Source organism: Stieleria tagensis, from assembly GCF_024129865.1.
Taxonomy (GTDB): Bacteria; Planctomycetota; Planctomycetia; order Pirellulales; family Pirellulaceae; genus Stieleria; species Stieleria tagensis.
The window spans coordinates 1-57,671 of the sequence record NZ_JAMYFE010000112.1; the positions used below are offsets into that span (position 1 = coordinate 1).

The 57,671-nt window shown below is 56.9% G+C and carries 49 protein-coding genes and 1 pseudogene (1 of these 50 running past the window's edge); 31 read left to right on the forward strand and 19 right to left on the reverse strand.

Going from position 1 to position 57,671, the window contains the following annotated elements; translation table 11 throughout:
* Positions 1-162 precede the first annotated feature (162 nt).
* Positions 163-1,137 (reverse strand): DUF4912 domain-containing protein, encoded by a 975-nt coding sequence (locus tag NHH03_RS23815; protein WP_315861486.1) that lies wholly within the window; start codon positions 1,135-1,137, stop codon positions 163-165.
* 1 nt (position 1,138) lies between these two features.
* Between NHH03_RS23815 and NHH03_RS28290 the strand changes: the two genes are divergently transcribed.
* Complete coding sequence (locus NHH03_RS28290; protein ID WP_315861487.1) at positions 1,139-1,456, forward strand: hypothetical protein; 318 nt, start codon at positions 1,139-1,141, stop codon at positions 1,454-1,456.
* On the opposite strand, the pseudogene NHH03_RS28295 reads toward NHH03_RS28290, so the two are convergent.
* Positions 1,444-1,566, reverse strand: a pseudogene (locus tag NHH03_RS28295) (hypothetical protein); the annotation flags it as partial. The gene NHH03_RS28290 and the pseudogene NHH03_RS28295 sit on opposite strands and share 13 nt — an antisense overlap.
* A 637-nt stretch (positions 1,567-2,203) precedes the next feature.
* Here NHH03_RS28295 and NHH03_RS23820 point away from each other — a divergent pair.
* From NHH03_RS23820 to NHH03_RS23870, 11 genes are all read left to right on the forward strand, one after another.
* The gene (locus NHH03_RS23820; protein ID WP_253160451.1) at positions 2,204-2,578 is read left to right on the forward strand and encodes an AtpZ/AtpI family protein; all 375 of its coding nucleotides are present in this window, start codon (positions 2,204-2,206) and stop codon (positions 2,576-2,578) included.
* A gap of 77 nt (positions 2,579-2,655) precedes the next feature.
* Positions 2,656-3,105 (forward strand): hypothetical protein, encoded by a 450-nt coding sequence (locus tag NHH03_RS23825; RefSeq protein ID WP_253160453.1) that lies wholly within the window; start codon positions 2,656-2,658, stop codon positions 3,103-3,105.
* 21 nt (positions 3,106-3,126) lie between these two features.
* Positions 3,127-4,158 carry a F0F1 ATP synthase subunit A gene (gene atpB, locus NHH03_RS23830; RefSeq protein ID WP_253160455.1) on the forward strand — a complete coding sequence of 344 codons (1,032 nt, stop codon included), beginning with the start codon at positions 3,127-3,129 and terminating at the stop codon, positions 4,156-4,158.
* 92 nt (positions 4,159-4,250) lie between these two features.
* A complete protein-coding gene (gene atpE / locus NHH03_RS23835; protein ID WP_253160457.1) occupies positions 4,251-4,496 on the forward strand; it encodes an ATP synthase F0 subunit C in 246 nt (81 codons plus the stop codon).
* Positions 4,497-4,611: 115 nt separating this feature from the next.
* The gene (atpF, locus tag NHH03_RS23840; RefSeq protein ID WP_253160458.1) at positions 4,612-5,289 is read left to right on the forward strand and encodes a F0F1 ATP synthase subunit B; all 678 of its coding nucleotides are present in this window, start codon (positions 4,612-4,614) and stop codon (positions 5,287-5,289) included.
* Positions 5,290-5,320: 31 nt separating this feature from the next.
* Entirely contained in the window at positions 5,321-5,947 is a 627-nt protein-coding gene (gene atpH, locus NHH03_RS23845) for an ATP synthase F1 subunit delta (protein ID WP_253160460.1), read from the forward strand.
* An 89-nt stretch (positions 5,948-6,036) separates the two neighbouring features.
* On the forward strand, positions 6,037-7,551 hold the full coding sequence (gene atpA, locus NHH03_RS23850) for a F0F1 ATP synthase subunit alpha (RefSeq protein WP_253160462.1): 1,515 nt from the start codon (positions 6,037-6,039) through the stop codon (positions 7,549-7,551).
* A gap of 60 nt (positions 7,552-7,611) precedes the next feature.
* Positions 7,612-8,511, forward strand: coding sequence for an ATP synthase F1 subunit gamma (atpG, locus tag NHH03_RS23855; RefSeq protein ID WP_253160464.1), 900 nt, complete (start codon positions 7,612-7,614; stop codon positions 8,509-8,511).
* Positions 8,512-8,583: 72 nt separating this feature from the next.
* Complete coding sequence (gene atpD / locus NHH03_RS23860; RefSeq protein ID WP_253160466.1) at positions 8,584-10,032, forward strand: F0F1 ATP synthase subunit beta; 1,449 nt, start codon at positions 8,584-8,586, stop codon at positions 10,030-10,032.
* A 3-nt stretch (positions 10,033-10,035) separates the two neighbouring features.
* Positions 10,036-10,422 carry a F0F1 ATP synthase subunit epsilon gene (locus NHH03_RS23865; RefSeq protein ID WP_253160468.1) on the forward strand — a complete coding sequence of 129 codons (387 nt, stop codon included), beginning with the start codon at positions 10,036-10,038 and terminating at the stop codon, positions 10,420-10,422.
* An 86-nt stretch (positions 10,423-10,508) separates the two neighbouring features.
* A complete protein-coding gene (locus tag NHH03_RS23870; protein WP_253160469.1) occupies positions 10,509-11,216 on the forward strand; it encodes a 3-keto-disaccharide hydrolase in 708 nt (235 codons plus the stop codon).
* Positions 11,217-11,299: 83 nt separating this feature from the next.
* Here NHH03_RS23870 and NHH03_RS23875 read toward each other — a convergent pair whose 3' ends face one another.
* The 3 genes from NHH03_RS23875 to NHH03_RS23885 all read right to left on the reverse strand — a co-directional run bounded on the left by NHH03_RS23875 (position 11,300) and on the right by NHH03_RS23885 (position 16,334).
* Entirely contained in the window at positions 11,300-12,130 is an 831-nt protein-coding gene (locus tag NHH03_RS23875; RefSeq protein ID WP_253160471.1) for a hypothetical protein, read from the reverse strand.
* Between the two features lie 5 nt (positions 12,131-12,135).
* Complete coding sequence (locus NHH03_RS23880; RefSeq protein ID WP_253160473.1) at positions 12,136-13,176, reverse strand: tetratricopeptide repeat protein; 1,041 nt, start codon at positions 13,174-13,176, stop codon at positions 12,136-12,138.
* A 71-nt stretch (positions 13,177-13,247) separates the two neighbouring features.
* Positions 13,248-16,334 (reverse strand): tetratricopeptide repeat protein, encoded by a 3,087-nt coding sequence (locus NHH03_RS23885; RefSeq protein ID WP_253160475.1) that lies wholly within the window; start codon positions 16,332-16,334, stop codon positions 13,248-13,250.
* A 129-nt stretch (positions 16,335-16,463) separates the two neighbouring features.
* Between NHH03_RS23885 and NHH03_RS23890 the strand changes: the two genes are divergently transcribed.
* The 3 genes from NHH03_RS23890 to mdh all read left to right on the forward strand — a co-directional run bounded on the left by NHH03_RS23890 (position 16,464) and on the right by mdh (position 20,279).
* Complete coding sequence (locus NHH03_RS23890; RefSeq protein ID WP_253160477.1) at positions 16,464-17,840, forward strand: hypothetical protein; 1,377 nt, start codon at positions 16,464-16,466, stop codon at positions 17,838-17,840.
* Entirely contained in the window at positions 17,837-19,174 is a 1,338-nt protein-coding gene (locus NHH03_RS23895) for a hypothetical protein (protein WP_253160479.1), read from the forward strand. The genes NHH03_RS23890 and NHH03_RS23895 overlap by 4 nt, the downstream gene beginning before the upstream one ends.
* Before the next feature lie 157 nt (positions 19,175-19,331).
* On the forward strand, positions 19,332-20,279 hold the full coding sequence (mdh, locus tag NHH03_RS23900; protein WP_253160481.1) for a malate dehydrogenase: 948 nt from the start codon (positions 19,332-19,334) through the stop codon (positions 20,277-20,279).
* Between the two features lie 144 nt (positions 20,280-20,423).
* Here mdh and NHH03_RS23905 read toward each other — a convergent pair whose 3' ends face one another.
* Positions 20,424-21,422, reverse strand: a complete 999-nt coding sequence (locus NHH03_RS23905; RefSeq protein WP_390895619.1) for an NHL repeat-containing protein — start codon at positions 21,420-21,422, stop codon at positions 20,424-20,426.
* Between the two features lie 204 nt (positions 21,423-21,626).
* Between NHH03_RS23905 and NHH03_RS23910 the strand changes: the two genes are divergently transcribed.
* Genes NHH03_RS23910 through NHH03_RS23925 form a run of 4 tightly spaced genes read left to right on the forward strand, consistent with a single transcriptional unit; the run spans position 21,627 to position 24,759 of the window.
* Positions 21,627-22,769 carry an L-threonylcarbamoyladenylate synthase gene (locus tag NHH03_RS23910; protein ID WP_253160484.1) on the forward strand — a complete coding sequence of 381 codons (1,143 nt, stop codon included), beginning with the start codon at positions 21,627-21,629 and terminating at the stop codon, positions 22,767-22,769.
* On the forward strand, positions 22,769-23,284 hold the full coding sequence (rpiB, locus tag NHH03_RS23915) for a ribose 5-phosphate isomerase B (RefSeq protein ID WP_253160486.1): 516 nt from the start codon (positions 22,769-22,771) through the stop codon (positions 23,282-23,284). Before NHH03_RS23910 ends, rpiB begins: the two co-directional genes overlap by 1 nt.
* On the forward strand, positions 23,281-24,306 hold the full coding sequence (locus tag NHH03_RS23920) for a DNA polymerase III subunit (RefSeq protein ID WP_253160489.1): 1,026 nt from the start codon (positions 23,281-23,283) through the stop codon (positions 24,304-24,306). Before rpiB ends, NHH03_RS23920 begins: the two co-directional genes overlap by 4 nt.
* Before the next feature lie 3 nt (positions 24,307-24,309).
* Positions 24,310-24,759: a DUF3750 domain-containing protein gene (locus NHH03_RS23925; RefSeq protein ID WP_253160491.1), complete on the forward strand. Its 450-nt coding sequence runs from the start codon at positions 24,310-24,312 to the stop codon at positions 24,757-24,759.
* Here the strand turns inward: NHH03_RS23925 and thiL are convergent, their stop codons facing one another.
* Positions 24,760-25,662 carry a thiamine-phosphate kinase gene (thiL, locus tag NHH03_RS23930; protein WP_253160493.1) on the reverse strand — a complete coding sequence of 301 codons (903 nt, stop codon included), beginning with the start codon at positions 25,660-25,662 and terminating at the stop codon, positions 24,760-24,762.
* 88 nt (positions 25,663-25,750) lie between these two features.
* Between thiL and NHH03_RS23935 the strand changes: the two genes are divergently transcribed.
* The 3 genes from NHH03_RS23935 (at position 25,751) to NHH03_RS23945 (ending at position 28,719) form a co-directional block, all read left to right on the forward strand.
* Positions 25,751-26,368: a hypothetical protein gene (locus NHH03_RS23935; protein ID WP_253160495.1), complete on the forward strand. Its 618-nt coding sequence runs from the start codon at positions 25,751-25,753 to the stop codon at positions 26,366-26,368.
* Positions 26,369-26,515: 147 nt separating this feature from the next.
* The gene (locus NHH03_RS23940) at positions 26,516-27,493 is read left to right on the forward strand and encodes a DUF1559 domain-containing protein (protein ID WP_253160496.1); all 978 of its coding nucleotides are present in this window, start codon (positions 26,516-26,518) and stop codon (positions 27,491-27,493) included.
* Positions 27,494-27,801: 308 nt separating this feature from the next.
* Positions 27,802-28,719: an Rpn family recombination-promoting nuclease/putative transposase gene (locus NHH03_RS23945; protein ID WP_253160498.1), complete on the forward strand. Its 918-nt coding sequence runs from the start codon at positions 27,802-27,804 to the stop codon at positions 28,717-28,719.
* Positions 28,720-29,077: 358 nt separating this feature from the next.
* Here NHH03_RS23945 and NHH03_RS23950 read toward each other — a convergent pair whose 3' ends face one another.
* Positions 29,078-31,591, reverse strand: a complete 2,514-nt coding sequence (locus NHH03_RS23950) for a c-type cytochrome (protein WP_253160500.1) — start codon at positions 31,589-31,591, stop codon at positions 29,078-29,080.
* A 342-nt stretch (positions 31,592-31,933) separates the two neighbouring features.
* Here NHH03_RS23950 and NHH03_RS23955 point away from each other — a divergent pair, with 342 nt between their 5' ends.
* Positions 31,934-35,482, forward strand: coding sequence for a hypothetical protein (locus tag NHH03_RS23955; RefSeq protein WP_253160502.1), 3,549 nt, complete (start codon positions 31,934-31,936; stop codon positions 35,480-35,482).
* Positions 35,483-35,572: 90 nt separating this feature from the next.
* Here the strand turns inward: NHH03_RS23955 and NHH03_RS23960 are convergent, their stop codons facing one another.
* The 4 genes from NHH03_RS23960 to NHH03_RS23975 form a co-directional block, all read right to left on the reverse strand.
* The gene (locus tag NHH03_RS23960) at positions 35,573-36,799 is read right to left on the reverse strand and encodes an SHD1 domain-containing protein (RefSeq protein ID WP_253160504.1); all 1,227 of its coding nucleotides are present in this window, start codon (positions 36,797-36,799) and stop codon (positions 35,573-35,575) included.
* A gap of 337 nt (positions 36,800-37,136) precedes the next feature.
* Positions 37,137-38,345: an SMI1/KNR4 family protein gene (locus NHH03_RS23965; protein ID WP_253160506.1), complete on the reverse strand. Its 1,209-nt coding sequence runs from the start codon at positions 38,343-38,345 to the stop codon at positions 37,137-37,139.
* 122 nt (positions 38,346-38,467) lie between these two features.
* On the reverse strand, positions 38,468-39,901 hold the full coding sequence (locus NHH03_RS23970; RefSeq protein ID WP_390895621.1) for a BamA/OMP85 family outer membrane protein: 1,434 nt from the start codon (positions 39,899-39,901) through the stop codon (positions 38,468-38,470).
* 125 nt (positions 39,902-40,026) lie between these two features.
* Entirely contained in the window at positions 40,027-41,376 is a 1,350-nt protein-coding gene (locus tag NHH03_RS23975; RefSeq protein WP_253160510.1) for a BamA/OMP85 family outer membrane protein, read from the reverse strand.
* 449 nt (positions 41,377-41,825) lie between these two features.
* Here NHH03_RS23975 and NHH03_RS23980 point away from each other — a divergent pair, with 449 nt between their 5' ends.
* Positions 41,826-42,722, forward strand: a complete 897-nt coding sequence (locus NHH03_RS23980) for a diacylglycerol/lipid kinase family protein (protein WP_253160512.1) — start codon at positions 41,826-41,828, stop codon at positions 42,720-42,722.
* Positions 42,723-42,824: 102 nt separating this feature from the next.
* Here the strand turns inward: NHH03_RS23980 and NHH03_RS23985 are convergent, their stop codons facing one another.
* The 3 genes from NHH03_RS23985 to NHH03_RS23995 form a co-directional block, all read right to left on the reverse strand.
* Positions 42,825-44,561, reverse strand: a complete 1,737-nt coding sequence (locus NHH03_RS23985; protein ID WP_253160514.1) for a Y-family DNA polymerase — start codon at positions 44,559-44,561, stop codon at positions 42,825-42,827.
* Positions 44,479-45,534 (reverse strand): ImuA family protein, encoded by a 1,056-nt coding sequence (locus tag NHH03_RS23990; RefSeq protein WP_253160516.1) that lies wholly within the window; start codon positions 45,532-45,534, stop codon positions 44,479-44,481. Before NHH03_RS23990 ends, NHH03_RS23985 begins: the two co-directional genes overlap by 83 nt.
* 244 nt (positions 45,535-45,778) lie before the next feature.
* Positions 45,779-46,045, reverse strand: a complete 267-nt coding sequence (locus NHH03_RS23995) for a hypothetical protein (protein ID WP_253160518.1) — start codon at positions 46,043-46,045, stop codon at positions 45,779-45,781.
* Between the two features lie 7 nt (positions 46,046-46,052).
* On the opposite strand from NHH03_RS23995, the gene NHH03_RS24000 reads away from it, so the two are divergent.
* From NHH03_RS24000 to NHH03_RS24020, 5 genes are all read left to right on the forward strand, one after another.
* Entirely contained in the window at positions 46,053-46,196 is a 144-nt protein-coding gene (locus tag NHH03_RS24000; protein ID WP_253160520.1) for a hypothetical protein, read from the forward strand.
* A 49-nt stretch (positions 46,197-46,245) separates the two neighbouring features.
* The gene (locus NHH03_RS24005) at positions 46,246-46,662 is read left to right on the forward strand and encodes a hypothetical protein (RefSeq protein WP_253160521.1); all 417 of its coding nucleotides are present in this window, start codon (positions 46,246-46,248) and stop codon (positions 46,660-46,662) included.
* Between the two features lie 6 nt (positions 46,663-46,668).
* On the forward strand, positions 46,669-47,883 hold the full coding sequence (locus NHH03_RS24010; protein ID WP_253160523.1) for a PDZ domain-containing protein: 1,215 nt from the start codon (positions 46,669-46,671) through the stop codon (positions 47,881-47,883).
* Positions 47,880-49,067, forward strand: coding sequence for an A/G-specific adenine glycosylase (gene mutY / locus NHH03_RS24015; protein WP_253160525.1), 1,188 nt, complete (start codon positions 47,880-47,882; stop codon positions 49,065-49,067). Before NHH03_RS24010 ends, mutY begins: the two co-directional genes overlap by 4 nt.
* A gap of 73 nt (positions 49,068-49,140) precedes the next feature.
* Positions 49,141-50,427: a cytochrome-c peroxidase gene (locus NHH03_RS24020; protein ID WP_253160527.1), complete on the forward strand. Its 1,287-nt coding sequence runs from the start codon at positions 49,141-49,143 to the stop codon at positions 50,425-50,427.
* 30 nt (positions 50,428-50,457) lie between these two features.
* On the opposite strand, the gene NHH03_RS24025 is transcribed toward NHH03_RS24020, so the two are convergent.
* From NHH03_RS24025 to NHH03_RS24040, 4 genes are all read right to left on the reverse strand, one after another.
* Positions 50,458-51,174: a response regulator transcription factor gene (locus tag NHH03_RS24025; RefSeq protein WP_253160529.1), complete on the reverse strand. Its 717-nt coding sequence runs from the start codon at positions 51,172-51,174 to the stop codon at positions 50,458-50,460.
* Positions 51,175-52,872: a sensor histidine kinase gene (locus NHH03_RS24030; RefSeq protein ID WP_253160531.1), complete on the reverse strand. Its 1,698-nt coding sequence runs from the start codon at positions 52,870-52,872 to the stop codon at positions 51,175-51,177.
* A gap of 10 nt (positions 52,873-52,882) precedes the next feature.
* Positions 52,883-54,286: a vWA domain-containing protein gene (locus tag NHH03_RS24035; RefSeq protein WP_253160533.1), complete on the reverse strand. Its 1,404-nt coding sequence runs from the start codon at positions 54,284-54,286 to the stop codon at positions 52,883-52,885.
* Positions 54,287-54,424: 138 nt separating this feature from the next.
* Complete coding sequence (locus NHH03_RS24040) at positions 54,425-56,608, reverse strand: Hsp70 family protein (protein ID WP_253160535.1); 2,184 nt, start codon at positions 56,606-56,608, stop codon at positions 54,425-54,427.
* A 223-nt stretch (positions 56,609-56,831) separates the two neighbouring features.
* Here NHH03_RS24040 and NHH03_RS24045 point away from each other — a divergent pair, with 223 nt between their 5' ends.
* Both NHH03_RS24045 and NHH03_RS24050 read left to right on the forward strand, forming a co-directional pair.
* Entirely contained in the window at positions 56,832-57,341 is a 510-nt protein-coding gene (locus tag NHH03_RS24045) for a hypothetical protein (protein ID WP_390895622.1), read from the forward strand.
* On the forward strand, positions 57,331-57,671 hold the 5' end (the start) of the coding sequence (locus NHH03_RS24050) for a sugar phosphate isomerase/epimerase family protein (protein WP_253160539.1). Its footprint extends 592 nt past the window's final position; only the first 341 of its 933 coding nucleotides appear in the window; the start codon lies at positions 57,331-57,333; the stop codon falls past the right edge of the window. Before NHH03_RS24045 ends, NHH03_RS24050 begins: the two co-directional genes overlap by 11 nt.

The following is a 57,671-nucleotide window of genomic DNA, read 5'->3' on the forward strand; positions in this document are numbered from 1 at the left end:
AGCCGTGAGCGAAGCTGCACGACCCGCGGTTATCAAAACCGATGCCCCATGCGAAAGCGCAACTTGATGCCCTGTCACTGGCCGCTGCCAGACCGGGCTCACAGAAGAGCCCCGCTACAAAAAGCGTCCAGCTACGGAAGAAGGCTTGGAGGCGTGGACCGTTTACAGCGTGTCTTTAATGTCGACCGCTTCCATCACTTTGGTGTTGCGTTCGACGGCGATCACGGTGGTTCGCTGACGCAATCCGTCTCGACTCTCGGCGGTGACCGGAAGCACTTGACGTTTATCGGGTAGTTTCATGCGAACCGTGAATGTCCCATCGGGTTGTAGTTTGACGGGGCGTCCGCCCAGCGAGACAGAGGATCCGGACGACGTGCGGCCAAACACAATGAGTTCCGCGTCGACTTCGAAAGGTAATTTGCTTTGCCGCAGCAGGGTTGGGTCGGCAACCGTTTGGCCTTGCGAGCCACGCGACGGCATTGATCGGTGCAGGCGTTCTTCGAACACCTCTTTTAGGTCTCCACCATCGGTGTCGTAACCGCCGCTCAGCGAGTAAATGCGTTCGTAGTCGTCGGCAATGTCGTGCCAGTGCTCGTCCAAGCGATCGCATTCTCCGGGGCTGGGTGTTTCGACGATGTTGCTGCGACAGATCGCGTGGAACTGATCGTCTTGGGTGACATAGCCGATCGCCACGCGGAATCGAGTGGGTGGTTCTTGAACATCGATGTACCAGGTGTCGACTCCGCCGTGAATCGGGATGTCACGTTGAACGGTTTCGGCAATGTTGTTGGCGACGTCTTCGACTTCCATCACTCGCAGCACGGGGGCGGCGGTGTGCCATCGCTCCGCCAGCGAGGATTCAGCGCGGGCGACGCTGGCACGAGTGATTTCCCAGGTCGCTTGCAACCAAAACGAGTCACGAACCATCAACACAATACGATCGCGGTGCGGTTCACCCGCCCGTGTGCGGTTGGAGCCGTTTTTGACCGCCGAGCCACCGACGAGAGTTCCGGTGGACAGGTCGCGCTGTTGATCGGCTTGTTCTTTTTGCCGCCGCAGTTGGGCGCGGATTCGTGCTGTTTTGGCGGAGACTTTGGGCGCTCGCATTTCGGGTAGCGGGCGATCGTTCAGCGACACGTTGCCCCGTGATTTTGATTTGCTACTGCGCGACGCGCTGCGGGACGACTTGTTCGGTGACGCTTTGGAGGTGGCTGTCACGGTTGACGTCGATTTGCCAGCCGATGGCGCGCCATTTTTTGACTTCATCGACGAGCTGCTGGACTTTGTGCCGCCCGATTTGCTGCTGCTGGATTTGGAAGCGGTTCCGTTTGACTGTGAGGGCGATTTTGACTGTGCGCCCGATGCGGAAGATTTTCGACGCAGCCGACGCTGGGTCTTGCTGATCGCGTCCACGAGCTCGTCCTTTCGCATGCCGTGCCAGCCGGCGATGCCGTAGTTCTTGGCCAGGGTGGCGAGTTCACGCCGAGTCTGCGACTTAAGATCTGCGGTTTTGATCAAGGTTCTGTCTCCAGATGGGCTAGTCGTGACACTCACCAGGCTTTGCATCAAGGCGACAATCAAGGCTTAGGCGGGCGCTAATATTTCAACGCAGGAAGCTAAACAGTCGTGGTGGCAACACCGGTCGGCTGTCGTCGCAACAATTCCTCACGGGCCGACCAGCTTGGTCGCAAATCGGCACGTTCGCGTCGTATTGGGTGTTTGGATCGCTCCCCGGGTCCCTGGATCGGGTGCAGTTTTCCCCAAGAGTGGGGAGTTGGCGGGGTCACCTTGCCGCTCAGGAACCATTAACGGAGTAATCAACACCCAAGTCATTATGCCAAGGACTCAAAAAACTTCTAGAGTCGACAGAGCAAATTGGTGTCAATGAACACGAAATTCACGGCAAATTGGCCGGAATGATCCTCAAAACTTTGCTGTTTTTTCTATGTGCCCGCCATCGCCACCCACCGCCTTGGGCAGGCTAGGCGTAGGATGGCGGCCGATCGCCGGTCGTGGCGCTCCGATTTTGGACAATCGTCCCCAGGGTTGGGAAATGGTGCGGCGATCGGTCGCTCCTGCTGGATTCCCGCCGTCAGTTGATCAGACTAACCCCCGTTCTGATCGCCGCGGTAAGCCATCGGCAAGTGGGCAATTTGACGCTGGCCGGGTTGGCGGTTTAGGACTCACCCCAGTGGAGGTGCGAATGGCTCGTGACAAACACTCCTCAGCAGACGTTTCGGATCAGTCAAGCGTATCGGCTGGGGCCGAGTCGAATGGGACGGGAGCGTCGCCGGGGCGTGATCAGAAATCCACGGCGCCGGTCTGGATGCGTCTGACCGGCGCAGGAATGGAGTTGGCTTTCATCACGATCGCCCTGGGATGGTTGGGGTCGCTGGTCGATGCCAATCAGCAGACAGCGAGACCGGTGTTTGCCGCGCTGTGTGGGCTGGTCGGGTTTGCATTGGGAATGGTTCGCTTCATTCGGTTAGCCGTTTCGGTGTCCAAGCAGCAGCGAGACGCAGAGCAGCGGTCGCGAGCGGGGAAGCCCGATGCTCACGATCACACCAAATCAATCTGAACAGGGTCGGTTCTGTTCAGGCCGACGAAACAATTTAACGACTGACACAATTCACTGAAGTAACTTTGGGCACTGCATTGTCTCCATCCGACGCGATCCGTCATCCGGCGCGGCCTTACACTCGGTGCATGTTTGCGCTGGCGGTGGCCTGGGCGGTTGGGCTGGGCGTGACGTCGGTCGGGCTGCCTGATGGCTTTGGGAAGTTGGATGGTTCGGTGGTGCTGCGAATCGGGATCGCCAGTGGGTTGATCGCCTTGGTTGCAGCGTTTCCCGGATGGGTTGGCGAGTTGCGATCTGCGGCAAAAGTGTCGCCAACGTCGATCATGATCGGTTTTTCGGCCGGAGTTCTAATTCGGCTCGCTGGCACTGTTGCACTGGTAGCATTGTGTAGTTATCACTTGCCCGCCGCCAAGAAACAATTTGCGGGAATGATTCTCGCATGGTACGTCTACCTGACCACAGTCGACGTGATCGTCCTGGCGATGCTTCTGCCTCGCCAAGACGGGCGGGCTGTTACAAGAAGCTAAATAGCCAAGCATTCGAATTCAATGAATCTGTTATTCGCATCTGCCGATAATCCGCTTTCGCATGTTGTGCCGCACCGTCTGCACGACGAGCCGTTGTTCACATTGAACGTCGGCGGCGGAGACATTCCGGCCCTGTTTATTGAAAACGGCCAGTACAGTTTCTACATCACCAACCATTTGTTGATGACGTTTGTCACAGCGATCGTGATGATTTTGGTGTTCGCTTACGTCGCGACGAAAGTTCGCGTCAAGGGGCAGGGGCTGGAGGCCTATCAAACCAAGGGTCGCGTGGCGCAATTGTTTGAAACCATCTGCTGGTTCATTCGTGACGAAGTGGCCCGGCCGAACTTGCACGGTCTAACCGACAAATACATACCTTACATCTGGACCGCGTTCTTCTTCATCTTGTTCGCCAATATCCTCGGTTTGATTCCGTTTGGCAGTGGGCTTCACCTGAGCGGGCTGATCTGGTCGGACAATGCCAGTCATTTCAGTCACTGGGGCGGCACGGCGACGAGTAACCTGTCGCTGAACGTGATGTTGGCGGGTTGCAGTTTCGCGGCGATCATTTTGATCGGGATTCGCGAAACCGGCGCTAAAACTTTCTTTGCACACTTTAACCCGGTCGGCTGGGACGGGCCCAAAGCGATGTCGTATGGCATCGGGATTCCGTTGTACATCCTGGAATGGATGGGTCTGATCGTCAAATCAGTTGTGTTGGCGATGCGGCTTTTCGGCACGATGATGGCGGGGCACTTGGTCGTCGCCGCAATCGTCGGATTGATTTTTGCCGCCGCGTCGGTCTCGCACCTGTTGGGCTATGGTGTTGAAATCGCAGTCATCCTTGGATGTATTGTGCTGATGTTGCTGGAGTTGTTCATCTGCTTGCTGCAGGCGTTCATCTTCACGTTCTTGACCGTGCTGTTTATCTCCACGGTCGCGTCACACCACGGCGATCATGACGACCACCACGATCCACTGGGCGATGAAGCTCAGATGGACCTTGATAAAATTGTTGAACCATCGCGATTGGCCGGTTTGGCTGACGCGTGAAACGTAATTAACCCTTTGACCTTTCCCTTTTTTGTGTGTCCGATCCTTCGTGAGATGACGGGCGACGAGAGATTTTCAGGAGCGAACCGAAAATGATTGACTTCGCAATGATGCTGGCTCAAGACGGCGCAGGTTTTGGCACCATGGGTGTCGGTATCGGTATGGGACTTGTGATTATTGGCGCCGGGTTTGGCATCGGCCGAATCGGTGGCAGCGCTGTCGATGCGATCGCACGTCAGCCGGAAGCCAGCGGTACAATCAGCACGCAGATGCTGATTTCAGCTGCACTGATTGAAGGTGTGACTGTGATTGCGTTGATTTTGATGTACCTGAAATAGAAATTCGACCGCCCATCGCAGTCGCGCTGTCGATCCCTGGCGCTCATCAAATGAGTGGTTGGGGTGTGGCGGGCGGTTCGATTGGAGTTGCAAAGTGATTTGCCAAGGTGATTTGATGTCGTATTTGCGTTTTGCCGTAATGGCTGTCGCCGTGACTTGTGTCTCGGTCGGTCCGCTCGTTTCGTTTGCTCCGGTCTCGGCTGCAGACACCGAAACGGTCGCCGATCCGGATCATTCCGGTGCGGAACAGGCGGGCGATGTGCTGCACCCCGAAGGGGAGCACGCGGAGCATCCGCTGCCACCGATTTTGTCGTTCGATCCAGGCGCGGCGATCGTCAACTTGGCGATTTTCCTTGGCGTGTTTTTGATCCTTGCCAAGTTCGTTTGGCCCGTCATTTTGGGCGGTCTGAAGGCTCGTGAGGACAAGATCGCCAGCGATTTGGCGGCCGCCCAAGCGGCCAATCAGAAAGCCGAGGTGGTGTTGTCAGAGTATCAGCAAAAGCTTGCGGATTCGGCCGCCGAAGCTCAGGCCATTTTGGCGGAAGCTCGACGGGACGCCGAAACCAGCGCGGGCAAGATTGTCGATGAAGCCAAGGCGGACGCGAAACGCCAAGGCGAGCGGGCTCTGGCGGACATCGAAACGGCCAAGAAGGTCGCCTTGTCCGAAATCGCTGCTCAAACCTCGTCCCTGGCGATGGGGGTTGCAAAGCAGGTTGTCGGTCGGGAACTCAAACCGGAAGATCACGCGGATCTGATTCGCAACGCTCTCGACCAGGTTCCCAGCAAGAATTAGAACCGTGCCCCGGCATCGGTAGGAAATAACGATGGTCAATCCTGACGCAGTAAAACACGAAACGGTGATGGACACCGGAGCCGAACAGCTGGGCAAGACCTACGCACAGGCTCTGTTGGCCGCGGCCGCCAAGGCTGGGATCACCGACAAAATCGTTGACGAGCTCAACCGCTTGGTCGATGAGTATTTGGCGAATAGCCCGCAATTGGCTGCCGCTTTCGCTTCGCCGCGGATCGATGCCGACGAAAAAAGTCGTGTCATTGACCGTGTGTTCGGCGGTGACTTTGATCCACTGTTGTTGACGTTTTTGAAAGTCATGGCGGGACGCGATCGTTTGAGCCATGTTGCAGCGGTTCGCAGCGGGGCGCTGGAATTGTTTGACCAGATGTCCGGTCAGGTGTTGGCCAAAGTCAGTACCGCCGTACCGCTAGACGATGCCTTGCGCACGCAAATCACCGACCGGCTCGGTGGCGCCCTGGGCAAAAAAGTTCGCCTCCAGGAAGTTGTCGACGCCGATCTGATCGGCGGCATGGTGATCCGAGTCGGTGACACCGTGTTCGATAGCAGTGTTTCGAACCGGTTGGACGCGATCGCCAAACGTGCCGGCGAAGGTTTTTCGAGCAAGTTGATGGAAAAGTTCGACCAACTGACCCAATAAAACACCGTCGGAGCCAGACGCCGCCGCGGCAAATTCGTCTCCGACACCCTCCCATTCAAATCACAAAAACCCAGACGCATTAGATTGCCATGAAATTTAGCAGCGATGAAATCGCATCGGTTTTGCAACAGGAGATTGAAAACTTCGACAGCAAAATCGACGTCCGCGAAGTCGGTACCGTTTTGGAAGTCGGTGACGGGATCGCTCGCGTTTACGGGTTGTCGGGCGTCATGGCCGGCGAAATGGTTCAATTCCCCAGCGGTTCGATCGGGTTGGCGTTCAACCTGGAAGAGAACAGCGTCGGGGTGATCATTTTGGGTGACTACCTGAAGATCCAAGAGGGCGACGAAGTCAAAGCGCTCGGCACCCTGCTGAGTGTGCCTGCCGGTGATGCCGTGGTCGGACGTGTGCTCGACCCGCTCGGCAACCCGCTGGACGGCAAAGGTCCGGTGCAATCCGACATCACTCGCCCCGTGGAAATCATTGCAACGGGTGTTGCCGAGCGTCAGCCTGTGACCGAGCCGATGCAGACCGGAATCAAGGCCATCGATGCGATGACACCAATCGGACGCGGTCAACGCGAACTGATCATCGGTGACCGCAAAACCGGCAAGACGGCGATCGCGATCGATGCAATTCTGAACCAGAAAGGCAAAGGCGTAAAATGTTTTTACGTCGCCATCGGCCAAAAGGACTCGGCCGTTGCGAGTGTCGTCGACGTGTTGGAAAAATACGGTGCGATGGAATACACGACGATCATCTGTGCCGGTGCCAGTGCACCCGCCCCGATGCAGTACGTCGCTCCCTATGCCGGTACCGCGATGGCCGAACACTTCATGTTCAACGGTGGCCACGCACTGATCGTTTATGACGATTTGAGCAAACAAGCGGTTGCCTATCGTCAAATGAGCCTGTTGATGCGTCGCCCGCCGGGACGTGAAGCGTTCCCTGGTGACGTGTTCTATTGCCACAGCCGATTGTTGGAGCGTTCGTCGAAGTTGTCGGACGAGCTAGGTGGTGGTTCGATCACCAGTCTGCCGATCATCGAAACGCTCGAAGGTGAGGTTTCGGCCTACATTCCGACCAATGTGATCTCGATCACCGACGGCCAGATTTATGTTCAACCCGACCTGTTTTTCTCCGGTGTTCGGCCGGCGATGAACCCAGGGATTTCGGTCTCTCGCGTGGGCGGTGCCGCACAAATCAAAGCGATGAAAAAGGTCGCCGGTGGTTTGCGATTGGACCTGGCGGCGTTCCGGGCCCTGGAAGCATTCGCACAGCTCGGTACCGATTTGGATCCCGACACGCAGCAACAGCTCGATCGCGGTTACCGGATGGTGGAATTGCTGAAACAACCGCAGTACCACCCGCTGTCCGTTGCCGAGCAAGTCGTCAGCTTGTACGCCGGAACCAACGGCCACCTGGATGACGTTGAAATCAAGTCGGTCCAGCAGTGGGAAAAAGACTTCCTACAGTTCATCAACGACAAACACAGTTCGTTGCTGGACACGTTGACCGAAAAAGGTGAACTCAGCGACGACGTTGTTGCCACGATCGAATCGGCTATCAAAGACTTTAAAGCCGGTTACAAACCCGCTGTTTAGTCCTGTTTGATTCCGCACCTTTATCGCACCAGAAATTTTCCCGTTATCGTTTGACGATTCATGGCTAACGCAAGAGCGCTTGATAAACGACGCAAGTCGATCCGCAACATCCGCAAAATCACGCGGACCATGGAGCTGATCGCGACGGCGCGCTACAAGAAAGCGATGGACCGTGCCCATGCCGCGACCGCCTACACCGAGCAGATCACCAAGATCGTTTCTCGGCTTGCCGCGGCGGGGCTGGATGTCAAACACCCGCTGCTGGAACAACGGGACGAGGTCAAAAGTGCTCGCGTCCTGGTGCTCAATAGTAACCGCGGTTTGTGCGGCGGTTACAACGCGTCGGTGTTTCGCGAAGCGATTCCACGGATCAAGCAATTGCGAGATTCGGTGCCACGTTTTCATGTCGATGCCAGCGGCAAGCGCGGTGTCGATGGACTGGGGTACCGTGGCATTGCCATCGACCAAAAATTCCTGAACTTTGAAGACCAACCGGCCTACGCCGAAGTCGAAAAGATCGCCGAGGGTTACCTGAACCAATACATCACCGGTGAAATTGACCGATTGGATGTGGTTTACACGAAATTCATTAGCACATCGAAGCAGGTCGCGACGGTCCAAACCTTGCTGCCGTTGGGATCACTCGACGAGGGTGTCGAAACCGATGACAACGGCGGTGCAGACAGCGGCGGCGCAAACGTCGATTACGAATTTTTGCCGTCGGCCGAAAGCATCCTTGAAGAAGTGGTTCCGACCAGTTTCAAGGTGAAGTTGTTCAAGTGTTTCTTGGACTCCGCTGTCAGCGAACAAGTCGCACGAATGATCGCCATGAAAGGCGCGACTGAAAACGCCGGCGACATGATCAAAAAGCTCTCGATGACTTACAACCGAGCTCGACAAAGTCAGATCACCGGCGAGATCATGGAGATCATCGGCGGCGTCGAGGCTTTGGAAGGCTAGTTCAATACATACCGGTGACGGGCCGTCAGACGCGGCTCATTCCACACCACGTTCTCAGTGAAGAAGAAAAGCATGTCCACCGCAACCGAATCACGCGTCGTCGGCAAAGTCACGCAGGTCATCGGGTCGACCTTCGATGCCGAATTCCCCGAAGGCCAAATGCCAGCGATTTTTAACGCGCTGGAAATCAAGAGCGAGCACAAAGGCGTCTCGATCGATTTGGTCGGCGAAGTCCAGCAACACCTCGGTGGCGGCCGTGTTCGAGCGATCGCACTGGGCAGTACCGACGGCATGATGCGCGGCATGGACGTGGTCGATACCGGCGGTCCTGTCACGGTACCTGTCGGTAAAGAAACACTCGGTCGCGTGTTCAACGTACTGGGCCAACCGATCGACAAACGTGGTGAAGTCAAAGCCGATGACTACTGGCCGATTCACCGCCAAGCCCCGCCTGTCAACGAATTGTCGACCAACACCGAATTGTTCGAAACGGGGATCAAAGTCGTCGACCTGCTGACCCCGTTTGTTCGTGGTGGTAAAGCCGGTTTGTTCGGTGGTGCGGGACTGGGCAAGACTGTGATTTTGACCGAGCTGATCGCTCGGATCGCTAGCAGCCACGGTGGTTATTCGGTTTTTGCAGGTGTCGGTGAACGGACCCGCGAAGGCACCGACCTGTGGTTGGAAATGCAAGAGACTGAAATTGGTCAAACCGGCCGCAAAGTCATCGAGCAAACCTGCATGGTGTTCGGCCAAATGAACGAACCGCCAGGGTCGCGTTTGCGTGTCGCTCTGTCGGCACTGACAATGGCTGAATTCTTCCGCGACACCACCGGTGCCGACACCCTGTTGTTTGTCGACAACATTTTCCGCTTCTCCCAAGCCGGTTCGGAAGTGTCCGCGTTGCTCGGACGGATGCCGTCGGCAGTGGGTTACCAACCGACGTTGGCTACCGAAATGGGTGCCCTGCAAGAGCGAATCACGTCGACCAAGAAAGGGGCGATTACATCGGTCCAAGCGGTTTACGTCCCTGCGGACGACCCGACCGACCCCGCGCCGGCCACCGCGTTTGGTCAGTTGGACGCGTTTATCTATCTGGAACGATCGATTTCCGAGAAAGGGATTTACCCCGCGATCGACCCGTTGGCGTCCAACTCGCGGATCTTGGATCCCCAGTACGTTGGCGATCGACACTATGCCATCGCCCGTCGCGTGCAAACCATTCTGCAACGCTACCGTGAACTGCAAGACATCATCGCGATTTTGGGTGTCGATGAATTGAGCGAAGATGACAAGACGGTGGTGCACCGTGCTCGTCGGATCGAACGATTCCTGTCGCAACCCTTCTTGGTCGCAGAAGTCTTTACCGGAAAGGCCGGTGAGATCACGCCGTTGGAAGACACCATTCGCAGTTTCGAAGAGATCTGTGACGGTAAATGGGATCATCTGCCCGAACGAGCGTTCATGTACGTCGGTTCGATCGAGCAGGCCGAAGAGCAAGCCAAGAAGATGGAAAAGAAATAAGCCATGGCGATTCGCTGCATCATCGTGACCCCCGAACGCACTGAACTCGACTGCGAAGCCGATTCGGTGACGCTGCCGATGTTTGATGGCGCGCTGGGTGTCTTGCCCGGGCGTGCACCGTTGATCGGTCGCTTGGGTTTCGGAACACTGCAACTGGAAACCGCTGCAGGTCCGCAACGCTATTTCGTCGACGGCGGGTTTGCGCAGGTCGAAGACAACGTGGTCAGTCTGCTGACCTCGCGGTCGATGTCCGTCGACCTGTTGGATGTCGGCGAGGCTGAAAAAGCGTTGGAACTGGCACATGAAATGCCATCCAAGACGCCTGAGCAAATGCAGATCAAGGAAACGGCCGTTCGCCGTGCCCGCGGTCAACTCCGCTCCGCACGTTAAGATAGTAGGCCAGGTGCAACCTGGCGATCGGATGAAACGCGCCAGGTTGCACCTGGCCTACTGGTTCATTCCCCGGAGACTGACCGATGCTGAGACGCTGCTGTTTTTCTGTTGCGCTGTCCCTTTGTTTTCTCGGTTCGGCCTTCGCCGCAGATTGGGTGTCGCTGATCCAGCACGACTCACTGGAGGGATGGGAGAAGGTCGGTGGCGATGCCAGCTTTTCTATCGACCAGGGGGTGATCACCGGCACGACCGGCGCCGGCAAAAATACGTTTTTGACCAAAGGTAACTTCGCTGACTTTGTGTTGGAATTCGAAGTCAAATGCGATCCCGGGTTGAATTCGGGCGTGCAGATTCGCAGCCACCTCTACGGCGCACCGACGCCCCAGGAATCGAAGCTCGATCGAATCCGCGAGAAAGGCGAGATGTTCGGCTATCAATGCGAAATTCGAGGCCAGACCAACGGTCCCAACGGCTGCTCGGGAAATTTTTGGGATGAGGGCCGACGCACCAAGTGGTTGGACGATTCGGTGGATGCCGCCAAAGCCCAGGCCGTCTACAAGCCCGGCCAGTGGAACCATTTCCGGATTATCGCCCAAGGCAGCCGAATCCGTAGTTATGTCAACGACAAACCGGTCGCCGATTTCACCGATGATCGAGACGCCGATGGCTTGATCGGTTTGCAAGTGCATTCCGTTAAGAAAGGTTCCGGACCCTATCAGGTCAGTTGGCGCAATCTGCGAATCAAAACCCTGGCCAACGGCGAAGTTTACCAAGCAGGCGCCGCCAAGTAGGCAGTGGGCCAGGTGCAACCTGGCGAAGGGTGCAAATGCGCCAGGTTTCACCTGGCCTACTTTGCCGCCAGGTTTCACCTGGCCTACTTTGATTTGCGGCGGAGGTTGCGGGCGGCTTCTTGCAGGACCAATGGCAGCTTGCTGCGAAGGAAGTTGCTGCCGGCGAACCACTGCTCGGGTTCATGCATCACGAACCGTGATTCGATCAAAACCGATTGGCCGTCACCGAGTGCAGTGGCGGTCAGCCACGCTTGGAATCCGGCGTAGGCACCGCCCTGGTCATTTGCGTCGAGTGACGTCCAGCGGTTGTCAAATCGATCGTCCAGGCGAAGATCGATCCGCTGTTGATCGTCCGCGTCGTGCCGTGTGATTCGCAGCACTCCGGACAATTGAATCTTGTCGAGTAGCTTTACATCGAAGGGTTGGTAGCGGACGTTCGGGCCGCTGTCGGTGATGCCACGCGAACGCAAGCTTTCCGGGCTGACGTCGCCTGGAGGGCCAGAGTCCGCAGCAGAGTCGTCAGAGTCCCCCAGTAATCGCGAGGTGAAATCGTCCGCGGTGAAAGTCGTCAGCGGGGTGTGCACCACAAACAGCAGATGGACTTGGTGTCCAAGATGCTTTCCGGAGGAATCGTTGACATAGCGAGTAAAGATTCGAACCGGGGCCACGACGGAGTCCCGGGCGAATTGACGATACGGCAAACCTCGCAACAACGGTTCGATCCGCTGGACCTGTTGATCGGCGGTTTCTTGGCCGGACAGGGTGGGTGGATCAAGTACGACCGACTGGCCGGCGATTTGAACGGATTCCTGTTGGGGCGGATCGGCGGCATGGCCCGTTGTTCCCAGCGACACCGTTGCCGAGCACACGGTTGCAAGAACGAGCAGGACGCTGCCAAGAGAGCGACGTCGCACAGGCATCAGTTGACGAAACCAGGGTAGCGTTGTTGCAGTTCCTGGCGGGCTTCCGCGGCGCGTTCGGTGCGTCCGACTTTGGGCCACAGTTCGACCAATCGGCCGAGTGCTTTGGCGTGTGCATCGGGTTGACCGGAGAACATCAGATGGGTGTGTAGGTAGGCCATGATTGCACCTTCGATGTCCCCGGCCGCTTCGTAGCTGGCGCCTTGAGCGTTGTAGATCCGGGCTGACATTTCGATGTCGGTTGGGTTGAGTTCTTGGATCAGTTGGTCGACCAGTGCCAGCCCCTCTTTACCTTTGCCGCCCTTGGCCAGCGCGACGGCTTGCCCGGCTTTGGCCAGAATTTTTAGCCGCAGCGCGTCGGCCGAATTCACGTTGACTGCGGCGACATCTGAAAACGCTTTTTCAGCTGCTTCGACGTCACCGGAATCCAATTGTGCGACGCCGGTCAGATACCGCGACAGGATTTTGGATTCTGCCGAGGGCGCTTTGGAGAGATAGCCATAGTATTGAATTGCTTTTGGGTAAGACTTTGTCGCCAGCGCCAGATCACCCAGCAATTTGGTGACCGAGAAAAAGTGGTAGGAGTCGCCATACTCACCGGCAAAAGCCAATGCCTCTTTGATCGCCGCCGTGCGGTCCCCTTGGCCGGCAAGCGCCAGGTTGGCTCGCGTAAGCACCATGAAGTACGCCGCGTCGGCTTTGATCACGTCCCGTGGGAGTCCCGGAATGTTCACGCCTTTGAGTTCGTCGAGTGCTTCTTCGTAGCGGCCGTCGAGCGCCGCTTCACGGCCGCGTGTCAGTTCGGCCGGATCACCTTGAAACGAAACTTTGCGAATTTCGCTTTCGGTGAATTCTTTATTGTTGCTGCCCACTTTCAGTGTCAGCCCCATTTTCGTGGCATTGATGACCGTGCCGGCGGTGGCGGAATTGCTGCTATGCGTGTAGACGCGGTCGAGTTGCGCCTGGGCGGTCGCGGAGCAAACGCAAATCAAAATCACGAGAGCCGAGCAGGAACGCAGCACGAGTTGAGGGTGTGTCATAGATGTGTTGGCGTAGCGGAAAAGCGATGAAGCGGGTTAGACGGTGCCGAAGCGGCCTGGTTGTGGGTGGGTCAATTTACTTTCGCGGCGAGGCCGGTGGGGGATTCGCCGACGGCGCGTTGGCATTCTTTCATCAAGGCATCGTACTTGGCACGTTGCTCGGCACCGCCCAGATCGGGAAATAGGGTCGCGGCTTCGCGGATCACCTTGATCGCCTTTTTCGTTTCGACATCTCGCTTGGCGGCTTTTCCCATCAGGTACAAACACAGCGCAACGTGATAGCGTGATTCAAAGAATTTCTCTTTGAAGTTTTCGTTGCGATTGATTTGTTTGCTGGTTTTAGTACTGATTTCGGCCCAGCCCCAAATGGTGTTTTTCTTGTTGGGACCTTTTCGGCCGCCTTCGAGTGCCACCTTGTAGGCTTTGTAGGCCGTGTTGGGCGGCAGTTCACTAGCCCAGGTTTCGTAGGCTTGGGCGGCTTCCATTTGGGCTTCTAACATCAACGGATTCTTCAGCAGCAGTTTTTCAAAGCTGTCGATGGCAGCTTGATATTGCCCGACCAATCGTTGGGAATGACCGGTCAGATACAGCGTCGTCAGATCGTCTTGATCGGTCAGAGCCGTGAACGTTGCGATGGATTGTGAAATCAATTCGGCGGCTTGGCCGTTGGCTTTCATTTGACCGGGTTCCATCAATGATTCGCCCATCGACGACAGCGTCTGTCCGACCCATCGCAGCGTTGCCATGTCGTTGGTCGAATCAGAGATGCGTTTTAGCATGGCGCTGAACGCTTCGATCAATTTGGCTTTTCGCGCCGGGGCGGCATCGTCGAGTTGTTCCTTCAGATCGTTTGCCAACCGCATGTAGTTTTGGGTCAGTTTGGACTGGGCTTCCGGGCCGGTGAATGCACCACGCACGCGTTCCATGGTGTCGGTCATGCGATCGAGTTGTTCACCCGGTTTGTCACTGTTCAACATTTGGCCGACCAGTGCTTTCAATTCCGTGCTGTAAAGATCGCCGGCGAAGGTATCAGAGGGGGCATCCAGCGTTTTCAGCAACCCCAACGGGCCATATTTGGGGTGGTCCAGTACTTTCAGTGCTGCGGCGCTGTCGTCTTGGTACAGGTAGACTTTGGCCAGCACGGTTGCCGCTTGCATGCCTTCGGTGTCGACCAGGTTTCCCTGGATCTCGTCCAAGCCTTGTTGCAAGTTTTGTTGGGCCTGCTGGACGATGACGTCGATTTTCGCCTGGTCCTGTTTTTCTTTTCGAGCGACGATCGATTGGTTCCACAGCAGTTGGCCGAGCAAGCGTTTGAACATGGCTTTTTCATTGCCATCGCTCATGTCGTCGATCAATGCTTGGGCGCCCGCGTAGTTGTCTTTCCTAAGCATCAAACGAATCTGAAACCCTTGCGCGGCGGCGGCATTGGGATCGTCCGGCCAGGTTTTTGCCAAGAAGCTGCCAAGAGATTCGAGTTGACGAATCAACCCATCCTGTTCGTCTTCGGGGACTTCGCCCAACAGCAACTGCATCGACGTCAGGGCCATCAAACCGCCCTGTAATCCAACGCCGCTACCGGGCGCATGCCGCGCCAGAAAACTACCGACGACAACGGTTTCTCGGTGTCGTTTTGACTGGTAGAGGAAGTAGGCCAGGATCTGGCGTGCTTCGTTGATCGTTTCGACGTTGGTGTCGCGGCTGACCATGGTCAATCCGGCACGTAAGATTTGAATGCCAACCGCATAGGATTCGAGCCGCTGTGATTCGATGTCGGCAATCTGCTGGACCAAATCAGGCGTCTGTTCTTGCTCGGACAACAACTTGGCTGCTTGTTCCAATTCCGACGTGATTTTCAACGCTTGTTGCGCCTTCTCCATCGCGTCGTCCAAGCTTTTGGGCGGATCGGCGGTCGGCAGTTCGGCGGCCTTTTGTTCAACGCCCAGATCGGCCAACAGCGAGTCGACTTCTTCGGTGTGGGGCCCAGGAACTTTCTTGGCGTCTTTCAATAGATCTCGAGCCGATTCCTTCGCCCGACCGATCTCGCCCTTTTTCAGCGAGTCGTCCTTGGATCGGGCCAAGTAGGCTTTGGCAAGCTGGATACGATAGTCTTGGATCGCTGGCAGATTCGCTTCGTTGGGGCGGATGTCTTTCGCCCAGTTGCCTGTTCGGTCGATCGCTTCCTGGAACTGGGGTGGTTCTTCGGCCAGCTTCAATCGCACCAGGCCCGCAGCGGCTTGGAACTTGGCTTCCCGCAGCGGATCGGCTTCGGGTTGTTCCAGCATGTTCAAATAGTTGCCCAGCGCTTCGTTGGGTTTGCCCAGCAATTCGTTGACCTGGCCCAAATGCATCAAGGCGATCGCACCCGGGATGTAACTGGCATACTTTTTATTCAGTTCCGCGAATCGATTGGCGGCATCTTCCAGTTGTGTTTTGGCCTCTTTTGCCGGGTCGTCGAAAGTTTCCGCAGCCAGTTTGATTGATTCGGCAGCGTTGACCTGGGATTGCAAGAATTGGAATCGATAGGTGTCACGTAGCGCCGCGGCCTCCGGATCGGCTTGAGCATCGATCTTCTGGCCTTTCATTTGTTCCAATTCGGATCGCAAACTACTGACGATACCGTCAAACGTCTTGTTGGCGGCGAGATAGGATTTGCGTGCGGCGGCGCGATCATTGTCGTCCGGTTCGCCGTTGAGCAGCTGGCCGGCACGAATCATCTGCAATTTACCGAGCTGCAAACGAGCTTCGTTGGCACGGGGGTGGTCCCCCGATTTCAGAAAGGCCTCGAGTGCGTTTTCGGCATCTAGAAAAGCTTGGTCACGACGCTCGGGGTCGCGAATTTGCAAAGCCGATTCGATATGCGTTTGCGCTTTCTCCAGTGGAATGGCGGCGATGAAACCAGGGGCCACGCCGGGGAGCTCGCTGACCCTGTCCAGGTAGTTAATCGCGGTGTCAAAGTAGCCGGCGTTGCGCAGTTGTTTGACAAAGGCTTCGGCCGGTTCGCCTTTGGCCGACGCCACCGATTGGCTGGCGGCGGTGGCGACCAGGCAGCACCCCAGCAGAAGCCAGCGTTTCCGCACGTCACTGCCGCGCTGGCCGGACCAAGACAGACTGGGTCGATTCACGTGACCGAGTTGCTGGTGGCGACTGGAATTCGTCATGTCGGATGGGTGCAAATAAGTGATGAGAAAGAGACAGTGGTTGGCTGTGCGCTCGAAACCGCTCACAATCTAGATTAAAGACGTCCAATCCGTCATTCAAGCGCGACCCGGTCGGTCGCGGGAGCAGTCATGCGAATCCCCTCGCAATTTAACGATTCCAGCCTTTATCGCCCCCGGCGAGGGGAGAAGAACGAGCGAAAACGCGCGTTTGTACCCGCGTCATCTGATTCTCGGCGGCGGCTGATCCGACTGGCGGTCGCGTTGCTGTTGGTGATCGTCGTCATGCGCGAAGCTCGCCGACCAGGACTGTACCAAACTTTTTTTGCTTCGAACGAAGAAATCTGGACCGCGACAAGCACGCTTGGCGGGGGGGACATGACCACCGTTGTTGCTGCGGCGGCCGACGGCAGCGCATCGCCGCTGCAACGTTCCGGTCCTGCCGATTGGGAAGGTGCGGGTGATTGGGTCGATTCGATGGACGTCGCCACCCAGCGGGCGTGGATCAAGTCGCTGATGCGATTGCGGATCGAGTCCGCCGTCGGCGTCGATCAGCCGGCGGCGCCCTGGCCGGGATTGACCGCCGACCAGTTCGCCGACTCGCTGGATTCACTGACAGCCAGCTCAAACACCAGCCCGAACGTGCGCGCGGCCTTGGATTCGCAGGCTGATGTGTTGACCGGCGCCAAAACCGCGACGGACGACTGGCGCTCGGTGAACGAATGGTGGTCCGGTCCGTTGCTTGATGCATTGGATGCCAGCGCCCTATCACGCGTGTCCGATGGGACATTTTGGTTGGGCAGTGATAGTGACGCTTTCTATCTGCAATTGGCGCGCACGGATGAATTGTCTGCGCGGGGCGTGATGACGACCGGTACCCTGCCGCTGTTGCAGCAACCGGACGTGTACCGCGGTGAACTGGTGCGGTTGGTCGGTCGGCTCGGTCAAGCACAGCAGAAGCAGGCCCAGGAAAATGATTTCGGAATTCAACACTACTGGAAGCTCTGGATGATTCCCGAGGACGGCGGTATCCGTCCAACGGTGTTGATCGCGACGGAGATCCCATTGTCTCTTTCGTCGGGACTGGACGATGACGGCAAATGGGACCGCAGCAGATCGACGCTGAATCCCTCGGGCCAGTTTTCCGCGGTGGGACGGTTTATCAAACGGCTGCCCTATCGTTCCTCGCTGGGGGCCGATTTGGCGCCGGTGGTGATCGGACGCGTCATCGCGACCCGCGAAATGGTGCCAACAACGACGACGACCGCTCGGTCGGGCGCAGCGGCAAACCAGGACCCGGGAACCAGTTCGCTGGTCTGGGGCGTGTTGTTGGCGATTGTTGCCGGGGTCGCGATCGCGGCCGGGTTGATGTATGGCACGTCCGTTGATGCCCGACGTTCGCGACGTTTGAGACAATTAGCCAGTCCTGATTCGGCGCCGGATTTAAGTTCGCTGGTTGATACAGCAAACGTCAGCGAAGCACCAATCCAAGATGGAGAACAACCATGATTCTGCGAAGCCAATGGAAACTGCGGTTGGCATCGATCGCTGTCGTCTGGGTGATTCTCTCGAGTGGGCTGTCGGCCGGATCGGCGATCGATTTGTTAAGCGGCTTTGATCGCCAGCGGATCGAGAATTGTTTTCCGATCAGCGATTCGACGGTTGCCGGTGAGATGTCGAAATTACTGTTTCGTTTGCGGAAGGCGGATCCGCAAGCAATCGCGCAGCGTGTCACTGAGATTGAGATTGCGGCGCCACCGGCGGTCGGTGATGTGATCGCAGTCGAAGGCAAAATCACGGCAATCCGGCAATACAAGGTTCCGCCGGCATTGATCGAATTTTTGGAATTAGAAACGTTTCAGGAAGTCGTACTCTCTGGAACCGATTCCGATGCGCTGATTTCAGTTTTTGCGCCGCCGCTGCTGGGCAAGATCGCCAAAGATGATTTGATCAAAGCCAATGCGATTGTCGTCGAAAGCGAATCGTCGCAACTGGTTTGCGCCGCCGGCAGTCTGTCGTGGTTTCCCAAGCACGCCGATCGAGTGGGGTGGCAGATGCTATCCAGCCACGGTGTCGATCTTAGTCAGATCGCCAGCGCGGTGTCGCGGAACCGCCACCCGTTGGAAGCGGCGGATGGGGACGCGTTTTATTCGATGTTGGCGGCGGCTCGCGAGATTGCTGATGGCCAGACGTTTGCCGGCGCCGCGCCACCGGCCGAGCCCGATTCGGTGTCTGCGATCGAACTACTACAGCATCCGGAATCGCATCATGGCGACTGGATTCGAATGAATGCGGTCACGGTACGGATCACACGGATCAACGTTACCGATGCAGATCGCCGTCAACAGTTGGGGCAAGACCACTACTACCAGATCGATGCCAGCGGCGATTTGGGGAAGACCATCGTCGAACTAACGCGGCCTGATGGCGACGGTGGCGAACCGATTCGGATGAGTGGATCGTATCCGTTGTCGCTGGTCAGTTGTGAGCTGCCCGATTTCTTGCAGCAGGAACTCGCCGGCCAACAGGCGGTGGTGGCGATGATCAGCCACCCCGTTTCGCTGGACGGATTTTTCTATCGATTGTGGAGCTATTCGAGCGAGTTTATGACTCGCGAGGGCGGGGGAAAACAGGTCGGCCCGTTGGTAGTCGTCGCCGATTGGCGATCGCGCAGTCGGCCCGCGGAGGCCGGTGGAGGGCTTGCCGGAGTCGGTTATGTGTTGGCAGCAGCGATTGTGGCGACCATTTTGGCAACCTTTTGTTGGTCGCGTCGCAATGCCAAACGCGACGCCCAGATTCGCGCCGCTCAGCTGCGGTCGCAGCAAATTGATTTGAATCTTTAGGTCCGGAACATCGATCCCACCGGGGGATCGGAACCGTCAGCCGAGAACAATCGCGGATGGTTTCTTCGCATCCGGACGTCCTCTTGACCGAACCGCACGTCATGAGACGATGGGCGTTTCTACAGTCCCACCTCCCCCACTGAAAAACGAAAACACCATGCGTCGCGCGAAAATATCGATCATCGGAGCCGGAAACGTTGGAGCCACTTGTGCGCATTGGTGCGCGGCCGCCGAATTGGGCGACATCGTTTTGTTGGACATTCCTCAAACCGAAGACATGCCGGCCGGCAAAGCGCTCGACCTGATGCAATCGTCGCCGATCATGGGGTTTGATTCCAATGTGATCGGGACCACCAGCTACAGCGACACTGCGGACAGCGATGTGATCGTGGTCACCGCCGGGATTCCTCGCAAACCGGGCATGAGTCGCGACGATTTGCTGAACACCAACGCCCGAATCGTGACCAGCGTCGGTGAAGAAATCAAAAAGACCAGTCCGAACGCGGTGGTCATCGTCGTCAGCAATCCGCTCGATGCGATGGTTCAACAAATGTGGAAGGTGACGGGGTTTGATCGCGCCAAAGTGTGTGGCCAAGCCGGCGTATTGGACACCGCGCGATACCGTACGTTTTTGGCCATGGAGTTGGGTGTCAGCGTCGAAGACATCAGCGCCTTGCTGATGGGCGGTCACGGCGACACCATGGTTCCGATCCCTAGCTGCACCAGCGTGGGTGGCATCCCGGTGACGCAGCTGATCGATCCGGCACGCTTGGAAGAAATCGTCGACCGGACGCGCAAGGGCGGTGCCGAGATCGTTTCTCTGCTAAAAACCGGCAGCGCCTATTACGCACCTGCCGCGGCATGCGCTCAAATGGTCGAAGCGGTTGTCAAAGACAAGAAACGTTTGATCCCCGTCGCAGCGCTGTGTGAATCAGAATATGGCGTGGGCGGCTACTACGTCGGTGTCCCCGTGATTTTGGGCAGCGGCGGAGTCGAAAAAGTGATCGAACTGGATTTGACAGAATCCGAAACCGCGGACTTCCAGAAAAGCGTGGATGCCGTCAAAAGTCTGGTCGCCACGATGGACGGTTTGCTCGCTTCCTAAGAGGTAGCGACTTCCCCATCAGCCGGAACGCGCCAGCGTCCGGCTCCTGACCTTGGGGGGAACCTTGATCTCGCTTTCAACGGCTGATGAATCCGCTGGGCTGCTCACCGTGCCAAAAGCAGGCAAACCGCGCTGCGGCTGGTCTTAGCTGGGCAGCCAGGCGCGCTGCACGCGATGGTTATTGCTGTCCAAGACGTGCATCTGTTTGTAGGAGTCAACGACCATTCCCCAGGGCTGGTACAGTTGCCCGATTTCGAAACCCGGTGATCCCCAAATCGCCAGTGGTTTGCCGTCGGCGGTTAAACGCTGGATGCGTTGGTTACCGTATTCGCAGACCAGTACGCCGCCGTCATCGAGTACCACCAGGTCATAGGGATAGTGAAACTGTCCCGGTTCGATGCCCTGTTCGCCCCAGACATCCATCCAGCGTGGTTCGTCACCGCTGATGTCATAACGTTGGATGCGATGATTGCAGGCGTCGGCGACCCACAGCACATCGTTGGCGATTGCCAGACTTTGCGGACGAACAAATTTTTCGACCTCGCGCCCGGTGCCTCCCCATTGTGTGATGAACCGGCCATCGGGATCGAATTTCTGGATCCGGTCGGAATCACCGTATTCGCCGATGTAGTAACAACCATTCGTGTCGGCGACGGCTTCGGTGACAAAGGCGAACTCACCGGGATTGTGGCCGGCGGTTCCGCCGATTTCGCGTTCCGGAAGCCGTTTGCCATCCAGACTGAACACCAACATTCGGTAGTAATGCGTGTCGGCGACCAGTAACAGATCGTGATCCGGTGAATCCCCGAATTGGATTGCCAATCCGGTCGGACGGCCATTTTTTGTTTCGGGTGTGCGCCACTCACGCAGCCAATTGCCGTCGCGATCAAAGACTTGGATGCGACCGGTGGTGTCGACAATGTACAGTTGATCACGACGGTCGATGGTGATTGCGCGAGGTTTCAGAAAGCGGCCGCTGCTTTGGCCTCGGCGGCCCCAGACCAGATCGGTTTGGCTGGCATCGGTGGCGGGGACACAGCCACCCACGGTTGCCGACAATAGCGCCAGTGAACCGGCGGCGGCGTGTTTCAGTAGACTACGCCGACTAGCTGTCGTGTGGAAAATAGGTTCGGCGTCGTTCACGTGTTTCCGGGCTCCCAAGTTACGCTTCAGCATCATCATACGCGGTCGATCGGGGCTGTGTCGCCCGCCCTGATCGTCGTTGGCCGAAGTTTCACAACCTGTTTTGGGGGTGTTTTCCCGTTTGGTGGCTTGTGGATTTAATTTTACGGTTCGTACAATGGGCAACCGCAACGAATACATCCGGAATCACCCCTGTCGGTTTTCATGACCACTGTTCTTGATCTGCGCCAAACCGACGATCCTCGTGACATCATCCACCGAACCGTCCAGGCGCTTAGCGAGGGTCAGGTGGTCGCTTTGCCGACCGATACGGTTTACGGGTTGGCGGCGCATGCCCTGGATGCCGACGCGGTCGAGAAAATCATTCAGATCAAGGGGCGTGGAGACGCTCCGATGGCGATTTCGGTCCGCAGCCGGCAGGCAGCCGAAGATTTTTTCTGCGAAGCATCTCCGGTCGCACGGCGTCTAAGTTATCGGTGTTGGCCGGGCCCGTTGACGCTGGTCACCCCCTGCGAAAATTCTCATTCAGCTGTCAATCAGTTGCCGCAGTCGGTCCGCGATCGGATCACAGGCGACGGCGGGGGAATCGGATTTCGAGTGGTGGAGCATCGCATTTTGGAGGCAATTCATCGATTCATGGCGGCCCCGCTGGTGCTGACCAGCGCCAATTTATCCGGAAAACCGGCACAAACCGAAGCCCAGGGGGTGGTTGATCAGCTCTCCGGACGTTTGCCACTGCTGCTCGACGACGGTCCAACCCGTTATGGTGGGGCATCGACCGTTGTCCGCGTGGTGGGCAATCGATGGGAGTTGTTGCGTGAAGGAGTGATCGAACGAGCCGCTATGAACCAATTCGTTAAACCTGTTATCGTGATGGTCTGTACCGGCAACACGTGTCGCAGCCCGATGGCAGAAACTTTAATGCGAGAATTGCTGCGAAAAAAGTTAGGATGTGAGGATGCGGTCCGTGTGCTTTCTGCGGGCGTCGCTGCATCGGCCGGTCACAGTGCCAGTCCCCAATCGATCGAAGTGATGGGGGACCGAAAATTGGATTTAACAGGTCATGCCAGTCAGCCCCTGGGCGACGAAATCATGAATGTTGCTGATTTATTGCTGACGATGACACGTTCGCACCGCGCCGCGATCTTGGCGGCGTGGCCGGACATGCACGATCGCGTGTTCACGTTGCGTCACGATGGCGGCGATATCTCCGATCCGATCGGGATGCCGGTAGACGCCTACCGGCAATGTGCCGATCAGATGGAGCAAGAATTGGAACAGTGGTTTGAGCGTCTGGAGGACGACTTTTTTCCTGAAGTCTCTGACGGAGATAAGGAGTCAGCGTGATGCGAATTTCACTTGGTAGCGATCATCGTGGCGTGCAAATCAAAGCCCGTTTGATTCAATCTCTACAAGCCAACGGTTTTGAAACCTTGGACGAGGGAACGCACGGTGAATCATCCGTGGACTATCCGGATTTTGCCGAAGCCGTCGCCCGCCGCGTCGGCGCCGGTGAAGCCGAGCGAGGGATTTTGATCTGTGGCACCGGCATCGGCATGGCGATCACAGCCAACAAGTTTGTCGGCGTGCGCGCTGCACCCTGTTATGACGAAGTGATGGTGGAAATGAGTCGCCGGCACAACGACGTCAACGTGCTCTGTTTGCCCGGGGATCTGATCGGTGAACGTTCCATCGATGATCTGGTCTTGCGCTGGTTGCAAACTGATTTTGATGGCGGGCGGCATGCCGATCGCGTGGCCAAGATCGACAAGATTGAAAAACTGAACCGGGACAATCTGAACGGGGCGCATCACGACCCGTTGCCAACGGGCCCGACTGTTGTTGACCAGACGGCGACATGATTGCCAGTTGGTCTGATTTAATCGGCAACGCGCATCTGGTGTCGTGGTTTGCCCATTCGATCAAGCAAAATCGCATGGGCGGCAGTTTTTTGTTTGTCGGACCGCCTGGTGTCGGCAAACGTAGTGTTGCCAGTCTGTTGGCCAAGACATTGTTGTGCAGTCGTAGTCCCGCCACTGCGATGGCTCCCTGCGGACAGTGCGAATCTTGTGTGCAGGTCAACGCGGAAACACATCCTGATGTGATCCGCGTTCGCAAACCCAAAGACAAAACTGCGATCCCGCTCGATTTGTTGATCGGTCGTCCCGAAGTGCGAATGCAGGAAGGGTTTTGTCGTGACGTGCGGCTCAGCCCCTACTGTGGTAATCGCAAGATCGCGATTCTAGAAGACGCCGACTTTTTGAACGAAGAAGGCGCCAACTGCTTGCTGAAAACGCTCGAAGAACCGCCCGCCGATTCGCTGATCATTCTGGTCGGCACCAGCGAACAACAACAGTTGCCCACCATCCGCTCGCGTTGCCAAGTGATTCGGTTTTCACCGCTGAGCGACGACGATGCGACACGTTTGATTCGTGATGTTCATCAAATCGATGCGGAGGAATCTCTGGTGGCCCAAGCGGTGGAGATCGCATCGGGCGATATTTCGGTGGCGCTGCGTTTGTTGGATGATGATTCACGCCGCTTTCGCGACGCCATGGTTGGCGCGCTTTCGGACCCCTACCCCGACCCGATTGCGATCCGCCGTATTGTCACCACACGTACCGATGAGGTCGGCAAGGAAGCCTCCAAGAAACGCGCCGTACTGCGTGATATTTTCTCGATCGCGGTGCAGCACTACCGCAGTGCAATGCGCGACGAGGCGTTTTCCGATTCGGTTCGTCCGATCACGCTAGCCAGGCTTGATCGCAGTGTGCGCGCACTCCGCGAGCTGGACCGGATGGCCAATGTCGCCACCTTGATCGAATGTTTTGCCGCCGACATTTCATCCGGCCGTACGGGAGACCGTGGCGACATTGGTTCCTAGCTGATGGCCGACCAAAACGTTTCGAGGCGATCGAGCGATGAATCCCTGTTCGTCGAACTGTGGTCCTCGCGGTTGCCGATTTGGGCATGGTTTGCCGAGCACAATTGGCTGGTTGTCTTGCGCCCGCAGCAAATCGATCGTTGGGAGATTTGGCAGCACGCCGACAAGGGAGGGCAGAGTTGGGGGCATCTGCATCGCAACCTGTTTGCGGCCGATACAGGCGTGCGTCAGAACCCGTCCACACGAGTGCATCGTTGGGTGGGCGATCAAGCTATCGAATTGGCCCAGCGGATTGAGAGTTCTCCGCAAGTTTATCCCTGGTGTCAAACCTATCGTTACGCCCCCGGTCCCAACAGCAACACCTACGTGCAGTGGTGTCTGCAGGACCGATATCGATTGGGGTGGCGGGCGATTGGGCGTGGTTTTCAATCGGTTGGGAAACCACGAGATTGATCAGTGCTCGTAACCCTGCGGGGACAGTCGTTGGAATTTGCCTTCCTGTTTTTTCCAGATCCCCGTGCGACCGACGATCGTACCGATGGCTGTCAGGGGGGTGGGTAGATCGGCAGCCAGCAAACGCTGTGCATCGTCAGGCGAAACGGCCAGCAGCAATTCAAAGTCCTCGCCATCGCTCCATGCATGTTGAAACGGTTTGCGTCCCGTTTTGGCCGCCAACGCGATCGCATCGGGGTGGATCGGTATCGCATCGACATCCAGTTCGATTCCAAACCCGCTGCTGGCACACATCCGATCCAGGTCCAGCGACAGGCCATCGCTGACATCGATCGCGGCGTGTACGGTCGCCAGCTCGCGGATTGCAGTAGCCAGTGCGATTCGAGGTGTGGGGCGCAGATGACGCCCTCGGATGCTGCCGCCAAAGCTTCCGCTGGCCAACACCACGTCGCCATCCAACGCACCGCTCCGCAACCACGGGTCTCCCAAAGCAACCTGCCCCAGCAGAGTGATGCTGATCGCCAGTGGTCCGTCGTAGGTGGAAATGTCGCCGCCGGCTATCGCCACGTCATATTGTTTGGCCGCTTGCAGGATGCCCTCATAGACTTCGCCGGCAATCTTGGTGGCATCTTGTTTGGGCAGCGCCAACGTGACCAACGCGCTGTCGGCGGTCGCGCCCATCGCAGCAATATCGCTCAAGTTCACCGCCATCGCTTTATAACCGATGTCGACCAAATCCTGGTCGGCGGACTTGAAATCGACGCCATCAATGATTTGGTCGGTGCAAGCGATCAGCGACCGTCCGCTGGGGTCGATCACGGCCGCGTCATCACCAATACCCACCGCGACCTGTGGCAACTGGCGGGTGCGGCCACGCAGATATGCGAGAAATGATTGTTCCATGTTCGTCGATGTCCTCGGTCGGCAATTGATTGGGGGGCGTATTGTTCGGGTGATTAAACGGCAGTGGATTTGCGATAGAATCATCGTCATGATTCGACGCCTTTTCATCGCAGTCGCGCTGCTGTTGGTCAATGGTTGTTACAAACCGCCGCCCGCGATACCGCCAGTCTCGACGGATACAACTGTCGATTTGCACCATGATCATAAGCATTTGCATAGCGATCAGCATCGGCACGAACATCAGCACGACGAGCCGTTCGAGGGCATGCATGCTCACCCGCACGGGCATGCCCATCGCCACGCCGCCGGGTTGCATGGAGGGTCAATCGTCAGTTTGCAGCGGGTTTCCGGTGACGCTAGTGGAATGCGACCGCACCTGGAAGTGGTCTCGCAACTTCCGCAAGGTTTGTTGCTCTATTTTTTAGCGGAAGATTGGGACGGGAACTTCACACCCTGGCAGGTTGAGTCCACTGCGATCATGGCTGACATCCACAGCGGAGCCTTCGCCGGCCAGTTGCAGTGTATTGCCCCGCAGCCCAACGGACCTTTCGTCCTAGAGTTTCCTGCAGAACTTCACCAAGCAATTTCTGTTGACCAGCAATCGCGGCATATCACGATCGATTCGATACGCTGGGAAAACCAAGTTTTCAGCGTGCGCGAAAAATTGCTGTACCGACAGGGTGAACTCAGCGTGATCGTCGACTAGGATCCCGCTGTACAACATCCCGCTGTACAGCTGGGTGACGCGCGCGTAGCTAATCTCTGAATCGCGATCTTTTCGTCGATCCAGCGGCAGTTGGCGGCACGTATAGCCAGTACATCGATTTAGAACTTTAACCCAGCATTCGGACTCATGGAAAACCATTGTTCCCCATCCCTCGTCGCTGCTGCGGAATGTGCGCCGCGTCGAAAGCGTTGCTCGGCGTTCACGCTTGTCGAATTATTGGTGGTGATTGCCATCATCGGCATTTTGGTCGGGTTGCTGCTGCCGGCAGTTCAGGCAGCGCGTGAAGCGGCGCGACGGATGTCCTGTCAAAACAATCTCAAACAGCTTGCGTTAGGCCTTCACAACTACGAATCGGCGTTCCGCATGTTGCCGTCTGGATATTTGCACAAATTTGGGCCCCAGGGTTCTCCACTACAGCCGGCCAACCACATGGGACTGGCATGGGGGGCGGCGATGTTGCCACAACTCGAACAGGGCCAAGTCGCTGACTTGTTCGATGATGACCGGCCAATCTGGGACATTGCGAATCAACAGGGCCGAGAGACGTCCTTGCCGGTGTTTCTGTGCCCCAGTGATACCTATTCGAGTGAGCATTTTGTCGTTCGTGACGACTCGAGCGACCCGGTAGAACGCTATGCGGCAGCCAGCTACGCGGCCAATTGGGGACCGGCGGATGAGTCCATTAACTTAGATGACACGCCAACAAAAAGTCGTGGTGTGTTTTACCGCAACAGTCGATTACCGGTTTCGGCAATTTTGGACGGCCTATCGAACACCTTGGCACTTGGTGAGCGTCACAACGGACCCATCCCACTGGCCCAGCCAACCGCGGGGGGGCACAGTGTGTTTGAAAATGCCTGGAGCGCCGCAGTTCGAGAGATCACCGAATTGACGGATGACCACGGACACATGGTGTTGTTTGAAACCCAGTATCGACCGAACCAACTCGGCGGTGACGACAAGGGTTTGGCGGCGCCCCACACGGGGCTTTGTCAATTTGCCCTCTGCGACGGTTCTGTGCGAGCCATCACCGAACACATCGACGCGGACGTCTACGATTCACTGGCAACACGCAATGGTCGCGAGGTGATTGAAGCGTATTGATCGGATCGTTGCTTGGTCCAAATCCCGTTGGGACTATTTGCGAGCGACCGCGGTCTCCCCGTCTTCGGCCACGTTGCCGTTGTCGATATCCAGTCTGGCGAGTGGTTGACGCCATTGCTGAGCAAAATCCGAAGGTCACGGTTTTCGACTTTGGTGTTCAACGTTTACCATGCGATCCAACTGTGAAAGCATCAAAGAATGCGTAATCGACCACCGGCAGCTTCCCGCGACAGCAACCCCACCCTGGACAGAGAGAACGCTTACACTGCTGACTGCTCATCAATCCTCACCCAAGTTGCAGACCGTTCATGGCCATCGGAATCGACCCGACCGTCGACTACGCATTCAAACTGCTGCTCGGGAGCCCTGAGCATCCCGCGATTACGCTGCACTTTTTAAATGCGATTCTTGGTGATGAAATCCAAATCACCGACGTCGAGATTATTAACCCAATCATGGGCAAAGAGGACGACATTGACAAATTGTCTATCCTGGACGTGGCGGCCCGCGATTCAACAGGACGTTTGTATGACATCGAGATGCAGACCAGTCTGCCGGCAGGCTTGTCGCAGCGATTGGCCTACTACACCGCATCAATGTACGTCAGCCAAATGGGCGAAGGCGATGGCTACACGCTGCTCAGACCGGCCATCAGCATCTGCGTTCTCGATGCCGTCCTGTTTCGTGATTCACCGCAAATTCACAGTGATTTTCAACTGCGAAGTCGCGAGGGCAACCTCAGACTGACCGACGGCTTGCAAATTCATCTTCTAGAGTTGCCCAAGTACCCCGTGCCAAGTGATAATAGAGTCATCACCGATCCGGTCGAAGCGTGGCTCTACTTTTTCCGTCAAGCCGATGAAATGACGACCGAAGACATCGAGCAACGATTCAACTGCCCCGCTTTCACCGAAGCCGCCGAGGTACTCGAGATGATCCAACGAACCCCAGAACAGCGCAGCCAGTACGAACTACGTCTCAAAGCACAACGCGACGAACGTGCAAGAATGCAGCACGCAGTCGAGCAAGCTCGGCTTGAAGGCAAGGCGGAAGGCAGGGCGGAAGGCAAGGCGGAAGGTGAGGCATTGGGCGAAGTCAAAGGACGAATTCAACTGCTGAGCACGTTACTCAACACGGGGCAGGTGCCCGTTGATGGGCTGGCGATGGAGCAGTTAGTAGCGATCGAGAGTGACCTTCAGCGTCGACTTCGCGATCGTGGCGTATAGACAGAACTGGAATTTCCCCACGGGAAGTTGACAGCGGAAACGCTCTTGAGCGGTGTCGATTTCAGCACGGCGACTGGACTTTGAGACCGCTGGATCTTGGAACTATTTTACGCCACCGGGATGCGTCGCGCGGACTTGATCACGTTGCGGTTGGGCGAGGCCGGGATCCACGCCCACTCGATCGCGCTTTGTGTGCCATAAATGTGACCGTGGCGTTTGATCGGGCAATCGTCTTTTTCAGCGTGATGTATGCGGCAGCACGTGAAAAAACTGTTTGACCCATTCGGTCTCGTGCAGCCGGAAAACAGGCTCACTTCGCGACGCCATGGCGTCGCGAAGTGGTTGAGGCCAGTTGGAGCTATTTTCCAGCGACCGTTGATTGATAGATCGGGCTGGCTTGATTGCCTCCGGCACGAAGGTAGGCGACTAGGTCGGCGATGTCTTCGGCGGTGAAGGTATCCAGCAGGCCGGACGGCATCAGGCTGGTCTTGCTCGGCTGCGTCGTTTCGATCTCCTCGGTGTTGACCTCTGCCAGTGAGGATGGATCCAGCATGTTCGTCATCACTCGCAGCTTATTGCCGCTCATGTTGACCACCCGCCCGACTACGATCTTGCCGTCTTCGGTCAAGAACTGCGTTGATCCGTATTGGTCACTGATCGCCTGGTTGGGATCGATCATCGCGGTCAGCAGATCTTTGTGCGAGAATCGGCCGCCGGCACCCGTCAAGTCAGGTCCCAGGATTCCGCCTTGGATTCCCATGCGATGGCATTTGTAGCACTGCGCGGTGGCGAACACGGATTTGCCGTTTTCAAAGTTTGGCTTGCGATTGGAGTCACTGACGGTGCCTAGCAAATCGTCGACCGTCCATTTTTGAACAAACTCGCGCTGTTCGGTCTCGGTTTCTTTGACTTTCGGTGCAGCCAGGACGTCAGCCAGTTTCGTTTTGATCTCCGCGGGAACGTTTTCGAGCGCTGCGTCTTTGATGTTCTTGATGAAACCGCCAAACGACATGCCACCGCGGGCGGATTGCACATCATTGAACCAGCCGAAGTAATCGCGATAGGTCGGTTCGTCCCAACCCTGCGATGCGCCACGCAGTGTCAGGGCATAGAAGATCTGGTTTTCTTGACTGGGCGCGGCCAGCATTTCGTGAACGATTTGCTGCGTCGCACCGGGCACTTTCAAGTACACCAACATCTGTGCCAGTTCGCGATCGACATTGTCATCGCCGGTCGGAAACTGACCCGAAATTTGTTCCGCAATCGCTGCGGATTCGTCGTCATTGAATTCCCCTAGGCGGATTGCGACCAACGCATAGGCACGCAGCAAATCGATTCGGCCTTGCGGCGAAAGGCTGTCCCAATCGCAGCGTTTCAAAGCTTGCATCGCGATGGCTTTGTCGTCGGCGGTGCCGGTGCGTGCCAGAGCGACAACCGCAAGGGCGCGCGCCTGATCGTTTTCGATGGTTTCGATTTTGTCGCGCCACTGATCGACCGGTTGGTGTTCCAGTGCGGTGCGTGCGGCGAAGCGGATGGCGCGGTCCGGCGAAGCCAAATGGCGGATGGCTGGGCCGATGGCTTTGTTGTTTGCCGGACCGGTGTGGAAGGATTCCAGGCGTTTTCGTAACTTAACCGCCTTCTGGGTCTTGGCGTCAGCCATCTCGTCGATGGTTTCATCGACCATGTCGCCGGTGTAGATCACACGGTACAGCCCGCTTTGGGTTCCGCGTCCACCGACGGCAAAGTACAGCGCGCCGTCTTGAGGGCGAACGACCATGTCCGTGACCGGCAGTGGTGCCGCAGTCGCAAACGTTTCGTAGGTTCCGGTGTAGGTGCTGCCATCCGGTGTCAAGTGCACCGCATGGATATTGCCATAGCTCCAATCGGCGATGAACAACGCGCTGCGGTACTTGCTGGGGAACTTGGTGCCGTAGCCGAAACAGATGCCGGTCGGTGATCCGGCGCCGATGTTAACCGCCGCGTCAAACGAGTCGGGCAGATACGCCGGCCATTTGCCGGTACCGTTGCGCCATCCGAATTCAGCGGCACTGATGACATGCGTGACACGGGTGGGGCGGTACCACGGTGTGCCGACGTCCCATTCCATGTCAGCGTCGTAGCTGAACAGTTCGCCTTGGTCATTGAGTGCGATGTCATATTCGTTGCGGAAACCCGATGCGATCAGTTCAAAATCTGATCCGTCGGGAAAAAAGGAACCGATCCATCCGCCCGGTGCCATCCGGTCGGCGGCATGTCCGCGTGCATCCGGCATTCGCCCCAACAAATGGTCTTCTGCCCAAACCTGTGGGACGCGGCTGTGAGCCACTTCCTTTGGCAACTTCGTCATGTTGCCACCACAGGTCAGAATCCGTTTACCGTCGGCAGACAAGATCAATGCATGGGGGCCGTGTTCTCCGCCGCCATCGAGTGGCAAAATCAATTCGGTCTGGTCGAACTGGTCATCGCCATTGGTGTCACGCAATCGATAGACGCCATTGGCTTGTTTGCCGCCGTTCACGTTGACGTACAACGAGTCAAATGCGAATAACAATCCCTGTGCCGATCCAATTTTAACCTTCAGCGGTTGGACATCTGCTTTGTCCCCCGAGACGTCGATGCGGTATAGGCTGCCGTTTTGGTCCGATGCGAGCAAGCGTCCTTTGGGGTCCACGGTCAGGCTCACCCAGGACCCCTGTTCTTTGTTGGGCACGTCGTAGACCAGCTGGACTTCGAATCCGGCTGGCACGGAAAATTGTTCTGGCGGGGTGACGCCGAGTTCCGCCTGGGCAGGTTTCCAGTGGAAAACGCCGAGCGACCAGCAGGCCGCCAGGGCAAACAATGTGAGGCGATAGCGATGGGGCTGTAGCAGCATTACAGATCAATCCGGATCGGTAAAAAGGAAGGTGGGCGAGTGGGCGGAGAATTGCCGTAGCGCGATCGTAGCGGTGGCAGGCAAACGGGGTCAAAGAAAAAAAGCCAGCGGCCAGCCTGATTCTTGTGACGCGAGTTGCCACGCCGGCCAGGCGTTAATCCTGCCATCATAGCCGCATAACGGATGGCTCGGCAACGCTACCTGTTGCCCAATCTCCCCGCTCGTGTTCCGCTCAGTGCTGGGCACGGCAGTGACCGGGGCACGGCACGACGACCGGGTCCGTTTCGTTTGCTATCCTGTGTCCGTTTCCTATTCGATCAGTCTCTAACCGCAAAGATTTTTATGTCACTCCTTCGTGAAAATCTCTCTCTCTACAAGGATGCCGGCGAATTACAGCGAGCTCTCGGTTGGGACAAGTCGCTTACCACCGATCCGGCAGAACGCAAAAATCTTCGCACCTACCTGGTGTTGCAATTGGCGGCGGCAGGATTGTTGCCACCGGATGGTCAGGTGGCAGACTCGATGACGGAGTTTTCGAGTGGGATTTTGGACAGCATGCGCGAAAAAACGCGGCTGCTGGCATCGCACCGAGCCCCGATCGATTCACGGATCGAATCGTTTCTTGCAAACTATTTTGAAAGTGAATTGGGCGACAAACCGCTGCGTCTGCCCTCGCCCACGCTGACGTTGGACCGGCATGGGATGGCGCGCGAGTTAAGTCTGCCGATCAACGGCGACGAATTCTCCACGGACCTGGTCAGTTCCTACCGCTGCAGCAACGGTGTGTTGAACAACCCCCGAGCCGATCGTCGCACCACGGCTGGTACGTTCCACGTGGTCGAGGGTGGTTTGCCGATTCCTGGGGACAAGCGGGCCGTTCCCAAAGAAGTTTTCGTCAACCTGTTCCGCGCTGCGATGGCGCCGCCGGAAGACACCACGTTGTTGCCCTACACGGCCAACGCAGCGGAACCCTCGCACACCTGGGTTTCATTGATGTTACGACCGCTGGTTTGCCCCGCGGTACCAGGGTTTTGCGAAGCCAAGTCGATGGAGACTCGATTTTTTGCTCCCGGCACCTTGGTCAGCAATCTGGATTTCGTCGAATCAATTTTTGGCAATGCCGGCGATCCATTGATTCCCGACAACGACGCGGGATTGGACGTCAAAGCCTGGACCGGGCACACCGGGTGTGTGATTTTGGCACCCCATTTGACGAAGCTGACCAAAAAGGAACTGGGGTTGCCCCATGAACGCGACGCTAGCGATCGCCAGCGTGCCGACCGAATGTGTTGGACCGACGAATCGGAACCCTACAATGATGGTTCGGCGTTCAAATTGACTTGCCGTGACCGAAACGGCGTGATCGTGACGCTGATCGCCGACAACTACTACGGTTATTGCAAAAAGGAAGTCAAGACGCAGATCAGTTATTCCTGCAACCTGATGGGGCGCTGCGAAGAGGAACATGCCGGTGGCGCGCTGGCGTTTCCGTCGTATTCACTCGGCGAAGAATTCCAGGTCGACAGCCGACGTTACAACGGTCGCACGTTCGACGACATCGCAGCGGCCTATCCAGAATTTGTCGATGCAAAACCGGAAGGCTACGGAGTCGACAAGAACGATGCTTCGATCATCTACATTCCCGAAGATGCCAAAGCGACGTTGGCCGAGCGCTGCATCAAATGGAGTCGTGATGGCAAGCAGCATCGCATCCCGTTGTCACCCGACGAGATTTACATCACGCCTAGCGGCTACAAAATTCGCTTAGAAAAACACCCCAACGCGCCTTCATGGCGACTGGTGGGGACGGTCGGTGAAGGCATATTCTGTCACAAACCCTGCACCGTCAGTGGTGGTGGTAAAAGCGAAATCAGCAAGAGTTTGGACGACTACATGCTGTACGGTCCCATTTTTATTGGTGACCGCGACAAAGACTTTGCCAAGTTGGACGAGATCTTTGAACGCGACTACTCCGACCGTTGGTCGGATTCCTACGAAGGCCGCACGGACTACACCGAAGGCCCCAGTCGCAAGGTTCTGGATCACACCCGCAGTTTGGGCAGTGTGATCAAGTTGCTGACCCCTTCGCCCGAGTACAACGACGCTTACAATCAATGGCTTGATGGCATCCCCGCCCACGTCTATTCGATGGCGTTGATCATCAAACGATTTACCAAAGCCAATACCAAAGCAAATTGGAAAGATCGTTTCGGTGTTGATATCGTCAATGGTTCACCGGGACACGAATTGAAGCTTGGTGATCGAACGCTGGTGGGGACCTATCTGCGAGTCGGTTTGGACGACAACCGTTGGCGAACATTCAAACTGCGTCAGGACTTCATCGCGGCGGCAAAGGTCCAGCGTGAAGACGACATCAGCGCCAGTACCGTGGCGCCAGCCAATGTCATCAACGACGTCGGCAAAGCGGTTGAACCGGCCGGCAGTTACAAGTTCGTCGAAAACTGCGAGTACCGATTGTTTCAGCGTCCTGATGATGCGGTCCACCGTGGATTGGACAAACAAACCGAATGGGACCTGTCCCAGCCCGGAAACTTCATCAGCAATTTCCAACCGTTGTCGACGGACGAAGTCCGCGAGATCGTTCAAGACGCGATCGAATTCGACAAGTTCACCGGGCCGATGGAACATCTGTTGAAAGATGCCGTTCTGCACGGCGACAGCTTTGTCGTCAGCACGGCGAATCCACGCCTGATCGACGGCCAGATGACAAAGAATCCGCGTTATCTGCAAGACCGTCCCGACATGGTTTATGCACGCGACGCATATGTGGCCCGGCGTGGGATTCAGTTTTATCGCAAGCTGAAAGCCGATGAGCCGATTCAAATTCCCGTGGCAGCGGTTTTGGGCGGCCGTCGAAACAACCCGCCCGAAGTAGAAAAGGCGATTCGTTCGCTGGCCGTCTATTCGCCGTTGCACTATCAGGAAATGCCTGAACTGGTGATGGATTATCTGTGTTCGTTGACCGGGAAAAGCCCCAGCACGACCGGGGCAGGCAGCGAAGGGGCGCTCACGAAAGGCCCATTCAACGCATTGATGCCATCGACCGACATGAACAACATGATTGTGTCGATGATCCTGACGGAATTGGGCGGGTTCAGCACGGCAGCCGGCCACATCGGGCCTCGCTTCCAGGTTGGTCACGACATCTCGTTGTTGATTCCCGAAGTCTGGTGTCGTCTGACCCCGGAAGAACGCTGTCCGAAGAAGATGATTGCTGACGGAATGCTGGAGAAAATTGAAGACTTCCAGCACAACGGCGTGACGATCCCAGCGAGTCGTTTGGGGTATCGAATCACTAAACGGTTCGTGCGCACCTACATGGCGCGCGTCTTTGATAATCCCAGTAAAGTCTTCAGCGACGAAATCTTGCAGCCGGAAAAACAAGATCTCGAATCGTTTGCCGATGGCATCTTGCACATCGCCGAAGCGCAACAGAAAGTCGCGCAGCGGTACATGGAAGATGGCGGCTACGAACTGGCCAGCCCGCCGCTGCGAGCAATCGTCAGCATCTTGGCGACCGGTGAGTTCGAAGGCAAAACGATCGACGATCCGCAAGTTCGTGAGCTGTTCACCCGTGAGAACTTGTTAGCGAGCGACTGGTACAAACGGCGGTTGCTGGAACAGCAAGATCGTGACGTGTTGCACTGGAAAGACTTTGTCGGTCGATTGGAAGCACAGATCCAATCGACGCCCGCCGATCGTACCGCAGCCAACTTGGATTTGGAGAGTCGGTTGCAGTACGCCAAAGCGATGCTGGATGAAGCTCAGCAACCCGGCTATGTCGACAGTCTGGTAGGGACCATCGGTGCCGACCCGATGCGAGTGGCCGCTAACGATCCGATCCTGGCTGACCGCCTCGCCGGCGTCTAACGCCACTCCGCAGCGAACAATCGAACGCCGCCCGTCTGGCTGGCCTCTGTGCGAGGCCGGTTGGGGGCGGCCGGTTTTTGAGGGCGGCTGCTATTGCGGTAGCGCTGGACCACCCTGAAACATCGTGGCCATCGCGATCACACCACCGAGGGCTTGGTCGAACTCTTCTTGAGTGCTGGCGTTGAGCAGTGGATTGAGATTGGCGTCAATCATTTGAGTGAACGCTTGAGTGGCGGCTTCCGTTTGCCCCCCGTTCGCTTTCATCTGCGCGCGACTTTCCTCCATTTGTTTTTTCAAGTCTGCGGCTAGCGAAGCGCCTTTCTCCTCCCACACTTTGGCTAGTTCCTGAGGGATCCAGCGGCCACGGTATTGTTCCATTTCAATTGTCTTGGTGGTACCGTCGGGTTGAGGAATCGAGAGGGTGCCATGAAAGGCATCGGTTTGCTGAACCTGAATTTGGGTGGTGTACTGTTGGATCATTCCCGGTGGTGCGACCGCCGCCAACGCATGCAGATGACCTCCGATTCGAGGCCCGTAGTAGTTAGCCCAGTCGCGAATCGAATGTTCGGTCAACAGTTTCATATCGGACAGTGCGGTGAATGATTCATAGGCCAGTCCGGTCAGCGGATCATAAACCTGCGTGATGATTTGTTTGGCCTGTGGTGGGGCCATCGCCAGTGCAGGTGTGTTGAGCACAAATTGTTTCTTGCGAATTAGAATCTCGCAGGCCTTCATGAAGCCGTCAGAGATCGGTTGATAGAGACTTTGCTGTTCGACAGAGGCTTCTTGAAGTGTCGATCGCACTTCGGCACTATCAAAACCTGCGCGGATGTCCTGCGGCAAGGCATACCACAGCACTTCGGGATGCCCGGCCAACGCCTGTTCGGTGACAAAGGTTACCGTTTGTTGGAGGGATGCGTTTTCTGGGAACGCCGGCATCGGCGGAACGTTTGGTGGCGTGGGAGCGAAATCTGGCTGGGCAAGCGAGGACGCAATCGGTTGGGTTGTTTCGCTGGCCTGTGCATCGGCCGGTGCTGCGTTTTGTGCAGCTTGATACAACTGCTGTGCCCTCGCGCGACTCTCGGCACTTAACTTCGCGATCGGGACTTTGGCGACCACACCATCGCTGCGGCGCAGGACCACCGCGGTGCCTTCGACGCCAACATACTCCGCTTCGATATTAAACTTTCCACTGATGTCGCTCCAGGTTTCACCGTGCAGGGAAGCGATATCGCCCAGTCCCACGAGGATTCCCAGGCACAAACATCGCGTCAGGCAGGGGCCGATCGGTCGCAAGAAAAACTCAGCTAAAAACATCACACAAACTCGCAGCAAGGGATCAAAGTTAATTCAAACGATCCAGTTAGATTACCAGACAGGGAGTGATGGCAACGCAACCGAGTCATTTTCCCGGCTCAATCGTTGCGGATTCAGGGCGCGATCGATGGTTGTTGATTTGAGATCTGAGGCATTGTTTTTTTGTAACCCGACGCGTCAGCGAGGGATCTGGCTAACACCCTAAATCTCTCGCTGACGCGTCGGGTTACCATAGAAGCGCAACTTCAAAACTGACGCCTCGGGTTGCAATAAAATGCGCAGCGTCATGACCCTCCCTCGGGAGATCAGACGACTTCCCACCGATGTGTCACCAGCATTAGATGCCGTAGCGATCGCGGAAGCAGTTGCGATGGGTTTGGGCGAGTTCGCTTTGCGCGACTCGGCCGGCGGTTTTCGAGGTGACGGTGACTTGATCGAGCAACTCGGCGAACGCGATCATCGGTTCGGCGCCTAAATCCCAGCCGGCGCGGAACCACAGGTCATGCGCGGTCGCCGGATCGGCTTTCGCAGCCAGTGCGGCAAAGTGGCTGCGAACTTGTTCCCGCCGCTCGTCGGCGTTGGGGCACGAGAGTGCGTTCAGATAGGTTTGTTCGTCCGGATCGCTGGACTGGTACGCGAGTTGGATCAGTCTCGCCGCCGAGAATTTTTGGCCGTCGCCATTGAACCCATGTGTGCGGACGCGAACGGTCTGGTCGGTGAAGATCGAGCATCGCAGTCCATGGCGATAGGCATCAATCGCGGCGGGAACGTCATCGGATCGTTCTAATGAGTATCCCAGCAGATCCCAGGCCCATGCCAGCAGCGGCGTCTGCCGAGTCACCTGCCTGCACTGTGAATGGACGCTGTCCCAATCCTGTTGGGCAAGGATTTGTTCGCTCGTGAGCCCGGTCAATTGCTGGACCAATGCGATTTGCGACTCGGTCATCAATTGATTGTCCAACAGGGACCGTTGGACTTGGTCGTTTTCGGTCGCTGACCAAGCGTCCAAGATCTCGTCGCTGATCAATGGGTTGGCCAATGCATCGATGACCAGATGGCAGCGCACTGCGGGCAGGCAGAGATGGCGCTGGATCAACGCTTCGGCCAGTTCATGACCCGACAGGGTTTGCAGACGTTCGGCATCGGTCGGTGTGACGGAGTCGCGTTGCAGTTGTTCTAGCGCCCAGGTGTCTAATGGGCCCTCGGCTGGATCGCCTGTCGCGTTGGACGCGTCGTCGATAGCAGGGATGGCGTGGTCGCGAATACTGCCGGGCAGACGCTGACGGAAACTATCGAACAAGATTGCTTCGGCCAATGAATCGCCCCAGGGAATCCAGTCACCACCACCGTGGTACCAATGCACGATTTGGCTGGCACTGTTATCCGCTCGAAATCGCAGGCACAGCCAGTCGCCCATTTGATTGCCTAGGATTGGCAAAAAATCACAGGGCATGAGCGCCGGCCAAATCGCCGCCGGGGCGTTGCTCAACAGTTCTTGTGGGGAGATTGCGGCGGTGAAACGATGGTTCGTTTCGGACGGCGTCACTCGCCACAGTTCTTGGTCGAACCAGCGCTGCAGGTCTTGGGAAAAAGTGCATCGATACCTGGTCTGGATCTGCTGAGACCACGAACCGGAGGCACCGGGTGAATTAGGCGGCTGGTGCAAGGTTACCGAATCAAACTCATGTAGAAGCTGAAAATTCGCTCGTCGTCGAAATCGGCCTTGGCGACAGGGACGGCAAAATCGAATGCGAGCGGTGCCGGTCCGAGGGCCGGAATGGCAACACGTAGCCCCAGGCCAGGGGCAACACGAAACGTATCTGCATCCAGTTTAACACTGCTCTCGACCGTACCGAAGTCACAAAATGCGACTCCACGAAAGGCATCGTCGGCGGTGATCGGGAACATGTATTCGACGGAATTCAAAAATTGGAACTCGCCACCGACCTCGACCCCGTTGACGACCGGGCTGGCGCCGCGGAAATCAAATCCGCGAAGCGTGGCATAACCGCCGGCGAAAAAGTTCTCGAACACCGGGGTGTCTTTGCCGCTAAAACCAAGTTGGGTGCTGTATGAAATCGTTTGTTTCCCACTGCCGTCGGCACGTGAGGCAAGCAACCAGTATTTACGGTACTCCATTTCCAGTCGCGAATATTCAAAGTCACCGAATGTTTCTTCGAATTTCAGGTTGAAGTAATGGCCTTCGCTGGGCTGGATCGGACTGTCGCGAGTGTTGTGAGTCAACGAGATGTTGCCCGCATACAGTTCATTGTTGCCTTCCAGGGCGTTCAGTTCAGGATCGCCGCCATTGGGTTTGCGAATGTCGCTGATGTCAACATTTTGGCCGCCGATGCCAACCGACAATGACAGGTCGGGTGTGATGCGATAGCCCAGCGAGAATTGTCCGCCCAATCGGTTTTCGCTCCAGTCATTGAAGGCGCGATCGTACAGAAATCCGCTGGCCGAGAAACTGATTGGCAAGTAGCCGAACAGGTTGGGGTCGGCGAACTGCATGGTGTAGCGGTCATACTGACTGCCGGGCGCGGCTTCCAGTCGGAACGTCTGGCCGGCACCACGGAATGCGGTTCCACCAAACAGGTCTCGAAAAGAGCGTGGCCAACGCATGATGTCAAAGTTGCGTTCGTCGATCGTGATCTGTCCCGTCACACCGGCGTCACTGTTGACGGCACCACCGAGCATGATACGCCCGGTCCGCGCCGGAAATCCGTTGACGATCAAATCGGCAACGCGAACGTTGGGCGTGTAAACCGGATCGGTAGCGATCGGTGGAAACGCCGTGCCGCTGCCGGGAACCGAGGGGGCGGGAACGATGGTTTGTTGTGTGCGTGGTCCGAACTGCGTCGGCGGAAACGTTGCCTGCGGTGTCGGCTGATACGGTTGAGCCGGCGGCGGGCTCAGGGTTTGTGGGGATTGGGTGTAGGGGGTCGCCGGTTGGTAGGGCGTGATCGGCGGCGATTGAGCGGACGGCGGGTACTGCGTGGCCGGCGGATATTGTGTGGCCGGCGGATATTGGGCGTGGACCGTTGCGGTGCCGGTCCATGTTGCCAGCGCAGCGACCATCACCCGCGCTGCGGTCGACATCACACCAGCGGCGCGAGGGGTGCGTTTCGGCAATTCGATCGGGTCCATCCGGTATGATTCGCTTGCGAGAGGTTGATTGGTCGGGTCGGCCGCCGTCAGCGGGCAGGGTTGGTTTGACAAGTGCATCAATACGCGTCCTTGCGGGGTTCAACGATGATGTCCGGCGGGTCCGCGATTTGGGGGTTGGTTTCCAGCAGTTGGCTATTGGTCAACCGTCGCTGGCCGATTTCCAGCAACCGACGGTCGATAAAGTCACCCTCACGCATTTCCAACATGTTCAGCATCACGGTTTCACGCATCAGGTGCGGTTCGCCTTCGATGTTGACACGGATTTGTCCAATTTTCCAACGATCACCCTCGTTGATTTTGTAGACCAGGTCGACCGTGTTTTCTTCATCACGCATGACCGTCTGCGGTTTCACGTCGGCATAGATGAAGCCCAGTTCACCGTAGCCGTAGATGATTTCTCCGACGTCGCGTTTCATGATCGAGCCGTCAAACATGTCGCCGGCTTTGAGTTCCAATCGCTGGCGGAGCGATTGCTCGGTGACAAACTGGTTGCCGATGATTTGCACGCTGTTGATTTTGAACCGTTTGCCTTCGTTGATGACAAACGTCACGCTCAGCCATTTTCCGGTTTCGTCGTAGGAAATTCGGCGGCCGACGGTGGCGGTCAGGTAGCCGAGGTTGTGATAGGTGGCGGCTAAGATGTCGACGTCTCGATCGATCTTGGCGATGTCGGCGACGTTCGAAATGTAGTAGCCGAGTTTCATGAACGGGCCACGGCTTTTGATAATCTTTTTCAGCCGCGCTTCACTCAGAATCGAATTGCCGAGTACGTTGACCGATGCGATCCGTTCTTTGGGGCCTTCGTTGATCCGAAAGATCACCATGCCCGGTTGGTCTTTGAACCCGATCGTCGACGAGATCGCGACCTGATTGAAGCCTTCTTCTTTGTAGTAGTCGATCAGTCGTCGGCGGGCCGATTCGATCGAGAATTCACTTAGCGGGTCTTTGACTTCCAACCCGGCGCGGCCTTTGAGATCGCGGTCGTTGACGCGATTGTTGCCATGGAATTCCAGTTGCGTGATCGCGGGGCGTTCGTGAACGACATAGGTGACTTCGACACCGGCCGGCGTTTCTTCGGTTTTGAAAGTGACGTGATCGAACGATTTCATTTCGTTCAGCCGGTGGATGTCTCCCAACAGCACTTCACGGCTGTAGAAGCGTCCTTTCTTGGTCTGCATTTTTTGCAGAATCACGTTTTCGCTGATCGTGCGATTGCCAACGACGTTGACCGACGCGACGATCTTGTCACCTTTTTCGCGTCCGATCGGCAAGGCGTCTTGATTGTGTATGTGGTCGCGAAATTTTGCCCGTTCCGCTGGTCCGGGCGCTCCGCCGCCCCCGCTGGGCCCGGCTTGGGCGCCGCCCATCCCGGGACCGCCAAATTGTGCGGTTGCCGAAGAATTCATAGCAATCATCCCCACCATCACGGCAAAGACGTAAATTGCAGGGCGCAATAACGTATGGCGAATGCCAATCGCAGCGAATTGGCGACGAAAATGGGGGAGTCGCTGTGTCATAGGGCGAGAACAAACCGTTTCGACGAGGAAAACGCGATCTTCCATTCGCGTCAAAGGCCTCGCGCGGTGCGTGGCCGGAGGACGTGGTACCAACGTGGACGCCGTCGCGACAAGGCAGATTCTTGAGACAGATTGCCCCGGAGAGCCTAAATTTGGCAAATATTGATCGTCCCCAGGGGCTCCATGAGCCTAGCCGCCCGTGCGCTTTTCACTCGCCAACCGGCCTGGGCAGAGTCGGTTTGAACCCTGGCGGGCCCAGCTACGAGAACGGGAAACATTGCCAGTGAATGTGCGACGATCCTTCCTCTCTCTCTGCAAACCTGATCGATGGAATCCGAATGACTGCTGATGTGCTCCTGTTCACCAGCCCCAAAGCCGGCAGTGGTGCGGCCAGGCAGCAGATTCCGCGGCTGATCGATCGATTGGATGCGGCAGCGATACCCAACGCGGTGGTCGGTTGCCCAAAATTGCTGCGAGAACTGGTTGATGATCGCCGCCAGCAGGGGCTTCCCCAACCGGTGGTGATCGCGGCCGGCGGCGATGGGACACTCGGATTGGTGGCATCACACACCCAAGCCGACACTCCGTTGCTAGCGATGCCGATGGGGACGGAAAATTTGATCGCCCGGCACTACGGCCTGTCCAATGATGCCGACGCGGTGATGAAAACTCTCGCGAGCGGTCGGACCATGCAGTTGGATGCCGGGCTGGCCAACGGGCGACTGTTCTTGATCATGGCGACCGTCGGGTTTGATGCCGATGTGGTTCGACGCGTGCACCTGAAACGCAAAGGGCACATTCGTCGCTCGCACTATTTGAAACCAATGGTGCACAGTCTGGTTCGCTATCGATTTCCTGTGTTGCGGGTTTTGTCGTTTGATGAAACTGATCAGTGCATCGCCCGCCGCCAAGTCGGTTGGGCGATGGCGTTTAATCTGCCCTGTTACGCTGCGGCGCTGAAGGTCGAACCGGGGGCGATCGGCGACGACGGCCAATTGGATTTAATTACATTCGCTGGGCGCGGCATTGTCAGCGGGCTGTGTTACTTGGCCGGTGTTGTCGGCGGGTTTCATCATCGGTTTGCAGATGTAGATCGCTCGCGTGTGACCCGTTTGCGAATCGAATCCGATTGCCGTGTGGCATATGAATTGGACGGCGACTATGCCGGACGGCTGCCACTGGAAATCAAGATTTTGTCCCATCGGGTACGATTGATGATTCCCGCTTCCCCATGAACTACCAGTGAAATCGCGAGCGGGCAGGCGGGGTTCGTGATGCGTCAAACACAAAACTTAGGCTTTGATGCACCACTCGGGCACGGATGGTTCCGCCGATCGTTAGGAGAATCGGCCGTGCAAAAACCACTTGCCGTCCGTTGCCAAATCACGAAAGATCCACCACAGGTGCCCGCTGTCGGTTTCCACGCGGTAGTAATCGCGACGGACCGAGGGACCGTCCCACCAACCGGTTTCGATTCGTTCGGGACCCCAATAATAAACGATTCGGTGCAGGCGACCGCTGAGTTCGAACGACGGCAGTCGGTCTTGAAGGGAGGCGGTGTTTTGTCGTCCAGAGGCGGTGCTGTTGGAGGCCGGGATGGGGCGCAGCGGCAGCGGGCTGCGCAGCAATTTCATCGGACGTCTGCGAGTGTCGTGGCGTGTGGGCGCGGAATAGAAATGCCGACTTGATGCCCGGTCGTCGTCGGCAGTGCGATGGACACGACGCTGTTTCGATGGCAACCGTTTGAGTGCTTTGCGGGTCTGGTGATCGGTCAAGCAATAGGTTCGATAGGCACGTTCGGGCAGTGGATTGTCACTCAATCGAATCCCCAGCACGGCGTCACTTCCCAGTCGGCCTGACAGGGTATCGATCAGCCGTCCCAGCGATTGCTTGGATGCCGAATCTTGTCCCCAGGCATCGGCTTCGTCTTCGTTGGCCTGCGACGATGCGAACAGCGACTGTTGCTGGGTTTGAAGCGTTGCGCTCTGCAGCACCGTCAGTCCGATTTTGCAGATCGGCGATGCCAGCGACAACGATTCGATGCCCGACTGGATCAGCCCTTGGATGTGTTTTTGATCCAGTGTCGGGGCAAACAGACCGACCACGGTTTTACGTCTTGTTTGGTCGGCAAGTCCGAGATGGCAGACCAGTCTGAGCGCCCCGCGTCGACTGGCGCTCAGACTGGCGATGACTGTTGCGGTCAAACGATTGACGCGATCAGCAATGATCGACAAATCATCCGTCGGATACTCCAACGTCGTGATGGATTGGTGCTGTTGTTCGGCATGGTAGAACCGCAACGGAACGTCGACTTCACCCAGCACTTCGGCGAGACGCCGGACGATCCCGTCGCCGAGTCGCTGTGCCAGCCCACCGCGCGGTAGACGCAGCAGGCCGCCGATCGTATCGATCCCCAATCGATCGAGTGTGTGTTTGGTTTCCGTTTCGATTCGCAACCCATTGACCGAAAGTGGTTGGATGTCAGCGATTAAATCGTTCGAAATGAAGTTTGCGGAGTGGTTGTAGTGAGCCAACGCCCACGCCGCGGCGGCGTTGTCGGCGATTGCCAGTTGGCCCTCCCAACCGAACGTTTGTAAACAGCGACGCGCGGCGGCCAAGATGCCGGGTTCGCCGTCAAACAAATGGGTCACGCCGGACAGATCGCAAAACAAGGTGTCCGGTTCCAACAGCACCTGCCCCGCCCAACGCCGTTTGCCCAGGGTTTCGATCGCGACCAGCGGACTGAGTTCAGATTGTAGGTTGGCGGCCAATTGATCCAACGCTACCGAATCGGCCACCGGATCATGTTCGCAGACGACCGGTGGCAGGCTGTCGTTTGTGGCAGCGCGGCGGATTTGGGAAGTCACCAATTCGGTGGCTTGGGCGATCGCGATGCCGACCCGTACGCCCAACTGACTCGCCAGCGGGCAGCAGGCAACCACCAACCGGCCGCGGCGCGGATCGTTGCTCCACAAAATGACCGGCGCGGAACTAGGAAGCGACCGATCGTTGCGGTCGTTTCGTCGTCGTTGGATTGGCCAGTTGCGAAGCCAGATGCTTAGCAGCCGTTTCATGCCGCGATGTTTTCGAGGGGCGTGTGGTAGTGGAGGTCAACGGGCGAATGGTCGCCGAATCGTCGATCTGGATTTCAATCTGTCGTCCCACGATTCCACCGCGGACACGATCCAGAGTGACCAAGTGGGTTTCAAAATCGCTAGCTTTCGAATCGCTGGCCGTGGTTTGCCGGTGGCTGCGTTCGGACATGCGGTTACCAGCCGAACGTTTTTTATCCGCCACATAAAATTGGACTTCCGAGAAACTGGGTTTGCCGCGGGCATGAAAACCACGCACCAACAACCCCGGCGTACGGCCGGTTTCGGCAGCCAATTGCAATCGCCGCGCGTCGCGGTCGTCGACCCGCATCGGTAATGTCGCCCACACCGCTGCGGTGGCACCGGATCGCAAGGATTGGTCGATCGCCCAGATCGCATCGGCACCACCGCGAGGCCGCAGCACAATCATGCGCTCGCTAGGCACACCCAATGCGACGGCGGACGGGGGATAAAATGAGCCGTCACAATCGACGATCACCAGCGGGCGATCGGGAACTTGACGCAGTCGGTGGGCGGCAGAGAGCATCGCCAACGTTCCCGCCGCGGCGCTGTCGTGGGCGGCGATCCAGTCGGTCAGAGTCGCCCGGTGTAATCCGCCGCCGGGTAGCCAGCTGTCGATCGCTGCACAGCCGGTCGAAAAATTCGCTCCATCGCCGCGCCGCGCTAGACTGACACAGCCGACTTGGGAACGCAGCGTTTTGAGTACCGCTGCACGATCCGGTGGGCGCGCGGGAGCGTGACTGGGGACACTGTCAGGGCTGGGGGCACTGTCAGGGCTGGGGGCACTGTCAGGGCTGGGGACACTGGCAGGCGTGATTGCCGGTTCGGCTACGGTGGCGACCTGGTCCCGGCCACTGCTGGCCCGTTTATCGCGGGGGACACTGCTGGCGCGGCCGGCGGCATCCATGAACGAGAAAAATTGCTGGTCTGCCATTACAATTCGACAATGCTGGTTCCCACAAAGAAGGCTGCCTCCATGCAAGCATAACGAATGCTAGCATTTTATTCTCTGTTTTTTTCGACCGTCCCCACTGTCAACGGATTTCTGTCCCTCGGATTGATCGGCCAACCCACTGACTGGTCACGATGAATGATGGCGCGAATTCGCTGGTTTCTGATCATTTCGGGCGTGTGGGTGCAGGTGGTTTTTCGCTTGCCAACACCGAGCGCGTGCCGGTTCAGATGCCGCTGTTGTTCTTTGCCAAAGTCCCGTTGGCACGCCGCGCGGCGATTTCTTCCCGGCGTTTGGCGACCAGCTGGTAGCGGAGTAGGACCAGGCGGGCCAGGTCCCCCATTCGTTGGGGTTCGCCGTCATTCATCGGGTTTGCCGCCGGAGTGGCCGCGGCGATGGGGCTGACCACCGGGGCGCCAGTCAGCGGGGGGCTGCTAACCAGTGGTGTGGGGCTGTTGGAGACCAATGTGGTGGGCGAATCGAAAAGCATCATTTGGGTCATGGCAGAAAACTCCGGCGAAACAGTCCAATCAGGTTTCCCGGCAAGCGATGTCTCACCGGGTTGGCTGAATCATCGCGATGCCGATGACACGTCCGGTCACACGCCCGAGCGGACTCTGTGCGAAACGCTCCGGACCGGCTAGAATGATCCGATAAACGACTCCCCTTACACACCGAAGAAGGCTTTTCAGCATGGCAGCCGCCGACGCCGAAGGAATTGATTTCAAAATCTCCGAGGACGACCAAGACGAGCACAGTTTCGTCAGCATTTGGAACATCGCCTCGGCGACATGCGATGGAAACTTGGAAGAGACCCGCGCGCTCTCGTCAAAGTTGCTGAACTTCTTGTGCAAACGTGATTGCGATTTCGTGGTCTGTAGCTCGGCCAACATCGAGTACCTGGACGAAAAATTCGAATCGGACAACAAGATCCTGTACGATTGGAAACCTGAAAGCGAGCATGTCGACATCATCGCCCAGCACGCGGAAGTCCCCGGCAAAGCGTTCATGTCGTTTTTGAAAACGCACAAATTCAATCCAGCGACCAAGTACAACCCACGCCGCGCCGACCGCGTCGAATGGTTCAACGATCGCTGGTGTATCGGCTGAAAATCGATGGCAACAAGCAGGCTCGCTGGCATCTTTGATTCCACCTCGAACTCTGCGTATGCCCGCCGCATCGCTGTGACATATTGGTTGACGTTCTGGTTGACACTGTCTCTGCTGGCGGTGGGTGATGCCCAATCCCAACCGCCCACGGCCACCGCTCCCACTCGCACGCCGCGTGAAGAGCGGACGTTGGACTATTGGGCCGAACAGCTTTCACATGAGCGATATCTGCGCCGCGAATCGGCGCAGCGACATTTGGTCGCCGGCGGCCAGGCGGCGGTGCCGATTTTACGCAAGGCTCTGCAGCAGGGAGATTTGGAGATCACGCAGAGCGCGATTTCGATTCTCGCCAAGATCGCTGCCCAGGAGCAGCCCTGGAAGACCGATGGTGCTTTGGCGGCTCTGGAGTCAATCGCCGAATCCAGTTTTGGCTCCAAAGCCACGTTGGCCCAATCCACGCTGACTTCGTTTGCCGAATCACGTGGCCGCGAAGCACGAGTCCAGTTGGCCGCTGCCGGTGTTTATCTGGGCACAGAAATCGTCGCTTTTGGGTCTCGCAGCCGCGAGCGCCCGATCGCACGGATCGACGACCAATGGGACGGCAATGTCGATTCCCTGGCTTGGTTCCGTTGGCTGGGGGACATCTCATTCGTGGTGGTTGATGGCGCCGCTGCAACACCCGACGTGTTTCAAGCGATCGTCAAGATGCCCGATTTGACGACTCTGGTACTGGTCGACTGTGAATTGACGGTGCCGATGATCGAGTCGCTACAGCAGCGAAAGCAGATCAATGAAATGGAATTGCGATATGTGCGTTTGAACGACACGCTACTGGATGCGCTGGTGAAAGTCCGATTGCGTGAATCACTGTACTTGATGGGAACCGGCGTCACCGCCGATCGGGTCGAACGGTTGCGAGTCCAGTTGCCGGGATTGGAAATCACACATCGTTTGGGCGGGTTCTTGGGCGTGGTTTGCACGACCACGCTGGAAGATTATTGCCAGGTCAACGAGGTTCGGCCCGACAGCGGCGCGGCGTTAGCGGGATTGCAATCCGGTGACGTCATCATCCAGATCGACGACGTGAAAATCCGTCGCTTTGATGATCTGCAGCGACAGATCAGCACCCATGTTCCCGGCGATGAAATTGCGATCCGCTTTCGCCGGGAAAGCCAAGTGCTCGATACGTCGGCCAAGCTGGGCAAACTCGAAGATCTATGACGCAACGTTCATCGGCCCAAAGCCGATCCAACACCGCGTCGGACGTGGACCCACCGCACCACCCGGATTGGCGTGGGGCTCGCTGGCGCAGTGATTTGCGGCGCAAATTGCTGAAATGGTTTTCGACGCATGCTCGCGAGATGCCATGGCGCAGCGATCCGCAACCGTATCGTGTCTGGGTCAGTGAGATCATGTTGCAACAGACACAGGTTGCGACCGTGTTGCCGTATTTTGAGCGCTGGATGGAATCGTTCCCGACCATTGCGGATCTGGCGACTGCCGATGAAGCGAATTTGATGCGTCATTGGGAGGGCTTGGGCTATTACCGCCGCGTTCGATCGATGCATGCCGCGGCCAAAATGATCATGCTGCATCACGACGGCGTCTTTCCACTGGATTACGACGACGTGTTGAGTCTGCCCGGTGTGGGGCGCTACACGGCTGGCGCGGTGTTGTCGATTTCCAACGATGCCAAATTGCCGGTCTTGGAAGGCAATACCCAGCGTGTCTACAGCCGATGGATCGGCTTGCGTGTGCCGCCGGCCGACAAAGCAGCCAACGCCCTGTTGTGGGAATTTGCCGCCGCCATGTTGCCGCGCCAACACAGCGGTCAGTTCAACCAAGCGGCGATGGAATTGGGGGCGCTGGTTTGCACCCCCAAAAATCCCGATTGTGACAACTGTCCCGTGTTGGCTCATTGCAAGGCCGCGGAGCTGGGTTTACAGGCGGAGATTCCGGGGAAAATCAAACGTGTCGTTTATGAAGACCGGACCGAGTTTGCCTTGTTGCTCAGCCGTCGCCAGCGCGGCGTGACGACCTACTTGGCGCGACCACTGCCCGACGGCGGTCGCTGGGCGGGGCTGTGGGATTTTCCACGACCGACCGAGGTGGCAACCGATTCGGTGGATGCTGCGGCGCAGTGGTTGTCTTCACAAATCGATGCGGATGTTCAACCCGGTGTGCGACTAAAAACATTGCGGCACGCGGTCACAAAATACCGAATCTCACTTCATGTCCATCAAGCCAGTCTTAGCAAACCGGACGCAGTCGGGCCGGGCCAGATCAGTGCCCCCTGGCGTTGGGTGTCGCTGCAGGAACTCGATGCATTGCCGATGAGCGTCACGGGGCGCAAAATCGTAAAATTCCTTGCCACCACTAGCCAACCCATTTTGCCGCTGAACTAAAGTCTGTTGACAGTTGATCGCCTCACCTCACTTTCCCGCCACTTTCCCACCCCTCCCAAAGGCCCCTTTCACTATGTCTAGTCGAAGTCGATTCCGGTCGCGAACCATCACCCATTTTGTCACTTCGGGGCTGATTCTTTCGTTCAGTTTCGCATCGGGGCTTGCTTCCGAACCGGCATCTGATTCCCCTGCCAACGGCACACCGGAAACGGTCACGCTGGGCAGTGACGAATCCTTGTTGGCGGGCATTCCGGGCGAAGGCAAATTGACGATGGAACAAGCCATGCAGTGGATGTCTGACCCGGCGCGACACGCCGAACTGTCAGTCACACTGCCCAAAGGAATCGACGGCGCCAAAGGCAACATTTTTATTCCCGCCGACAATCCGTTGACGCGAGCCAAAATTGAACTCGGACGCCAACTGTATTTTGACACGCGATTGTCTAACGACAGCACCATCTCCTGTGCCTCCTGTCACGACCCCGCACAGGGCTATGGCGCGCAAACTCAGTTTGGTGTGGGCGTGCGTGGACAACAAGGAAATCGTAACTCGCCGGTTTCCTACAACCGCATCATCAGCCAAGCACAGTTCTGGGACGGTCGCGCCGCATCGCTGGAAGAACAAGCCGTGGGTCCGGTGGCCAATGCGATCGAAATGGGCAACACACACGAACAATGTGTCGCCGATTTGGACAAACACCCTATCTATCGAGCCGAATTCGCCAAGGTCTTTGACGATGGCGTGACAATTGACAATGTTGGCAAAGCGCTGGCCGCGTTCGAGCGGGCATTGGTGACCGGTCCGGCGCCGTTTGATTTCCAAAGTGATCTGGATCGATTCGAAACGGTTTACGCCGACGACTTGGAGTACTTGGATGAAGATCCCGAGTTGAAAGAACAATACGACGCTCTGAAATCGGCAATCGCGGCCAATCCGATGAGCGAATCGGCCAAACGCGGGATGAAACTCTTTGATACTAAGGCCAACTGCGCCGCCTGCCACGCGGGTGCCAATTTCACTGACGAACAGTACCATAACTTGGGCGTCGCAATGGATGTCGAACAACCCGACCTTGGACGTTTCGAAGTCACCGGCGAAGAAAAAGACAAAGGTGCGTTCAAGACGCCGACCTTGCGCAACGTCGCTTTGTCGGCGCCATTCATGCATGACGGTAGCCAAGCCACGTTGGAAGAAGTCGTCGCGTGGTACAACAAGGGCGGCCATCCAAACCAGTGGCTAAGCGACAAAATGAAGCCACTGAATCTGACGGACCAAGAACAGGCCGATGTGGTCGCGTTTATGAAGGAAGGCTTAACCGGAGCTTTCCCAAAAATCCAAACCGCTCGTCTACCTGAGTAAGAAATCAGATCGGGCGGCGTGCTGTTGGCTTTACGTCGGGTCGCTCGATTCGAATCGATAGCCGACGCCGTAGACGGTTTGGATCACGCGAGGTTGTTTGGGATCTGATTCGATTCGTTTTCTAAGTTGGCTGATCGTTTGGTCGATGGTTCGACTATTGGGCACGTGGTCATCTTCCCAAGCCGATCGAAACAGGTCGGCTCTGGTGACCACTTCGCCCGGTCGTGCCGATAGGGTCTGGAGAATCAACACTTCACGGCGCGTCAGTGAAATGGTTTCACCGCCGCGCCGCACCCGCAACTCACGCGGGATGACTTCCAAGTCCGCCATCGTAAACGGAGCGTCGCCCAGTGGGGTCACCGGTGGCATTGCCGAATCGCCCAAACTGCGTCGGGCAACGGCACGGATTCGCGCGATCACTTCTTTGGTTCCAAACGGTTTGACGATGTAATCGTCTCCGCCCAGTTCCAATCCGACGACTTTATCGATCTCTTCGGCTTTGGCGGTGATGAACAGTATTGGCATGGTCGGCGATTGACTGCGGAAATACTTGCACAGGTCGTATCCACTGATTCCTGGCATCATCACATCCAGACAGGCGATGTCCGGCATTTCGGAATCGAATAATTCTTTGGCTTGTCGGCCATCGGCGGCTTCGGTGACCGCATAGCCCTCCCCTCGCAGCACTTCGGCTAACGCGGATCGTGTGTTGGGATCGTCTTCGGCGACCAGGATTTGATGCGGCATCTAACCAGCTGTTGGCAAGTGGAGTGGATCCAACGGCAGCGTCAGTTCAAACGCGGCACCGCTTTTGTCCGATTTTGGTAACAGCACCAGACTGCCGTCGTGTCGCCTTGCGGCGCGGCGGGCGATCGTCAATCCGATTCCCGTGCCACTGGGGGCCTGGATTGAATCGTCCAGCCGTTCGAAGGGGCGAAACACTTTCTCGCGATGCAGCGCCCCGATCCCCGGTCCGTCGTCTTGGACCAAGATTCGCAGTTGATCACTCGTTCGATCAGTGGACGGCAATACGGTGCATTGGATCGAGCAGTGACCGCCTCGCGGAACATATTTTTCGACATTGCTAAGCAAATTAACCAGTACCAATTCGATCACGTCGGGATCGACCGCAACCAGGTCGTGACATTGGCAGCTGGATTCAAGTGACAGACCGGCAGCGACAAAACTGGGTTCAAATTGCGCTGTAATCCCCTGGATCAAATCCGCCAGGTCGGTGGGTTGTTTGCGAACACCAACCCGCTTTCCACTGGGGCGAATCATTTCCAGTACACCGGAAACCAATCGTTGCAATCGCCGGCTTTCGTGATCGATGACCTGCAGACGTTTGGCCAAGGAACGCCGCGCCTCTCCATCATCCAACTGTTCTAAATCGGATTCGGCTAGTTCTGTGTACAGCCGAATATTGGTCAGCGGGGTTCGCAATTCATGAGAGACTTGACCGGCAAAACTCACCCGACTTTTGGCGCTGGCGATTTGTCGACCGACCGAGGTCAACACGTACGCGCCGACCGCCAGTACCAGCAAACCGATTCCCGTGAGTGATAGGATCAATGGAATCATCGTGGCCTGGGGCAACAGGGACTCGTCCACTTTCAATTGAAAATGCCAACTCGCAAGCGGAGTTGAAAGTTCAGTGTCCGCCAATGGTTGCGACTGAGCGTTTTTCAGATCGCCCCAGCGATAGATCACTCGTTTGGCTTCGTCGAGCAATGCAATGCTACCGATCGGCGTGTTTGAAATCGTTTCCCCTGGCGATGGCCGATCACTTGCATCAGAACGTTGATTGTCCAGCGCGGCCGCACTGCTGGAGTCATCGGGAAGTGCGGCGATCAAATCGGCCATCCAACGACTGCGTTGCAGCAGAATGCCGACCGAACCGCCGTTTGGAGAGAAACGCCAGTAGATGACCTGGGCGCCATCGCCCATGTACCACTGTTGCCAGGCGGACTGAGCGGTCAACGCCGCCGTTGGGGCAAGCTTGCCGCGGGACAGTTTACCGCTGGAAGCGGGTTGCGAATCAGAATCGCCTGTGGACAACGGGCGGGCATCGATCATTGCCGGCAGAGCGGCTTCGACTTCGGCTGCGTCGGCACCGTGCAAGTCGTCTGCCAACGGATACAGTAACAAGCCGTCGGGATTGACAAAAATCCCTTGTCGCACGATCGGTTGCTCACGCCGTATTTGTCGCAATGTTTCCAGTAGGGGCGTTGGAGATTCCAGTGCGGCGTCCAATTGCCTGGCATAGTCTGCAAATAATTCGACGACCAATCGGTCGGCGTCAAACAGTTGCGAAGAGAGCAGCGTGGTCAAATTTTCTTTTGCCGCCGACTGATTTTCTTTCACCGCACTCGCACTCATCCAGCCCAACAACACCAGCGGTGCAGCAACCAGCAAGAGGAGTGCGAGGAACAAACGTCGTGGCATCGCGCGAAAGCTACTTACTCTTGGCGGTTTCGGGTGCGTCTACGCGATACTGTTGCTGAGCAGCGTTGTTTGTCTGCTCATACCGCATCGCTTTCCGCGAGTAATTCCATTTCGTGGGGTCTTGGATGATCAGCGATTGGTCACGGTTGAGCAACGCATTTCGTTTGACTTCCTTGACCAGTTCAACATCCAACCAGACACCGTAGTCCGATTCTACCTTTTCCAACGTTTCACAGTTGGCACGCAGTAGATCCTGCGCTTCTTTGACTTTGCCGGCATCACGCAGAGCCGTGGCGCGAACATTTTTTTCATTGGCAATCTGGATCGCACAAAACGCATAGGTCTCTTTGTCGCGATTCTTCTCGACCAGTTTCGCATCGTCACTGAATCGGACTTCGATGTTGCTGGAGAGTTTGTCCGTGGTCTTGCTAAGCATGTTCTGATACGAAATCGTCACATCCGCCATGGCGCGTTTGCTGCCCGACTGACCCGGATCCACTTCGACTTCGATCACAAAGTAACGTTGTTGGCGTGCATACAACTGCGCCAGTGGAATGTAGATGTCTTGACCACTGATATCGGCTTTGGTGTTCAGCACACGAACCGGCCGAATGCCTTCGCCGATTTTGGCATGAATCTCGAAATCAGTGGCAACCACACTCATCAAATCATTGAATTCCTGTTGGAAAACGGCCACCAAATCAGCGGCTTGTTTGACAAACAGGTGATTGCCGCTGCCGGCTGCCGCCAATCGACTCATCAGGTCTTCGTTATAGCCCAGCCCTAAGCCGAGTGTGCTGACACTGATTCCCTCTTTGACCAGTGACGCCCCCAACTGTTCCAGCTCACGTGGGCTTTTGGGGCCGACATTGGCTTGTCCATCAGAGAGCAGGATCACGCGATTGACAGAATCACTGTCGAGAAACTTTCGCACCTCTGCGGCGCCCTTGCTGACACCCGCGAACAACGCCGTGCTGCCACCGGCTTTGACCGACTGGATTTTTTCGATGATCGATTCACGATCCGTTGCTTTGGTGGCCGGGACCAACACGGTCGCGGAATCGGAATACAAGACGATGGAAACGATGTCATCGTCTTTCAATCGGCGGACGGCTTCGATCGCAGCGTTACGTGCTTGATCGATTTTGTGTCCGCCCATCGAACCGCTCTGATCGATCACGATGGCGGTGTTAACCGGCGGTCGTGATTGCGATTCGGGAACGTCAAACCCGGTCAGTGAAATGCGGATGAAGTTGGTTTGTTTCTCGTCGGCCAACATCGTCGGATTCGAGGCACCAACATCCAACACCAGTTGTTCGGCGGTCGCAGTCGGCAACGCTGTGCCCCAAGTGCAAGCGACCAACAGTCCGGTGGCAAACCACCTGGAGGCTGATTTCAATTCATTAACGAACATTGTTCCATTCCCTTTGTCGTGTGAAAGCCCAATCAAAACATCGTCTTGCAACAACGTGCAAGTAGCTACTTCAGTAAACGATGATTAGCCGGTTCAATGGTCTGATTGGGATCAAAACAATGTAAAAGGAATGTCAGCCTACTTCTTTTTGCGACTGAAAAAACCGCCTTGCTTCTTGTCGCTGGTTTGTTTTTGGGGTTCGGATTTGTTTCCCGCCGTGGGTTTGGCTGGCGAATCCGTCACGATCATCGGGATGTCAGCAGACGACGGAGCGGGTTTCGCTGTGGAACCACCTAGGGCTGCCAGCATCGCCAGATCGTTTGAGTCGGCTTTGACCGCGGGCGCTGAATCTTTCGGATCCAGTTTCAATTGGGGTTTTTCTTTGATTTGATTCGCTCCGCTGCCGGCAGCGGTTCCCAGCACATCGGGTAGCACGACGGGCGCCGTTTTTTTCTCGCTGCCACCGGGGTTTAAAATGGCGGCAAAGTCCGGCTGGTCGTCGCTCGGTTTGGGATTCGATGGCACCGGTTTGGCGGACGCGGCGGCCGGATCGGGCGTGCGGGTGGCCGCAGGCGATTGCGTTTTGGGCTGTGAATCGATGGCCTGGGGGGCAGCCACCTGGGGTGTTTTTGTGGACGGCTGTTGGATCGTTTCGGCCGCGGGTTTGACGGCGTCGGCGGGTGAGAAATCAGGCTGCTCGCTTGTCGCTTGGGAAGCATTGTCGTCGTTGTCCTCCACCGCGTTACTGGCGACAACCGCGGCTGCCAAATCCGCCAACATCGCATCACTAAAGCCCTCGCTCAGTCGCGTGGTCCAAATTTCGATGTCTTCTTCGCTCAGACCCGAGGCGCGATCGAGTGTCATTTTGATCTTGCGGTCAACTTCTGGCAGCGAGGCATGCACCGTCAATCGTCCATCGGCGGTGTAGTCGAAGCGGACGTCGACGTTAGTGCCTTTGGGCGTGCCGCGGGGAATGTCATCGACGACACATTTGCCAATCTTCGTCGCATTGGTGCCGCGATCATCACCGCCTTCGACGATCTCAATTTTGACATTGGCTTGGTTGTCCGAATGCGTGCGGAAACGGACCTTCTTTCGTGCCGGCAATCGACTGTTGCGGGGGATCATGATTTGTCGGCGTGGTTTGCCGCTGACCGGGTCGACCGCGAGCACCCCCAGATCATGCGAATTGACGTTGCTGACAGAAATGCCGTTGGCTTGGGAATCACCACCGGACAACAGCATGCCCGCATACAAGGCCGCGCCATGACTGACTGCTTCGTCAGGAGACAGTGAACGATCCAATTCCATTCCACTTAATCGTTCCAGTTCATCGCGAACCATTGGCATCCGCGTCGAACCGCCGACCAAGATCAGACGGGTTAAATCGGGCCAACCGATACCGGCATCGTCCAGTACCAGTTGAACCGTCATCAATGTTCGTTCCACCAAGTCGTCGCAGCGTTGGGCGAATTCCTGTTGTGCGAGTTCGGTGCGCAATCGTTTCCCATCATGGGCAAACGCGACCGACACCGAGTCGCGTTGCGTCAACGCGTGTTTTGTTTGGTTGGCCTTGCGCACGAGTTCCTGCATCGCTTGCGGGTCTTCACGCGGATCCACCCCGTGCTCTGCCTGGAACGCTTCGGCGATGAAATCGACGATGCGGTTGTCCCAATCGATGCCACCCAAGTAAACGTCGCCGGCGGTTGCGATGGTATTGAAATGCCCGTTTTCGATCTGCATCACCGTGACATCAAAGGTGCCACCGCCCAAGTCATAGACCAGCACGGTTTCGCGCCCGCTGTCCTTGCCGTCGGCACTTAGAAACCCTTGCTCGACGCCATAGGTGATCGCCGCGGCGGTGGGTTCGTTGATGATGTCCAGCACGTCCAACCCGGCCAATCGTCCGGCGTCTTGTGTGGCTTTTCGACAGGGCTCGTTGAAGAACGCCGGGACCGTGATGACCGCTTGACTGATCGGCCCGAGTTTCAGTTCCGCGTCGGCTTTCAATTTACGCAGCACCAAGGCCTGGATGACTTCGGCGGGAAGATTCTTGCCACGAATTTGTTTTTCGTAATAGGCTTCGCCGACATCGCGTTTGGCATACAGCGCCAGCCGATCCGGTTCCAGCAAGCCGGCTTCGACCGCTTCGATCCCAACGATCGGACGCCGTTGATCAAAAAAGACAGCGCTGGGGGTCGTCAAATCGCCCTCTGAATTTCGGATCGTTTCCGGTCGGCCGGTGTCATTTAAATACGCGACTGCGGAAAACGTGGTTCCAAGATCGATTCCGACCGCAGGCGGTGGCTTGGTTTGAGTCATAGAGAGCAAGCAGTGGTTGAGCGGAACGAAGGAGGAGACAGCGTCTTTAGAGAACGCTGGTGGCATCAGATTGTACCCGTGTTGCCACCCTGCCCATGAAATCAGATCTGTACCCCGGCGTCAGCCACTCGGATCACAATTTTCGCGTCCGGTTTCGGTTAGGATTGTGATCACAGTGCGGCGAGGTTTTTCCCGATGTCGATCCACCGAGACGTCACCAATGATGCAATGGCCCCAGCTACCGGATTACGGATGTTTTCTGCGTTGGCCGGAAAACGGTCAAAGTTTTATTCATCCGGACGATGTGCCCATTGCGACGCGATTGATCCCCAGCCCACGGGTGCTGAAACGGATGTCATTTGACGGCACCTACTACCACTATCGCTATGGATCGTTTCGGTTTCGGTTGCGACCGGCGATGTGGTTGAGTGTGCGTGATGACGGAATCGACATCGGTGACCAGGTCGAAACGACGGGATTGGGGTTCGAACGGGAACGGTTCGTCGCGTCGGTATGGGGCATGTACTACGTCAGCCGCAAAGGCTGTATCTTGTACCGCTTGCAGCGAGTCGAACGAGTCGTCACGAAGCTCTATTCTGCCGATCAGTTGCGTTTGTTGACCAACAAAGCCACTGTGCGGCCTGCGACAACCCACTATCGTGCGCCACAATGGGATGGCAGTGGCAGCACTGTCCCCGATCCCACTGTCAACGATCCCACCTTTGACGAGTAAATTTGAAATGCAATTGGGCTACGTTTCGGCGATCCTTCCCGACGCTGACTTAGAAACGGTTTTTAAAACCGCGGCAACCATCGGCTATGACTGCGTCGAAGTGATGTGCTGGCCGCCGGGCAAGGCCACGCGGCGCTATGCCGGGATCACGCATCTGGACACCGAATCGTTGGATCAAGCGGCGGTCGATTCGATTTGGGAGTTGATGGAAGAAACGGGCGTCTCGATTAGCGGACTCGGATACTACCCCAACGCGCTGTCGCCCAATGAAGATGAATCTGCGCAGGCGGTTCGCCAAATTCGCAACGTCATCAAAGCCGCGGATCAACT

Excerpts from the sequence above, each read along its gene's own strand:
- NHH03_RS23820 (WP_253160451.1), top strand. The coding sequence starts at position 2,204 with ATGGCTCGTGACAAACACTCCTCAGCAGACGTTTCGGATCAGTCAAGC.
- atpB (WP_253160455.1), top strand. The coding sequence starts at position 3,127 with ATGAATCTGTTATTCGCATCTGCCGATAATCCGCTTTCGCATGTTGTG.
- atpE (WP_253160457.1), top strand. The coding sequence starts at position 4,251 with ATGATTGACTTCGCAATGATGCTGGCTCAAGACGGCGCAGGTTTTGGC.
- atpF (WP_253160458.1), top strand. The coding sequence starts at position 4,612 with ATGTCGTATTTGCGTTTTGCCGTAATGGCTGTCGCCGTGACTTGTGTC.
- atpH (WP_253160460.1), top strand. The coding sequence starts at position 5,321 with ATGGTCAATCCTGACGCAGTAAAACACGAAACGGTGATGGACACCGGA.
- atpA (WP_253160462.1), top strand. The coding sequence starts at position 6,037 with ATGAAATTTAGCAGCGATGAAATCGCATCGGTTTTGCAACAGGAGATT.
- atpG (WP_253160464.1), top strand. The coding sequence starts at position 7,612 with ATGGCTAACGCAAGAGCGCTTGATAAACGACGCAAGTCGATCCGCAAC.
- atpD (WP_253160466.1), top strand. The coding sequence starts at position 8,584 with ATGTCCACCGCAACCGAATCACGCGTCGTCGGCAAAGTCACGCAGGTC.
- NHH03_RS23865 (WP_253160468.1), top strand. The coding sequence starts at position 10,036 with ATGGCGATTCGCTGCATCATCGTGACCCCCGAACGCACTGAACTCGAC.
- NHH03_RS23870 (WP_253160469.1), top strand. The coding sequence starts at position 10,509 with ATGCTGAGACGCTGCTGTTTTTCTGTTGCGCTGTCCCTTTGTTTTCTC.
- NHH03_RS23880 (WP_253160473.1), bottom strand. The coding sequence starts at position 13,176 with ATGACACACCCTCAACTCGTGCTGCGTTCCTGCTCGGCTCTCGTGATT.
- NHH03_RS23885 (WP_253160475.1), bottom strand. The coding sequence starts at position 16,334 with ATGACGAATTCCAGTCGCCACCAGCAACTCGGTCACGTGAATCGACCC.
- NHH03_RS23890 (WP_253160477.1), top strand. The coding sequence starts at position 16,464 with ATGCGAATCCCCTCGCAATTTAACGATTCCAGCCTTTATCGCCCCCGG.
- NHH03_RS23895 (WP_253160479.1), top strand. The coding sequence starts at position 17,837 with ATGATTCTGCGAAGCCAATGGAAACTGCGGTTGGCATCGATCGCTGTC.
- mdh (WP_253160481.1), top strand. The coding sequence starts at position 19,332 with ATGCGTCGCGCGAAAATATCGATCATCGGAGCCGGAAACGTTGGAGCC.
- NHH03_RS23910 (WP_253160484.1), top strand. The coding sequence starts at position 21,627 with ATGACCACTGTTCTTGATCTGCGCCAAACCGACGATCCTCGTGACATC.
- rpiB (WP_253160486.1), top strand. The coding sequence starts at position 22,769 with ATGCGAATTTCACTTGGTAGCGATCATCGTGGCGTGCAAATCAAAGCC.
- NHH03_RS23920 (WP_253160489.1), top strand. The coding sequence starts at position 23,281 with ATGATTGCCAGTTGGTCTGATTTAATCGGCAACGCGCATCTGGTGTCG.
- NHH03_RS23925 (WP_253160491.1), top strand. The coding sequence starts at position 24,310 with ATGGCCGACCAAAACGTTTCGAGGCGATCGAGCGATGAATCCCTGTTC.
- thiL (WP_253160493.1), bottom strand. The coding sequence starts at position 25,662 with ATGGAACAATCATTTCTCGCATATCTGCGTGGCCGCACCCGCCAGTTG.
- NHH03_RS23935 (WP_253160495.1), top strand. The coding sequence starts at position 25,751 with ATGATTCGACGCCTTTTCATCGCAGTCGCGCTGCTGTTGGTCAATGGT.
- NHH03_RS23940 (WP_253160496.1), top strand. The coding sequence starts at position 26,516 with ATGGAAAACCATTGTTCCCCATCCCTCGTCGCTGCTGCGGAATGTGCG.
- NHH03_RS23945 (WP_253160498.1), top strand. The coding sequence starts at position 27,802 with ATGGCCATCGGAATCGACCCGACCGTCGACTACGCATTCAAACTGCTG.
- NHH03_RS23950 (WP_253160500.1), bottom strand. The coding sequence starts at position 31,591 with ATGCTGCTACAGCCCCATCGCTATCGCCTCACATTGTTTGCCCTGGCG.
- NHH03_RS23955 (WP_253160502.1), top strand. The coding sequence starts at position 31,934 with ATGTCACTCCTTCGTGAAAATCTCTCTCTCTACAAGGATGCCGGCGAA.
- NHH03_RS23960 (WP_253160504.1), bottom strand. The coding sequence starts at position 36,799 with ATGTTTTTAGCTGAGTTTTTCTTGCGACCGATCGGCCCCTGCCTGACG.
- NHH03_RS23970 (WP_390895621.1), bottom strand. The coding sequence starts at position 39,901 with ATGTCGACCGCAGCGCGGGTGATGGTCGCTGCGCTGGCAACATGGACC.
- NHH03_RS23975 (WP_253160510.1), bottom strand. The coding sequence starts at position 41,376 with ATGAATTCTTCGGCAACCGCACAATTTGGCGGTCCCGGGATGGGCGGC.
- NHH03_RS23980 (WP_253160512.1), top strand. The coding sequence starts at position 41,826 with ATGACTGCTGATGTGCTCCTGTTCACCAGCCCCAAAGCCGGCAGTGGT.
- NHH03_RS23985 (WP_253160514.1), bottom strand. The coding sequence starts at position 44,561 with ATGAAACGGCTGCTAAGCATCTGGCTTCGCAACTGGCCAATCCAACGA.
- NHH03_RS23990 (WP_253160516.1), bottom strand. The coding sequence starts at position 45,534 with ATGGCAGACCAGCAATTTTTCTCGTTCATGGATGCCGCCGGCCGCGCC.
- NHH03_RS23995 (WP_253160518.1), bottom strand. The coding sequence starts at position 46,045 with ATGATGCTTTTCGATTCGCCCACCACATTGGTCTCCAACAGCCCCACA.
- NHH03_RS24000 (WP_253160520.1), top strand. The coding sequence starts at position 46,053 with ATGGCAGAAAACTCCGGCGAAACAGTCCAATCAGGTTTCCCGGCAAGC.
- NHH03_RS24005 (WP_253160521.1), top strand. The coding sequence starts at position 46,246 with ATGGCAGCCGCCGACGCCGAAGGAATTGATTTCAAAATCTCCGAGGAC.
- NHH03_RS24010 (WP_253160523.1), top strand. The coding sequence starts at position 46,669 with ATGGCAACAAGCAGGCTCGCTGGCATCTTTGATTCCACCTCGAACTCT.
- mutY (WP_253160525.1), top strand. The coding sequence starts at position 47,880 with ATGACGCAACGTTCATCGGCCCAAAGCCGATCCAACACCGCGTCGGAC.
- NHH03_RS24020 (WP_253160527.1), top strand. The coding sequence starts at position 49,141 with ATGTCTAGTCGAAGTCGATTCCGGTCGCGAACCATCACCCATTTTGTC.
- NHH03_RS24025 (WP_253160529.1), bottom strand. The coding sequence starts at position 51,174 with ATGCCGCATCAAATCCTGGTCGCCGAAGACGATCCCAACACACGATCC.
- NHH03_RS24030 (WP_253160531.1), bottom strand. The coding sequence starts at position 52,872 with ATGCCACGACGTTTGTTCCTCGCACTCCTCTTGCTGGTTGCTGCACCG.
- NHH03_RS24035 (WP_253160533.1), bottom strand. The coding sequence starts at position 54,286 with ATGTTCGTTAATGAATTGAAATCAGCCTCCAGGTGGTTTGCCACCGGA.
- NHH03_RS24040 (WP_253160535.1), bottom strand. The coding sequence starts at position 56,608 with ATGACTCAAACCAAGCCACCGCCTGCGGTCGGAATCGATCTTGGAACC.
- NHH03_RS24045 (WP_390895622.1), top strand. The coding sequence starts at position 56,832 with ATGCAATGGCCCCAGCTACCGGATTACGGATGTTTTCTGCGTTGGCCG.